The following is a 55,949-nucleotide window of genomic DNA, read 5'->3' as shown; positions in this document are numbered from 1 at the left end:
CGACCGTGGTCCGCCGGATCAACAACGCGCTGCTGCGCGCCGACCAGATCCAGTGGTCGGAGGGCAAGGGCGACACCCACTGGCTGGCCCCGATCGTGGCCGACGCCGAGGCCGGCTTCGGCGGCGTGCTGAACGCCTTCGAGCTGATGAAGGCGATGATCGCGGCCGGCGCCGCGGGCGTGCACTGGGAGGACCAGCTGGCCTCCGAGAAGAAGTGCGGCCACCTGGGCGGCAAGGTGCTCATCCCCACCGGCCAGCACATCAAGACCCTCAACGCCGCCCGGCTCGCCGCCGACGTCGCCGGGGTCCCGTCCCTGATCATCGCGCGGACCGACGCCGAGGCCGCGACCCTGATCACCACGGACGTGGACGAGCGCGACCGGCCGTTCCTGACCGGCGAGCGCACCCCCGAGGGCTTCTACCGGGTCCGCAACGGCCTGGAGCCCTGCATCGCCCGGGCGCTGGCCTACGCGCCGTACTCCGACCTGATCTGGATGGAGACCGGCACCCCGGACCTGGAGCTGGCCCGCAAGTTCGCCGAGGCGGTCAAGGCCGAGTACCCCGACCAGATGCTCGCCTACAACTGCTCGCCGTCGTTCAACTGGAAGAAGCACCTGGACGACGCGACCATCGCCAAGTTCCAGCGCGAGCTGGGCCACATGGGCTTCAAGTTCCAGTTCATCACCCTGGCCGGCTTCCACGCCCTGAACTACTCGATGTTCGACCTGGCGTACGGCTACGCCCGCGAGGGCATGACCGCGTACGTGGACCTGCAGGAGCGCGAGTTCGGCTCCGAGGACCGCGGCTACACCGCCACCCGCCACCAGCGCGAGGTCGGCACCGGTTACTTCGACCTGGTCAGCACGGCGATCTCGCCGAACTCGTCCACCACGGCGCTCAAGGGCTCCACCGAGGACGAGCAGTTCTTCGACAACAAGTAAGGCTCACTCGTTTCGGGAACCGCCTGAACCAGGTCAGGTGACGGACCCCCTCCGGGCGCTCCTCCGCCCGGAGGGGGTCCGTCATGTTCCGGGACCGTGTCATATGGCATGGAACGGCCCCGCGGGGACGCGTAGCGTCACCGGGAGTGAGCGTCTATCCCTGGGTGGCGGCCTACTCGTTCCGCCGCCATGCCGCCTATCCGCTGGGGGCGCTCGCCGAGGCGGTCACCAACACGGTGTTCGGCTTCGTGCGGGCGTGGATCGTGCTGGCGCTGTGGGACGCCCGGCCCGCCCTGGGCGGCTACACCGCCGCCGACGCGGTCGCGTTCTGCTTCATCACCCAGGCGATGATCGGGCCGGTGCAGGTCTTCGGCGGGCTGGAGCTGACCCGGCGGATCCGCTCCGGTGACGTGGCCATCGACCTGTACCGCCCGGTGGACCTGCAGGGCTGGTGGCTGGCCGACGACCTGGGCCGGGCGGCCGGGGCGCTGCTGCTGCGCGGGGTGCCGCCGATGGCCGCCGGGGCGGCCGTCTTCGACCTGGCGCTGCCCGGCCCGGCCGGGTGGGCGGCGTTCGCGGTGGCGGTGCTGCTGGCGGTGGTGACCGGGTTCGCGCTGCGTTACCTGGTGGCGCTGGTCACCTTCTGGCTGCACGACGACCGGGGCATGCAGGCCGTCGCGCTGATCATGTCGATGTTCTTCTCCGGGATGATCCTGCCGCTGGTGGTGTTCCCGGGGGCGCTGGGCACGGTTGCCCGGGCGCTGCCGTGGGCGGCGCTGATCCAGGTGCCGGCCGACGTGTTCCTGGGCGAGCACTCCGGGACCGGGCTGCTGTCGGCGTACGCCTTCCAGGCGTTCTGGGCTGTCGTGCTGCTGGCGGCGGGGCGGGCGCTGACGCTGGCCGCGCGGCACAGGCTGGTGATCCACGGTGGCTGACGCGCTGCGGCTGTACGCCCTGCTGGCCTGGACGTGGATGCGGGCCGCCGCGCAGTACCCGGTGTCGATGCTGCTGCTGGGGCTGGCCACGGCCACGGTGGCGGCGCTGGACCTGGCCGGGATCCTGCTGCTGTTCGCGCACACCCCCCGGATCGCCGGGTTCACCGCCGAGGAGGTGCTGTTCCTGTACGGCACGTCGGCGATGTCGTTCGTGATCGCCGACACACTGCTGGGCACCACCGAACGGCTCGGCGAGCACGTCCGGCAGGGCACGCTGGACACCATGCTGGTCCGGCCGGTCGGCCCGCTGGTGCAGATCGCCACCGAGGACTTCTCCCCGCGCCGGATGTCCAAGCTGCTGCCGCCCGCGGTGGTGCTGGCGGTGGTGCTGCCCCGGCTGCCGGTGGACTGGACGCCGGGCCGGATCGCGATGGTGCCGGTGATGCTGGCGTCCGGGGTGGTGATCTTCGCGGCGATCTGGGTGCTCACCGCCTCGGTGCAGTTCGTGGTGATCGAGGTGCATCCGGCCACCAAGTCGGTCACCTACGGCGGGGCGTTCCTGACCCAGTACCCGATGACGCTGTACGCGCGGGAGTTCGTGCGCGGGATGACGTTCGTGGTCCCGCTGGCCTTCGTCAACTGGCAGCCCGGGCTGTACGTGCTCGGCCGTCCCGACCCGCTGGGCCTGCCCGAGGCCCTGCGGCTGGCCTCCCCGGCGGTCGCCGTGCTGCTGTCGGCGGCGGCGGCGCTGGCCTGGCGGTCGGGGCTGCGCCACTACCGATCGACCGGGAGCTGAGGGCATGATCGAGGTCCGCGACATCCGCAAGACGTTCACCGTCCGGTCGGGCCTGCTGCGGCGCACCCGCACCGCGGTGCGCGCGGTCGACGGCGTCTCGTTCACCGTGCGGGAGGGGGAGTTCGTCGGCTACCTGGGGTCGAACGGGGCGGGCAAGTCCACCACGATCAAGATGCTGACCGGCATCCTGACCCCCACCTCCGGCAGCGTGCGGGTCGCGGGGCTGGACCCGTCGCGGCGGCGCACCGCGCTGGCCCGCCGGATCGGGGTGGTGTTCGGGCAGCGCACCACCCTGTGGTGGGACCTGCCGCTGCGCGACAGCCTGACGCTGATCCGCCATCTGTACCGGGTGGACGCCGGCGAGCACCGGCGGCGGCTGGAGGAGCTGACCGGGCTGCTGGATCTGGGCCCGTTCCTGGCCACCCCGGTGCGGCAGCTCAGCCTGGGGCAGCGGATGCGCGGCGACCTGGCGGCGGCGCTGCTGCACGACCCGCCGCTGCTGGTGCTGGACGAGCCGACGATCGGCCTGGACGTGGTGAGCAAGGCGACCGTCCGCGGGTTCCTGGAACGGCTCAACGCCGAGCGCGGCACCACGATCCTGCTCACCACCCACGACCTGGGCGACATCGAACGGCTCTGCCGCCGGGTGATGATCATCGACCGCGGGCGGCTGGCCTACGACGGGGACCTGGACCGGCTGCGGGCCTCGGTGGCGGCCGACCGGATGCTGGTGGTGGACCTGGTCAGGCCCGCGCCGCCGGTGCAGCTCGACGGGGTCGGGGTGGAGCGGGTCGACGGCCCCCGGCAGTGGCTGCGGGTGCCGCGCGGGATGAACGCCGCCGCCGTGGTGGCCGCGCTCGCCCGCCGGTACGAGATCGCCGACATCGCGCTGCGCGAGCCGGACATCGAGGAGGTCGTCACCCGGCTGTACCGCAGGGGCGGATCTCCCGGGCCGGAGTGAGGACCGCCCTCCGCAGGAGCCGGGTCAGAAGTACTCGGGCTGGCGGCGGCCCGCCGGTTCGCCGTCGTACTCCTCGTCGTCGAAGTCGTCGTGGCGCCCCGACCAGCGGCGCGGCGTGCCGGCCGGGACCAGCAGCACGAACCCCAGCAGCGCGAACGCGCCGGAGCCGAGCAGCATCCGCAGGCCCGCGTCGGCGGTGTCGTCCAGCAGCCCCCGCGACGGCAGCTCGCCCGGCAGCTCCAGCGCCCGGCCGGGGTCCACCAGGAAGAACGCCGACCAGCCCAGCAGTGTCAGCGCCGGGATCAGCGACAGCAGCGGCGAGGCCCACCGGGCGACCACCAGCACCCCGACCACCAGCCCGACCGCCGCCATCAGCGCCATGGCCCCGTACAGGTGGGTGGCGTCGGTGATCTCCCGGGCGACCGGGTCGAAGGATCCGGCGGCCCGGGCGTACGACCAGGCCGCGCCGTAGATCAGCGCGGGGGTCAGCAGCACCCCGAGGACAAACCCGAACGTATGGCGCATCCGCGCATCTCCGTCCCGTTCCGGCCCGGCGGGGCGCTTCCGGCGCACCCGCCCCTGGCGTTACATAACAGGTCACCCCGGCCGGTCTCCAGAGACCGCCCGTGATGTGTGCCGGATCGTGACCCTGGGCGCGCGACCGCGCCGGGAGCGGCCGGACCGCGACGAGGGGACGACCGTTTCCCCCATTTCGGACACCGTACACGGGTCGTCCGTTTCGAACCTCCGGCTGCGGGCATCGCCGGGATGGTCACATCGACAATGGAGGAGATCATGTCGACCGCCCTGATGGTCGTCATCGCCGTCGTGGTCGTGGCGGTCCTTGCGGCGGCCGGGTTCCTGCTGTGGTCCCGGCTGCGCACCCAGCGGCTGCGCCGGCAGTTCGGCCCCGAGTACGACCGCGCGCTGGAGCGGCACGGCAGCCGCGGCGCCGCCGAGCGGGAGCTGCTGGCCCGGCGCCAGCGGCACCGGCAGCTCGACCTGCGCCCGCTGGATCCCGTGCAGCGGGAGCGCTACCGCGAGCAGTGGACCCACGTCCAGGAACGCTTCGTGGACACCCCCGAGGAGGCCGTCGAGCACGCCGACCGCCTGGTGACGACGGTGATGGCCGAACGCGGCTACCCCACCGAGGACTTCGAGGAGCGGATCGCGCACCTGTCGGTCGAGCACGGCCGCACCCTGGACCAGTACCGGCGCGGCCGGGAGATCAGCCGGCGCGCCGCCGACGGGACGGCGTCCACCGAGGAGCTGCGCCAGGCGATGGTGCACTACCGGGCGCTGTTCGAGGAACTGCTGGCGGTGCCCGAGGAGGAGGGCCGCACCGGCCCCGGCGACGGCGCCGACAGGACCGACAAGGCCGGCGGGACCGGCCAGGCCGACAAGGTGACGGTGCCCCGGGAGGCCCGCCGCGACGGTTCCGAGGAGCCGAGGAGCTGACACCATGCCGAACCCCCCGTGGCGGCGGGACGACTCCGCCGCGACCGACACCGACCCCCGTCCCGACGGCGCGTCCGCCCCGAAGGCCGACGGCGAGCGCGCCAAGGCCCCCGGCGCCCGCGAGGTGACGTCCGAGGACGTCCGGGTCGCCGGCCCGGCCAAGCCGGCTGAGCCGGCCGGTCCGGCGAGTCCGGTCCCGGTCCCGGCCCCCGCCCCGGAGGCGGGCGCGCACCGGCACGCACGGCCCGCTCCGGAGCAGTCCGACCGGCTGCTGGGCCCGGACACCGCGGCGCGGATCCGGGAACGGTGGCACGACATCCAGGCCTCGTTCGTCGACGACCCCCGCGAGTCGGTGCGGCGGGCCGACGAGCTGGCCGCCGAGACCCTCGACGCCCTCGGTGAGGTGCTGCGCGAGCGCAAGCGCGCCCTGGACTCCGGCCGGGGCGACGCCGCCGACACCGAACGGCTCCGCCAGGACCTGCGCCGCTACCGAGATCTGGTCGATCACATGCTCAGCCTGTGATCCTCCCGGCCCACGGCCGCCCGCCGTACCCACACGCCCGCGGCGGGCGGCCGTGCCGTGCGCCCGTGTGCACAGCCGGCGGCGGGCCCGGATGGGCGGCGGCCCCGCATGCGCCCCGCCCGGCGCCCGGGGCTGGAGCGCGCTCCCCCGGCACGCAATACTGAACGTCGTTCGGCTGCCTGCGAGGAGGAAGCACACGGTGAGCGACTTCACGATGACCATCGCCGGGGAGGGCGTGACCGCCCCCGGGACCTTCGGGGTGATCAACCCCGCCACGGGCCGGGAGCACGCCCAGGCGCCGGACTGCTCGCGGGAACAGCTCGACGAGGCGATGAACGCCGCCGCCGGCGCGTTCACCGAGTGGCGGAAGGACGAGAAGGTCCGCCGGGACGCGCTGCTGGCCGCCGCCAACGCGATGTTCGCCGCCGCCGACGAGCTGGGCCCGGTGCTGACCGCCGAGCAGGGCAAGCCGCTGGCGGACGCCAAGATGGAGATCATCGGGGCCGGGGTCTGGCTGAAGTACTTCGCCGGCCTGGAGATCCCGCGCGAGGTGATCCAGGACGACGCGCACGCGTTCGTCGAGGTGGTGCGGCGGCCGATGGGCGTGGTCGCGGCGATCACCCCGTGGAACTTCCCGGTCCTGCTGTCGTGCTGGAAGCTCGGCCCGGCGCTGCTGGCCGGCAACACGGTGGTGCTCAAGCCGTCCCCGTACACCCCGCTGGCCACCCTGAAGATGGGCGAGGTGCTGCGCGGGGTGCTGCCGCCCGGGGTGTTCAACGTGATCAGCGGCGCCGACCCGCTGGGCGCCTGGATGACCGAGCACCCGGTGCCCCGCAAGATCAGCTTCACCGGCAGTGTGGCGACCGGCAAGAAGGTCGCCGCCGCCGCGGCCCCCGACCTCAAGCGGGTCACCCTGGAGCTGGGCGGCAACGACCCGGCGATCGTGCTGGACGACGCCGACCCCGCCGTGGTGGCCGACAGGCTGTTCGACGGCGCGTTCTACAACAACGGGCAGACCTGCTCGGCGGTCAAGCGCGTGTACGTGCCGGAGCGGCTGTACGACGACGTGGTGGAGGCGCTGGCGGCCAAGGCCCGGTCGGTCAAGGTCGGCAACGGCATGGAGGAGGGCGTCCAGTACGGCCCGGTGCAGAACAGGCCGCAGTTCGAGCGGGTGGCCGAACTGGTCGCCGACGCCGTGTCGGCCGGTGCGCGCCCGGCGGCGGGCGGCGCGCCCGTCGACGGGCCCGGGTACTTCTTCCAGCCGACGATCCTGGCCGACGTCTCCGACGGCACCCGGATCGTGGACGAGGAGCAGTTCGGCCCCGCCCTGCCGGTGATCAAGTACTCCTCGCTGGACGACGCGATCGCCCGCGCCAACGGCACCAACTTCGGGCTGTCGGGGTCGGTGTGGGGCACCGACGTGGACCGCGCCGCCGAGGTCGCCGGCCGGCTGGAGTGCGGCACCGCCTGGGTCAACACCCACGTGGCGCTGGCCCCGCACCAGCCGTTCGGCGGGTTCAAGTGGAGCGGCCTGGGCGTGGAGAACGGACCCTGGGGCCTGTACGGCTTCACCGAGATCCAGGTGCTGCACCGCCCGAAGGGCTGAGCCGGTTCCGGGCGGCCCTACGATGAGGGGCCGTGCCCGACCTGTTGATCCCGTTCCTCGGCGTGGTCGCGGTGCTGACGATCACGCCGGGGCCGGACATGCTGCTGGTGCTGCGCAACGGCCTGCGCGGCGGCTCCCGGACCGCCTGGTTCACCGGGCTCGGCTGCTGCCTGGGCATCTCCTGCCACGCCGCGGCCGCCGTGCTGGGACTGTCGGCCGTGCTCGCCGCCTCCGCCACCGCGTACACGGTGGTGAAGACGGCGGGCGCGGTCTACCTGGCGTACCTGGGGGTGCGGATGCTGGCGGGGGCGCTGCGCGGCGGCGGTGACCCGCAGGGCCCCGAGCCGGCCGTCCCGGCGGGGGGCGGCCCGGGGGCGGGCGCGGCGTTCCGGCAGGGGCTGCTGACCAACCTGCTCAATCCGAAGATCGCGTTGCTGTTCCTGACGCTGCTGCCGCAGTTCGTGGGGGCGGGCGAGCCCCGGCTGCGGACGACCGCGGTGCTGGCGCTGGTGTTCCTGGCCGTCGCGGTGGCGTGGTGGCGGCTGTTCACGCTGGCGCTGGGGCCGATCTCCCGGCTGCTGCGCGGGGCGCGCACCCGCCGGGTCCTGGACGGCGTCGCCGGAACGATGCTGCTGGGCATCGGGATCCGGATGGCGCTGGAACATCGCTGACGCGTTGTCGTCTGGGGAGCGACCCCCGGACCCCCGGGCCGCCGCATCCTCGCCGATCCGTCCTCGCTCGCCTGGAGGCTCGCTGCGGGCGGATCGGCTGCGGTGCGCGGGGTCCCAAGTCGCCGTGGAAGTTTCTGGGGGCTCCGGCCCCAGACCCCCGCCCGTTCCTTCAGGCCGTTCTGGCAGGCATCAAGCGGCGCTGTGCGGACATATTGTCCGTGACCCCTATGCCCCGGGAGAGGTCGATGCAGCCAACTCCTGACGTCGCGGTGACTCGGCGCCGCCCGTTCACGCTGGGATGGTCCGGCCTGGCCGTGCTCCTCGTCGGGGCGGTCCTGGCCTTCGTCGTACGCGGCGACGTGGTGGTGCCCGGTTACGCGCTGATGGCCGTGGGCGTGGTGCTGCTGGCGGCCGGTCTGGCCGTGCGGCGCCGTGCGTCCGCCCTCGACGGGGACCGGACGAGCACCGGCAGGATCGTCGCGATGATCGCCGCCGCCGTCTACATCATCTCCCCGCTGGACATCGTCCCGGACGTGCTGCTGCCGGTCGGGGTGATCGACGACGCCACCGCGTTCACCTGGCTGGTGTTCGCGCTCGGCCAGGAGTTCGCCCGCCGCCGGCGCCGCCGCCTCAGCCGTGGCTGATGCCGCCGCCCAGGTTCATCACCACCACGCCGACCACGATGAGCGCCGCGCCCAGGATCGTGACCGGCCGCACCGGCTCCTGGAACAGCAGCACCCCGCCCGCGAACGCCCCGATCGTGCCCAGCGCCGACCAGATCGCGTACACCGGGCCCACGTTCAGCGCCGTCAGCGCCTTGGCCAGCAGCACGAACGAGATCAGGTAACCGGCCACCACCACGGCCGACGGCCCCCACTTGGTGAACCCCTCCGAGGCCCGCAGCGACAGCGTCGCCGTCACCTCGGCCACGATCGCCAGCCCCAGCAGCACGTACGGCATGCCCGCTCCCCCCTTTCGCCCACCGACCGCCCCAGGATGCCACCCGGCGATCATCGCCCGGGCGGCGTTCCGTCACGGGAGACGGCCGGGGGCGTGCGGAGCCAGGTGTGCAGGGCCCACCACCAGTGCGCGGTGTGCGGGACCGCGTCGCCCGCCTCGGAGACCAGCGGGCGGCCGGTCAGGGCGTGCAGGCGGCGCAGCCGGTACTTGACGGTGTTGGGGTGGACGTGGAGGGCGGCGGCGGTCGGCTCGATGCGGGCGCCGTGGTCCAGGTAGGCCAGCGCCGTCTCGGCCAGCTCGCGGTGGAAGGCGTCCGCCGGGGACAGCGGGGCCAGCAGCTCGCCGGCCAGGAGGCGGCCCAGGACGGGTTCGGCGGCGGTGGCCGTCATCAGCGCCAGCTCGGTGAGGTGACGCAGCCCGTGCAGCCCGTACGGGAGGGCGCCGCGCAGCGCCCGGCGGGCCAGCCGGTACAGCTCGGCGACCTCCGACAGCGGAACGGCCGGGGACGCGACCAGCAGCGGGGTCCCTTCCGGCAGCGTGCCGGGCGCCGGAAGCCTGGCCACCAGCGCCGCCAGCGTGCCGTCCACCAGCCCCGACAGCCCCGACTTGGCTCCCCCGGTGAGCACCGGCTCCAGCCGCTGGGCGACCCGGGGATCGCTGATGTCGCTGACCATGCAGTGGTACGCGACGGCGCCGTCCAGCGGGGCGGGCGGCGTCACCGGCTCGCCGTGCAGCAGTTGCCGCAGCGTCTGCACCCGGCCCTCCCGGGTGGTGCGGGCCAGTTCCAGCTCGGTGACCCGGTGGGCGTGGACCATCCGGTGCACCAGCGCGGTCGTGATGGCGTCGATCCGGGTCACGCTCTCCAGCAGCAGCTCGGCGGGAACGCCGTGGGCCAGCCCGTCGTCGATGAGGATCCGCACCAGATGCGAGCGCCCGGCCTGGAACCCGTCCAGCAGCGCCGCCACCGGCACCCCCTGCCGGGCCCGGTCCGACCCCAGCCGCTCGGCCGCCCGCAGCGCCCGTTCGCCCGGCTCGCCGTCGCCCATCAGCGCCTCGATGGCCCCCTCGATCAGCGCCCGGGTGTGCCGCCTGGTCTCCTCCTCGGGCAGCTCGGCGACCAGCGGCGACCGGTCGCGGGCCGCCCTGACGGTGGCCTCCAGCAGCTCCGGGTCGGCCGCCCGTTCCTGCAGCAGCACCAGGAAGCCCGCCGCCTGCTCGGGGTCCACCTCGTCCACCTCCACGCCGGTTGTCCTCCGCGGACAATGACCCAGGTCACGTTTGGACCGGCCCGCCCTAGGCGGCCCGGCCGTCCCTGGGGTTCAGTGTCTGCATACCAGCACGAACGTCATGAAGGGCCGCGGAATGTCCGACGAAGAGTTCCTCGAGAAGCTGCCGCCCCAGGACCTCATCTTCCGGCTGCCCCCGACGTTCGACAACGTCGAGGACGAGCGGCGGCACCGCAAGGAGCGGCTGGCCGCGGCGCTGCGGCTGTTCGGCAAGTTCGGCTTCGAGGAGGGCGTGGCCGGGCACATCACCGCCCGCGACCCGGAGCTGACCGACCACTTCTGGGTCAACCCGTTCGGGATGTCGTTCAAGCACATCAAGGTCAGCGACCTGATCCTGGTGAACCACCAGGGCAAGGTGGTGGAGGGCCGCTACCCGGTCAACGAGGCCGCGTTCGCGATCCACTCCCAGGTCCACCAGGCCCGGCCGGACGTGGTGGCCGCCGCGCACAGCCACTCGGTCTACGGGCGGGCGCTGTCGGCGCTGGGCCAGAAGCTGGAGCCGATCACCCAGGACGTGTGCGCGTTCTACCAGGACCACGGCCTGTTCGACGACTACACCGGCGTGGTGACCGACCTGGAGGAGGGCAAGCGGATCGCCGCCGCCCTCGGCGGCCACAAGGCGGTCATCCTGCGCAACCACGGCCTGCTCACGGTGGGCGACTCGGTGGACGCGGCGGCCTGGTGGTTCATCACCATGGAGCGTTCGTGCCAGGTCCAGCTGCTGGCCAAGGCGGCCGGGCAGGTGGTGCCCATCGAGCACGAGAACGCGGTGCTGACGCACCAGCAGATCGGCAACGACCTGGTCGGCTGGATCAACTACCAGCCGCTGTACGACCAGATCACCCGCGAGCAGCCCGACCTGTTCGACTGAGCCGTTCGTCCGGGGGCGGCCTGCGGACCTCGAAGATCGAGGCCGCTCGACCGACCTCGATCGACCTCGCATCACCCGGCCGTGCGGGAGCGGCGCGGCCGGCGCAGGGTCTCGGAATCCCCCCGCCGCGACCCTGTCCACCAGGGCCCGGAGACGGCGATCCGCGCCTCGCCGTCTCCGGGCCCTGCATATTCTTCCGTGCTCCTCGCTCCTTCGCTCCCCGCCGGACGATCCGCCGTCCGCCGGGGGCACGGCGCCCGCCGGGCCTGCTGCGATCACCGGTCCGTGCGGGGCTCCGCCGTTCAGGGCTTGCTGAAGCGGGCGGCGAACTCGGCGATCTCCGGATGGGTCGCGGACTCGGCCTGCGCCCACGACTCGTACTCGATCACCGACTCCAGGTCTCCCCCGGCGGCCAGCCGGACCGCCAGCTTGACGTCCCTGGCGAGCCCGGGCCGCAGCCCCGCGTACCCGCGGGCCAGTTCCATGGCGGCGGCCAGGGGGTCGTCGGCGATCGACAGCACCAGTCCCCGTTCCAGCGCCTGCTCGGCCGTGAGCCTGCCGCCCTCCAGCAGCAGTGCGAGCGCGCGCTGTGCCCCGAGTTCCCTGGTCAGGAAGTACGTGCACCCCCCGCCGGGATGCAGTCCGATCCTGGAGAACGTCGCCGCGAACCGCGCCCCCGGTCCCGCGATCCGGATGTCGCAGCACAACGCGAGGTTCAGCCCCGCCCCCACCGCGGGCCCCTGCACCGCCGCGATCGTCGGGATCTCCAGGTCCCGCAGCACGAGGAAGCTCTCGTAGTACGCCCGCAGCCCCTTCCGGATCTCTCCCACGGCCCGTCCCGGCTCCCCGAACAGGGCGGGCAGGTCCGCCCCGGCGCAGAAGCTGCTCCCCTCGGCCGCGACGACGAGCACCCGTGCGTCCGGATCCTCACGGACCCGCCCCACGGCCGCGATCAGTTCCTCCCGCATCACCGTCCCGATGGCGTTCCGCCGCTCGGGGTCGGCCAGCGTGAGCACCCGGACCCCGTCGTCCCCGCCCTCGAGCCGGATCGTCGTCCACTCCCCCATCTGCACCCTCCCGAGTCACGGACCGAACCACGCTCGGCCATGATCTCACCGCCCCGGCGGGACCCCCGCACGGCCTCGGGTGACGCGCCCTACGCGCCGGGGGGTGCGGCAGGGATCACAGGACGGAGATGTGGATGTGGTCGTAGTGGTTGGCGGTGATGCTGCCGCGGTCCTCCATGGCGCGCCAGCCGCCGCCGCTGCGGACGTCCCAGATGCGCTGGCGCCAGATGACGTACTTGATGCCGAGGCGGGAGGCGTTGTCGATGGCGTACTGGGCGACGGCGTCGCCGTGGGCCCGGGCACTGGCGCTGGGCATGCTGCCGCCGGTGCTCTCCATGAAGTCGCAGGCGTGGCCGGAGCCGTGGTCCTGGGGGTCGCCGGCGCGGTAGCAGCCGATGGCGGGGAACGGGCCGTACCTGCCGTCGATGGCCAGCAGCACCGAGCGCATCCGGCTGGTCATGGAGTTGCCGATGATGGTGGACTTGGTGCCGGTGACGCCGTCGGGACGGCCGGCCGAGCCGCCCGAGCCGCCGGAGGCGGGGGCCTCGGGCTTGTACTTGGCCAGCAGCTTCTTGACGCGGTCGCGCTGCTTCTCCAGGTCCTCGATCTGGTCGCGGACCTCCTCGACCTTGGCCTCGGCGGTCCGGCGCGCCTGGTCGGCCTGCTCGGACAGCCGCTGCAGGTTCTGCACCTTGCGGCCGTTGTCGATCCGCACGTGCTCGATCAGCGCGGCGTCGCGCATCATGGTGGCCGGGTCGGAGGCGGCGAACAGGCTGATGGGCTCGAGGCGGCCCTGCATGTACGAGGTGGCCGCCAGCCGCCCGACCACCTCACGGGTGCCCGCCAGCTCCCGTTCCAGACGCTCGGCCTGCTCGGCGGCGCGCCGGGCGGCCTTCTCGGCGTCGTTCAGCGCGATCAGCTCGCCCCGGTACTCCTTGGCCAGCTCGGCGGCGCGCTTGTTGAGCTTGGCGATCTCCTTCTCGGGATCGGTGGGCGCGGTGGGCAGCGCACCGGCCGTGCCGGAGAACGGGACGGCCGCGGCCATGGCCACGGCGAGGGTGAGCGTCGCGGCGCGGCGCAGCGCCGGGCTCCGGCGTCCGGATCGCCGTGTCCGCCTGCCGCCGGCCGGGTCGAGAACCGCCACTCATCTCTCCTGGGGGGTCGCCGAAAAGCTGGGCGGCACGCTACCACGTTCTGCACGCATATCACGACTGGATCACAAAACACACACGGTGACCCGATTGTCACTCTTGGAAATGGTAATTTTCCTTCCGAGGCCGGGTCCCCGGCGGTGACCCGGCCTCGGCGGTCAGCGACCGATGAGCTCGTCCCAGCGCGGCACCCGCGGCGTCACCAGCAGCCGCAGCCCGGCCTCGGCGGGGGTGCGGTCGCCCTTGCGGTTGTTGCACCGCCCGCAGGCCAGCACGGTGTTCTCCCAGCTGTCGGCCCCGCCCCGGGAGCGCGGCAGCACGTGGTCGATGGTGTGCCCGCGCTTGCCGCAGTACCCGCACAGCCCGCGATCCCGCAGGTGAACGCCGCGTCTGCTCCACGGCGGACGCCTGCCGTGGCGCCACCGCATGGCGACGTAACGCACGAGCCGAAGCACCCGCGGCACGGGAAAGGCGCCGATGCTGCGCCCCTCCTCCGCCTCCTCGACGACGGCCACTCCCCGCACCAGCATGCGGATGGCGTGCCGCAGGTCCACTTGCTGTAAGGGCTCGTACGACGCGTTCAGGACGAGCACGTTCACCGGTACACCTCCTCTCGGCACCTCCCGCCGCCGCCGATCCCGTCCGCGCGCCGACGCGCGTCCGGCGCGGCGCACCACACGGGAATGCGCTGCCGAATTCCTCCATTTCCGCCGTTCGACGGCCATGATCAGAGTGCCTTTACCCGCCCTTCCGGGCAACGCATTTTCCGCCCGCCGCCGGGTGCGGACGGCCCGCCCGGAGCCCTTTAGGAACGCCCCGGCGAGCCCCCACGGCTTCTCCCGGCCCGCCCTCCGCCGGAAAATCCGCACCGGCCGCAAAGAGCCGTGTACGGGAACGCGGAGGTCCTCCTCCGCCCGATCAGGGCGAACGGTTGTTCAGAGCCGCCTGGAGGTAGGTGGGGACGGCGGGAGCGGCGGTGCGTTCCCACCAGTCGGGTTCGGGTTGGCCGCCCGGTGGGCTGAGGCGCAGGCCGGTGTCGCAGTCGAGGCAGTCGGTGGGATGGATGGTGAGGCGGAGCGGGATGGGGCCGCCCAGGTCGGGGTGGTGGGCGCCCCAGTAGCGGAGGATGTCGCCGGGGTCGAGGGAGAGGTCGGCGGGAAGACGCCAGGTGGTGGCGGTGGAGTCGCCGCTCAGCCAGGTGCGGTGCTCGGTCAGCAGGCGGGCCGCCAGGCCGCGCAGGACGGTGACGGCGGTGAGCAGCCGGCCGTAGGGGATCTGGCAGGCGACCAGTTCGGGCAGGCCGAAGCGGTGCAGGCCGGCGGTGTCGGCGCGCATGGTGCGGCCCTCGCCGGGGGCGACGAAGACGCCCAGCCAGCCGTCGCAGAGCAGGAAGCACTCGGGTTCGGGCTCGGCGGGGTCGCCCAGGACCTGGTTGGCGGCCAGGTCGGCGACCTGGCCGCCGGTGGCCGCGGCCAGGGTGCGGGCCACCAGCCGGGCCGCCTGGGCCTGGCGGGGCTGGGCGGCCGGGGCGGCGATCGAGGTGACCACCAGGTGGCGGCGGGCCGAGCGCAGGGCGGCCAGCTCGGTCTCCCCGCCGCCCAGCACGCGCAGCCGCGACGCCCACGGGGAGTCGGCCGCGGAGCAGCCGGTGACCAGCAGCAGCGGGGAGGCCAGCAGGTCGCGGGCGGTGCGCGCTAATCCCCCGGCGGGCAGCATGTCGCGCAGCCGCTGGATGCCGGGGGCGCCGCGGTCGTCGGTGGCGACCAGGAAACGGGTGGTCGTGGACTCGGGAATGGTCAGGGACAGCGTCTCGCCCATGAAGAGCCTCCTCGGGCCTGCGGTGGAACCGATCGCAGGCCCAGGCTCCCGTCACGGAGGGCGCCGCCGGAAGAACGCACGGCACATGTGGACAACCGTTCAGCGCACGAGCGTCGGCAGGTCGGCGACGTCGGCCTGGTAGTCCAGATGGTCGCGCTGGTGCCGGAAGCCGAGCTCGGCGTTGACCGCGAGCATGTGGGAGTTGTCGTCGGCGTTGTCGGTCTCGATCTCCCGCACGTCGGGCCGTTCGGTGCGCAGCCACTCCAGCATGGCGGCCTTCAGCCAGATGCCCAGCCGCCTGCCCCGGTGCTCGGGGACCACGGCGGTGTCGTACTGCGCCGCCCGTTCGGGGGCCGTCGAGGACACCACCACCTCGGTGAACCCGGCGATGCGGGGCGCGGCCGCCGGGCCGTGCAGGGCGGCGACCGTGTAGAGCCGGTCGCCGCGCGCCGCCACCGCCTCGGCCATCTCCCGGACCCGCCGGGGATCCCACCGGAACGACCCGCCGACGGTGATGTCGGCCATGGCGCGCTTGGCCATCGCCAGCTCCCCCGCCAGCTCGTCGCTGACCGTCCCGGTCCAGCGGGCCAGCCGGTAGCCGGGCGGCGCGTCGGCGACCAGCCGCGCCAGCCGCAGCGGGTCCAGCTCGTCCAGCCGCAGCAGCATCACCCGCAGCGACAGCACGCAGTGGAAGCCGTGCGCCTCCAGGAACGGCACCGCGGGCGTTCCGGCCAGGACCTGGACGACGACCGTTCCGCAGCGGGCGGCGCGCAGCCGGTCGGCGGCCACCGCCAGCAGCCGGGTGCCGATGCCGCGCCGCCGGTGCGCGGGCAGCACCTGCACGTCGATCTCGGCGGCCCGCCCGGCGTCGTCGGGCAGCCGCAGGTACGCCGTCCCGCACATGCGGCCGCCGTCCACCGCGGCCCACAGGACGTTGCGGGAGGCCGGCGGGGGGACCAGCAGCCGGGCCCGGGTCTGCTCGAGGTCCGGCACCGGATCGCCGGGCCGGTCGCAGGCCCACACGGCGGCCGCCACCGACTGCCATTCCCCGATCTGCGCATCCGTCGGATCACCCAGCGCAATCACGTCCATGCCGACACTTCTATCGGATGCGGGCCGATCACGACGGGCGCCGGATCAACTCGTGACCTACCGGCCACCCGAAATCCGCCGCCCCGCGTGTCCGCCCGGGAGGGCGTCAGGCGGGTTCCGACCCGGTGAACGCGGCCAGGATCCGGGCGGCGGCGACCGCCGGGGTCACCGTGCCCTCGGCGACCTGGCGTTCCAGGACGGGCGCCAGCTCCCGTACGGCCGGGTGGGAGTGCAGGTCCGACAGCAGCCGGTCGTGCACCATCGCCCACGTCCAGCCGACCTGCTGCCGCCGCCGCCGGGCCTCCAGCTCCCCGGTGGCGGCCAGCCGGTCCTGGTGCTCGACGATGTGCCGCCACACCACGTCCAGGTTCACGTTGTCGCGGGCGCTGCAGGTCAGCACCGGCACCTCGGAGCCGCGCCCGCCGGAGGCCGGGCGCAGCATCCGCAGCGCGCCCGACAGCTCGCGGGCCGCCTTCCTGGCCACCATCTCGTCGGGCCCGTCGGCCTTGTTGACGGCGATGACGTCGGCCAGCTCCAGCACGCCCTTCTTGATGCCCTGGAGCTGGTCGCCGGTGCGGGCCAGGGTCAGGAACAGGAACGTGTCGACCATCTCCGCGACGGTGGTCTCCGACTGCCCCACCCCGACCGTCTCGACCAGCACCACGTCGTACCCGGCGGCCTCCATCACCACCATGGCCTCGCGGGTGGCCTTGGCGACCCCGCCGAGCGTCCCGGCCGACGGCGAGGGCCGCACGAACGCGTTCGGGTCCACCGACAGGCGCGCCATCCGGGTCTTGTCGCCGAGGATGCTGCCGCCGGTGCGGGTCGAGGACGGGTCCACCGCCAGCACGGCGACCCGGTGCCCGGCGGCGGTCAGGTTGGTGCCGAGCGCGTCGATGAACGTGGACTTGCCGACCCCCGGCACACCGGTGATGCCCACGCGGCGGGCGCCGCCGGTGTACGGGGTCAGCTCCGTGAGCAGCCGCTGGGCCAGCTCGCGGTGGTCGGGGCGGGTGGACTCCACGAGCGTGATCGCCCGCGCGATCCACGCCCGGGAGCCCTCCCGCACCCCCTTGACGTAGTCCTCCAGGGCCGGCGGCATCCGATCAGCCGTGCCCCAGCCGCGCCGACAGTTCCTTGAGCAGGTCCAGCGCGGCGTCGGCGAGCACCGTGCCGGGCGGGAAGATCGCCGAGGCCCCGGCGGCGCGCAGCTCGTCGAAGTCGCCCGGCGGGATCACCCCGCCCACGACGATCATGATGTCGTCGCGGCCGAGGGCGGCCAGCTCCTCGCGCAGCGCGGGCACCAGCGTCAGGTGGCCGGCGGCCAGCGAGTTGACGCCGACGATGTGCACGTCGGCCTCCACCGCCTGGCGGGCCACCTCGGCCGGGGTCTGGAACAGCGGGCCCACGTCCACGTCGAAGCCCAGGTCGGCGAAGCCGGAGGCGATCACCTTCTGGCCGCGGTCGTGCCCGTCCTGGCCCATCTTGGCGACCAGGATCCGGGGGCGGCGGCCCTCGGCCCGCTCGAACTCGGCGGTCGCCGCGCGGGCCCGCTCGATGTTGTCCGCCGGTCCGGCCTCGTCTCGGTACACACCGGAAATGGTACGGATCTGGGCCTGGTGGCGGCCGAACACCTTCTCCAGGGCCGCGGAGATCTCCCCGACGGTGGCCCTGGCGCGGGCGGCGTCGATGGACAGCGCCAGCAGGTTCTGCTCCAGGCCGCTTCCGCGGGTGCCCGCCCGGATCGCCTCGGCGGCGGCGGTCAGCGCGTCCAGGGCGGCCCGCACGTCGTCCTCCGAACGCTCGGCGCGCAGCCGCCGCAGCTTGTCGATCTGCTGGGCGCGGACGGCGGCGTTGTCGACCTTGAGGACCTCGATGGGCTCGTCGGCCTCGGGCCGGTACTTGTTGACGCCGACGACCGGCTGCCGCCCGGAGTCGATGCGCGCCTGGGTGCGGGCGGCCGCCTCCTCGATACGGAGCTTGGGCAGCCCCTCGTCGATGGCCTTGGCCATGCCTCCGGCGGCCTCGACCTCCTGGATGTGGCCCCAGGCGCGGCGGGCCAGGTCGTGGGTGAGGCGTTCGACGTAGGCGCTGCCGCCCCACGGGTCGATGGGCCGGGTGGTGCCGGACTCCTGCTGCAGCAGCAGCTGGGTGTTGCGGGCGATGCGGGCGGAGAAGTCGCTGGGCAGGGCCAGCGCCTCGTCCAGGGCGTTGGTGTGCAGCGACTGGGTGTGGCCCTGGGTGGCGGCCATCGCCTCGATGCAGGTGCGCGCCACGTTGTTGAACACGTCCTGCGCGGTCAGCGACCAGCCGGAGGTCTGCGAGTGGGTGCGCAGCGACAGCGACTTGGGGTTCTTGGGGTCGAAGCCCTTGACCAGCCTGGCCCACAGCAGCCGCGCCGCCCGCAGCTTGGCGACCTCCATGAAGAAGTTCATCCCGATCGCCCAGAAGAACGACAGCCGGGGCGCGAAGGCGTCCACGTCCAGGCCCGCCTCCATGCCGGCCCGGATGTACTCCACCCCGTCGGCCAGCGTGTAGGCCAGCTCCAGGTCGGCGGTGGCCCCGGCCTCCTGGATGTGATAGCCGGAGATCGAGATGGAGTTGAACTTCGGCATCTTCTGCGAGGTGTACGCGAAGATGTCGGAGATGATCCGCATCGACGGCCCGGGCGGGTAGATGTAGGTGTTGCGGACCATGAACTCCTTGAGGATGTCGTTCTGGATGGTCCCCGCCAGCTGCTCCGGCCGCACCCCCTGTTCCTCGGCCGCGACGATGTAGAGGGCCATCACCGGCAGCACCGCGCCGTTCATGGTCATCGACACGCTCATCCGGTCCAGCGGGATGCCCTCGAAGAGCTGCCGCATGTCCAGGATGGAGTCGATCGCCACGCCCGCCATGCCGACGTCGCCGGTCACCCGCGGGTGGTCGCTGTCGTAGCCGCGGTGGGTGGCCAGGTCGAACGCGACCGACAGGCCCTTCTGCCCGGCGGCCAGGTTGCGGCGGTAGAACGCGTTGGACTCCTCGGCCGTGGAGAACCCGGCGTACTGGCGGATCGTCCACGGCTGGGTGACGTACATCGGCGCGTACGGGCCGCGCAGGAACGGGGCGATGCCCGGATAGGTGGCCAGGTGGTCCAGCCCGGCCAGGTCCTCGCCGGTGTAGAGGGGCTTGACGTCGATGCCCTCGGGGGTGTCCCAGACGAACGCGTCCGGGTCCTTGCCGGTGGCCTCGGCGACCGCCGCGCGCCACTCGGCGGCGGCCTGGTCGGGCCGGGCCGCCGGGCCCAGCGCCACGTCGGAGAAATCGGGGATCATTCGGCCACTCCCAGGTCGCGCAGGGTCGTCCGCAGCGTCTCCACGGCGTCGCAGCCGGCGAAGATGGTGGCGTCGACCCCGTCGTAGGAACCCTTACCCGCCAGCCAGACCCGTACCGCGCCGGCCTCCTTGAGGGTGCGGGCGGCGTCGGCGGCCTGGTCGGCGTACAGCTTGTCGCTGGAGCAGATGCAGGCGACCTTGGCGCCGCTGGCGGCGAAGTCGCCCGGCTCTCCGGTGACGGTGGCGATGCCGCCCGCCTGGAACAGGTTGGCGGCGAACGTGGCCCGCGCGGTGTGCACGGCGATCGGGCCCAGCGTCGCCAGGAACACCTTCGGCCGCTCCCCCGTCGCGGCGGCGTGCGCGTCGCAGCGGTCCCGCAGCGCCTCGAAGTCCTGGGCGTAGAACACCCGGGGCAGCCCGCCGCCGGGGGGCTGCGGGGCGGGGGCGCGTTCGGGGAGCCGCTCCTCCAGGTTGGGGAACTCGCTGACCCCGGTCAGCGGGGCCTTGCGGCGGGCGATGTCCTTGCGGCGCCGTTCCCAGGTGGCGGCGATCCGCCCGGCGACCATCCCGGAGGCCAGCGCCTCGGCCATCCGCCCGTTCTTCTCGATCTCGGTGAACCACTCCCAGGCGGCCTGGGCGAGGTCCTCGGTGAGGCGTTCGACGAACCAGGAGCCGCCGGCCGGGTCCACGACCCGGGCCAGGCTGGACTCCTCCAGCAGCAGGGTCTGGGTGTTGCGGGCGATGCGGCGGGAGAACGCGTCGGGCAGCCCGAGCCGGAGGTCGAACGGCTCCACGGTGACGGCGTCCGCGCCGCCGACCGCCGCGCCGAAGCACGCCACGGTGGTGCGCAGCATGTTCACCCACGGGTCGTGGCGGGTCATCATCGGCGCCGAGGTCACCGCGTGCTGCCGCTGCACGACCGGCCCTGCTTCGCTGCGGGCGCCGTTCAGGCCGCACACCTCCGCCACCCGGTCCCACAGGCGGCGGGCGGCGCGCAGCTTGGCGATGGTGGCGAACTGGTCGGCGGTGGCGGCGTACCGGAACTCGATCTGCTCGAACGCCTCCGCAACGGTCAGCCCCGCGTCGGTCATCGCCCGCAGGTAGGCGACCCCGGTGGCCACCGCCGCGCCCAGTTCCTCGGCGTCGCTGCCGCCCGCGTCGTGGTACGGGGTGGCGTCGACCACGAACGCGCGGATCCCCGGGAACTCACGGGTGCAGCGGACGGCCAGCGCGGCGGCCGCCTCCAGGTCGCCGGGCGTCCCCGTGCGGGCGGCCAGCCCCAGCGGGTCGGCGCCCAGCACCCCCAGCGCCCGCCGTTCCCGCCCGCGCCGGGCGACCAGGGCCAGGAACGCCTCGGCCGCCTCGGCGGTGTGCGGACCCGCGTCCAGCACCACCGGCGCGACGTCCAGGTGCACCTTCTCCAGGACGTCGGCCAGCGCCGCCACCGGCAGGCCCGCCTCGCCGAGCGTCAGCCACACCGAGGTGACGCCGTTCTCCAGGTCGGCGAGGATCGCCTCCTTGGCGGCGGCGGGATCGGGGTGGGCGTGGCGCTGCCGGACGTCCCAGGCCGCCAGCCCCTCCCCCTCCGGCTTGACCTCGCGGACGCGCGGGGCCAGGCCGGGCCGGGCGTCGACCGTGTCGTCGGCGGTGTAGAGGGGGCCGATGGGGATCCCGTCGTAGGTCCGCCGGGTCAGCAGTCCCTCGACCTCCGCGAGGGGCGTGTCCTCCGTGGCCGCGCCGGACTTGCGCAGCACGCCCTTCACCAGTTCCCGCCACTGGTCGCGCTCGGCGGCCGGGAATCCGGCGGCCGGCGCGAACGGCTCGCGTGGCGAGGTCGCAACGTCTTCAGGCGGCACCGTCATGCCTGGGATGGTAAGCGAGCGCGTACATCGCGCCGGAACCCGGGTCCCACTTCTGGAGAAGCGGCTCTGCGCCGGCGTACAACGGCCTGGTCAGCGACGCGCCGTCACCATCGACGGCAGTACGGCGAAGCCCCGGTTGTTGGAGGAGTGGATGCGCCGGACGCCCGCGTCGTCGATGGCGTAGTCGGCGACGACGGAGGCCAGCTCCTCCAGGGCGACGCGCGCCTCCAGGCGGCCGAGCCCCGCGCCCAGGCAGCGGTGCCGGCCGTGACCGAAGCCGAGGGAGGCCCCGGTGTCGCGGCCCAGGTCGAACCGGTCGGGGTCGGCGAAGACCCGCGGGTCCCGGTTGGCGGAACCGACCAGCAGCAGCACCCGGGCGTCGGCGGGGATCCGGACGCCGTGCAGCTCCACGGGCTCGGTGGTGGTGCGGGCGATGGCCTGCGTCGGCGGATCGAACCGCAGGGTCTCCTCCACCCAGTCCTCGATCCGCCCGTCCAGGGCGGCGCGGCGCGCCTCGGGGTGCCGCCAGGCGGCGTGCCAGGCGTTGCCCAGCGTCAGCATGGTCGTCTCGATGCCCGCCCCCACGAGCAGGATCAGCACGCCGACGATCTCCTCGGGGGTGAGCCGGTCGTCGCCCTCGGCGGCGTCCAGCAGCCCGGACAGCAGGTCGTCGGTGCGGCGCTTGGAGCGCTCGACCGTCAGCTCGGTGTAGTAGCCGACGAGCGCCCCGATGGCCTGCATCGCCTGCGGGGGCAGGTCGGTGGACTCCTCCTCCTTGTACATGACGGCCTTGCCCAGCTCGCGGATCTCGGCCCGGTCGGACTCGGGCACGCCGACCAGCTCGGAGATCACGTCGGTGGGGAACGGCGCGGCCAGGTCGGCCATCATGTCGAACGAGTCCCGTTCGGCGATCCGGCGGACGTATCCGCGGGCGATCTCCCGCACCCTGGGCTCCAGTTCCATGACCCGCCGGTGGGTGAAGGCGCGCGACACCAGCTTGCGCATCCGGGTGTGCCTGGGCGGGTCCATCGCCACGAACGAGAAGAACCGCTCCGCGCCCGGCCCCCACAGCGGCGGCTCGATCCGCAGCCCGTTGCGGCTGGAGAAGCGGGCCGAGTCCTGCAGCGCGGCGGCGACGTCGGCGTGCCGCGACAGCGCCCAGAAGTCGTCGGTCTCGTTGCGGTGGACCGGCGCCTCCTCCCGCAGCCGGGCGTACACGGGGTAGGGGTCCTCGTGAACGGCGAAGTCGAACGGGCTGTAGTCGACGCTCATGTTCCGGTCCTCCGGGATCGCTGACACCGCCATGATCATCTCCCGTGCGGGCCGCCGCGGCCACCGGTTCGCCCGCCTTGATCATGCCGGAGGCTAGACTCCTGCCGTGACCTCCCGTGTTCCGATCACCCGCTCCAAGCCCGCCCCCGACGGTGTGGACGCGAACACCCCCAACGCCGCCCGCATGTACGACTACTGGCTGGGCGGCAAGGACAACTTCGCCGTCGACCGGGAGGCCGCCGAGAAGGTGATGGCCATCTCCTCGACCCCCGGCGTGGTCCGCGACGTCCGGGCGCACCGGGCGTTCCTGGGCCGGGCGGTGCGGTTCCTGGCCCGGCAGGGCGTCGACCAGTACCTCGACATCGGCACCGGGCTGCCCACGCAGGACAACGTCCACCAGGTCGCGCACCGCGTCGTGCCGGACGCCCGCGTGGTCTACGTGGACTACGACCCGGTGGTGTGCGCGCACGGGCGGGCGCTGCTGGCGGTCGACGAGAGGGTGCGCTTCGTCCGGGGCGACCTGCGCCGACCGCGGGAGATCCTGGACCACCCCGAGGTCACCCGCACCCTGGACTTCAGCCGGCCGGTCGCCGTGCTGCTCACCGGGGTGCTGCACCATCTCACCGACGAGGACCGCCCGCACGAGGCCGTGGCGCTGATCGCCGACGCCCTGGCCCCCGGCAGTCACATCGTCGTCTCCCAGGTGTCCTCCGAGCCCGGCCCGGACCGGATCGCCCGGGCCGCGGACGTCTTCGAGGAGGCCACCGCCCGGCTGGTGCCGCGCAGCCGCGCGGAGATCCTGCGCTTCTTCGACGGCTTCGAGTTGCTGGAGCCGGGCCTGGTGAACGTCCCCGCCTGGCGCCCGGTCGATCCCCGCGACGCGGTGGACGCGCACATCTACGCGACCCTGGCCGGCATCGGCCGCAAGCCCGCCGCCTGACCCGCCCTCCCCCGGCGGAGTATGGCCCAGATCACACTCGGCCGATATAATTAATAAAATATGCTACTCATTGTGGCGACCCGTTCACCGGGCGCTGTCATGAGAGGTCCCGCGCCCTCCGCCCCCGAGGGGGCCGGGACGGCGGTGGCGGCGGCCGGCCTCTCGAGGAGGCGGCAGTGCGGAACATCATCGGCCTGGTACTGATCGGGCTCGGCGTCTTCGCGTTGGCGACCGGGGTGCTGGTGCGGTTCTACGTGGCGCCCGAGCTCATCGCCGCGCCCACGGACCTGTACCGGGTGACGCGGCTGCAGGCGCAGAACGCGACGTACCTGAACCCGGCCACGGGCCAGATGCGCACGGGGGCCACCATCACCGCGACCAACACGATCCGGGGCGACACCAGGGCCGCCGAGGGCGACGTGGCCGTCTGGGACACCACGACCGTCATCGAGGACGTGGCCAACGCCACCACGATCGACGTCCGCAACCAGCGGCTGGCGTTCGACCGGCGGACGGCGGAGCTGGTGCGGTGCTGCCGGGCCGCGGTGCAGGGGGACACCGGCGTGGCGCAGTCCGGCATCGGCCTGTTCTGGCCGGTCGACGTGGAGAAGAAGGACTACCGGGTGTTCGACGCGACGACCCGGCAGGCCTGGCCGGCCTCGTTCGACGGCGAGGAGACGGTACAGGGCGTCCGCACCTACCGGTTCGTGCAGACGATCCCGGCCACCCGCCTGGCGCACGCCCAGGTCCCGAACGTGCCGGGGTCGCTGCTCGGCCTGGGCGCGGACAGCGGCGACGTCCCGGTCGACCGCTACCACCAGGCGGAGATCACGTACTGGATCGACCCGCGGTCCGGCGCCCCGGTGAGCCAGCGGCAGCACGTGGTGTCCACGCTGCGCGCCGAGAACGGGCCCGGGCAGGTCGTGGTGGCCGACATGGACCTGCGGCCGACGCCCGAGTCGCAGCGCGCCATGGTCGACACGGTCGAGGACTCGGCCGGGCGGATCCGGATGATGCAGACCGTCATTCCGGCGCTCCTGGTCGCCGGCGGGCTGGCCCTCGCGGTCGCCGGCACGGTGCTCGCCGGCGGGGACGGGCGGGCGTCGCGGCACCGGCGCGACGCCCGCGAGCCCGCCAAGGTGTGAGGGCGGACCGGCGAGGGCCCGTCAGCCGGTGCGGTACTCCTCCAGCAGCCGCCGACCGATGATCATCTTCTGGATGTCGGCGGTGCCCTCGCCGATCAGCAGCATCGGCGCCTCCCGGTACAGGCGCTCGATCTCGTACTCGGTGGAGTAGCCGTAGCCGCCGTGGATGCGGAAGGCGTCCTCGACGACCTCCTTGCAGTACTCCCCGGCCAGGAACTTGGCCATCCCGGCCTCCAGGTCGTTGCGCTCACCGGAGTCCTTGCGGCGGGCGGCCATCACCATCATCTGGTGGGCGGCCTCGACCTTGGTGGCCATCTCCGCCAGCCGGAACTGCACCGCCTGGTGCTCGGCGATCGGCCGCCCGAACGTCTCGCGCCGCTGGGCGTAGTCGATGGCCAGCTCGAACGCCCGCCGCGCCACGCCGCAGGCGCGGGCCGCCACGTTCACCCGGCCGACCTCGACCCCGTCCATCATCTGGTAGAAGCCGCGGCCGGGCGCGCCGCCCAGCACCCGGTCGGCGCCGATCCGGTAGCCGTCGAGCAGCAGCTCGGTGGTGTCGACGCCCTTGTAGCCCATCTTGGAGATCTTGCCGGGAACAGTCAGGCCGGGCGCGACCTCGCCGAACCCGGGCTCCTTCTCGATCAGGAACGTCGTCATGTTGCGGTGCGGGGCGTCGGCGCCCTCGTCGGTGCGGCACAGCAGGGCGACCAGGTTGGCCGAGCCGCCGTTGGTGAGCCACATCTTCCGCCCGTCGATGACGTACTCGTCGCCGTCACGCCGGGCGCGGGTGCGGATCGCCGCCACGTCGGAGCCGCAGTCCGGCTCGGACATGGAGAACGCCCCCCGCACCCGGCCCTCGGCCATCTTCGGCAGCAGCCGCGCCTTCTGCTCGTCGGTGCCGTGCCGGGCGACCATGTAGGCGACGATGAAGTGGGTGTTGAGGATGCCGGAGACGCTCATCCAGCCCCGCGACAGCTCCTCCACCACCAGGGCGTAGGTCAGCAGCGACTCGCCGAGGCCGCCGTACTCCTCGGGGATGGTCAGCCCGAAGACGCCGAGTTTCCTGAGCCCGTCGACGATCTGCCGCGGATAGGCGTCGGCGTGCTCCAGCTCGGTCGCGACCGGCAGGACCTCCCGTTCCACGAACTCGGCGATGGAGCCGAGGATCTCCTGCTGCACGTCGGTCAGACCTTCGGTCCGCGCCAGCCGGCCCATGGCCACCTCCCTGATCAGGCTGCGCAGGTACGTTAGCGGGCGCCGCGGACCAGGCGGCCGGGGCGGGCCCCGGCGTCCTCGCCGTCGCGGCGGGTGACGACGCCGCCGACGCCTCCTCGCGGCCGTCCAGGAGCGGATGCGCGGCCGGGGCCGGTGCGGTGGGCTCGGTCACTGTCACCTCGGGAAGGTCGATGCGTCGGGGGGGCTGCGGCCTACGGCTACGATGCACACGGCCGTTCGATGGGAGTACGGGGCGTCGATGACCGAACGCAGTCTGCGCGAACAGCGCCGGGCGCAGCGCCGGGCACTGAGCCGGGACCAGATCCTCGACGCGGCCGAGCAGGTGTTCGCCCGGGCGGGCTTCCACCAGGCGTCCCTGCGGGAGATCGCCGAGCTGGCCGAGTTCTCCGTGGGGGCGGTCTACCAGCTGTTCTCCGGCAAGGACGAGCTGTACCGGGAGATCTTCCTGCGCCGGGCGGCGGAGTTCCTGCCCGGCATGGAGCAGGTCCTCGGCTCGGACGCCTCCCCGCGCCGGCAGCTGCTGGAGCTGGCCGACTGGCAGGTCGGCTTCTTCCGCCGGTACCCGCAGTTCGGCCGGCTGGTGCTGCGCGGCGGCGCGATCGCCCCGCCGCTGGCCGACCCGCCCGACGACAGCCGGATCCTGGCCGACTTCCGGCGGTCCCAGGAGATGCAGGCCGACCTGTTCCGGCGCGGCCAGCAGGCCGGGCAGCTGCGGCCGGGCGACCCGATGCTGCTGGCCCGCATGTTCTCCGGGCTGGTCAGCGCGTTCCAGACCACCGAGCTGGCGATCGAGGACCCCTCCGGCGGCGACGCACGGCTTCCGCTGGCGCAGCTGCACGAGGTGCTGGAGGCCGCCTTCGTCCTGCCCGGCGACTAGCCGGGTCCTCACGGCCCGCCGCCGGTGCGGGACTACGGCGGCACCCAGGAGGGGTCGCGGCGTTCGGCGAAGGCACGGCACCCCTCGCGCACCTCCGGCGGCCCGTGGCGGACACTGAATCATGGATACATTATTCAAAAACTTTCATGACCTTGTAAGCAATCCCTTGCACCGATTGCCGAACCGAGGTCACATCGGCGCAAGGAGGAGTACGGCATCGAGATGGGCAAGCCCGCCGAACAGGCCACCGCCTGACCGGAGCCGAACGCCCTGGTCCCGCACGAGACCAGGGCGTTCGGTCTGTTGATGTCGCCGACGGCGCCCATGGCCCGCGCCGGCGGAACGGGGGAGGACTCGGGGCCCTCCCCCGGCGCGCGTCGCTATCCCTCGCGCAGCAGCGCGATCAGGACCTGCGCGTCCCTGACGAGCGCGGCGCGCACCGTCGCGTCAGTGACGTGGCCGTCCTTGCCGGCGAGCTTGACGAAGCGCTCCAGCGCGTCGATCGCGTCCTGTTCCTTGCCCTTCTCCTCGTGCTTCTCCGCCAGGTTGAGCTGGGCGGTCAGGGCGTCCGCGCCCTCGGCCGTGACCGAGCCCGCCTCCTTGAACCGCCCGACGAGCGTGCGCACGTCGGCATAGGAGGTGGCGACGGTGAACTTCACGGTCCTGGTCGTGGTCCGGCCCGCCTTGTCGGTCGCGGTGACGACGAGCTCGTGCTCACCGGGGCCCAGCCGCCACAGCTCGACCGGCTCGCCGGAGGCGACCTCGGTGTCGCCGATCTTCGCCGTGACGCCCGCGACGCCCGAGGCGGCGTCGGTCGCCGAGAAGACCGGGGTGATCGACGCCGAGTCGCCGTACGGGCCGGCCTCCACCCCGCTCAGCGACAGCGCCGGGGCGGTCTTGTCGATCTTCACCGTGACGGCGCCGACCTGCGAGACGTTGCCGGCGCTGTCGATGGCCCGGTAGCGGACGTCCCTGCTCCCCTCGAAGGCCAGGGTGACGGCGTTGTTGGCGTTGGCCCAGGTCGCTCCGCCGTCCAGCGAGTACTGGCGGCTCGACACGACGCCGTTGTCGGTCGCGGTGACGGTGAGCGTGACGTTGCCGGTGTACCAGCCGTTCGCGCCGTTGGGCTCGGCCGGGTTGAGCGTCGCCCTGACGGCCGGCGGGGTGCTGTCGGCCACGCCGCCGCCCTGGAAGGCGAACCCGTCCACCTCCACGCCGCCGGACGAGGTGACGTACAGCCTGCCGGTGCCCTTCGGGGCGTTGCCGAGCGCCGTGGTGACCGTCTGCCAGCCCGAGCCCGGCGGCACCGCGACGGTGGCGAACGGCTCGGCGGTCGGCGACCCCCACCGCAGGGAGAGCGTCCCCTCGCCGGAGGCCCGGGTCTGCACCGCGCCGATGCCGGTGAAGTCGACCGGGTCGTAGGCGATCCAGTCTCCGGCGTCGAACGAGGTGACCTTGAACTTGCCCGAGGCGCCGTCGTCGGCGGTGGTCGTCACCCCGCTGGTGGCGTCGGCGTGCTCGGCCTGCATCTGCTTCGGGTTGAGGATGAGCGTGGCCTCGCCGAGCGCACCGGGGATGTCGCCTGCCCCGTTGTCGCGGTAGCTGACGACCACCACGCCGTAGATGTTCTCCGTCTCGCCGTGCTCGGGCGCGTTCGCCGGGGTCGCCCATGCGCCGCTGCAGCCCGTGCCGGTGGTCTCCGGGTGGGCGTGCGCGTCGTGGCCGAGGCCGAACGTCCACTGCACCCGGCTGCACACGGGGTTGTCGCCGTCCTCGGCGTCGGACACGCCGATCTTGAAGGGCACCGCGTTGCCCCAGTCGAAGAACGCCCCGTTGGGCGGGGTCTCGATGGTCACCTTGGGCGCGGTGTTGCCCACGGTGATCTCGGTCGAGGTGAGCCCCGTCCGCCCGCCGGAGTCGGTGACCCGCAGCCGTGCGACGTACTGCCCCAGTTCGTCGTAGGTGTGGGAGGCCCGCACGCCCTCGGCGTCGAACGTGCCGTCCCCGTCGAAGTCCCACTCGTAGGTCAGCGTGCCCGGCTCGGTGTCGGTGGAGGCGCTCGCGTCGAACTGCACCGTGAGCGGCGCCTGGCTGCTGGAGGTCCTGTCCACGGTGATCTTCGCCTGCGGGGCCTTGTTGTTCGGCGAGTAGTCGATCCGGTAGAGCCCGGCGTCGGGATTGGCCCGGAAGAACCCGTCACCGTAGTCCAGCACGTACAGCGACCCGTCGGGCCCGAACTCGATGTCCATCGGGCTGTCGGTGATGGGCTGCACCGCGTCCTTCAGCGCGCTGTTGGGCAGGAAGTGCTCGAGCTTGGTGACCGGGCCGTCCGGGTGGGTCACGGTGAACGCCGCCAGGTAGTCCTGGGAGAACTCGGCGAAGAACGCCTTGTCGTCCCAGTACTCGGGGAACTTGGTGGTCGAGGGGTTGTCCGGGTCGTAGTGGTAGATGGGCCCGCCCATCGGCCCCTGACCGCCCTGGGGCTCGAAGTCGACCAGTCCGGCCCACTCCGCGGGCTGGTGGGTGTTGTTGTCGCCGTAGTAGAGATCGGCGGGCGTCGCCGGCGGGAGCCGATCGACGCCGGTGTTCCACCGCGAGGTGTTCTTCGGCCCGGCCGCGCAGTCGAACCACTCGCGCGGCTGCCCGGTCGCGAAGTTCCAGTCGTTGTAGTTGAAGTTGTCGCCCGTGCAGTACGGCCAGCCGCTGTTCATGGGCTTGGTGAGCGGCGTGATGTTCCACTCGACGTAGCCGAGCGGCCCCCGGTCGGGGCTGGCCGTCCCGGCGTCGGGACCGTAGTCGGCCCACGACAGCGTGCCGGTCTCGGGGTCCACGTCCATCCGGAACGGGTTGCGCACCCCGGTCACGAAGATCTCCGGCCGGGTCTTCGGCGTCCCCGGGGCGAACAGGTTGCCCGCGGGGATCGTGTACGAGCCGTCGTCCTGCACCTTGATCCGCAGGATCTTGCCGCGCAGGTCGTTGCTGTTGCCCGCGCCCCGGCGGGCGTCGAGCCCGGGGTTCATGCCGGGCGCGTCGTTGTTGGGCGCGTAGCCGTTGGCGCCCGGCGCGCCGGCGGGCGTGTTGTCGCCCGTGGCGAGGTAGAGGTTGCCGTCGGCGTCCCAGTCCATGTCGCCGGCGACGTGGCAGCACTGCCCCCGCTGCACCTCGACCTTGAGGATGACCTGCTCGGTGGACAGGTCCAGCCTGTCACCGGTCCACTTGAAGCGGGAGAGCTGGTTGTAGCCCTTCCACCGGTCCCAGTAGGACTCGTCGGCCCCGGCGGGCAGCGAGTTGGGCGCCGACCCGGACGGCGTGGTCTCCGGGTAGGGCGCCTGCATCGTCCTCGGCGCGTAGTAGACGTAGACCCACTTGTTCTGCTCGAAGCCGGGGTCGATCGCGATCGTCTGGAGTCCGTCCTCGGAGTTGGCGTAGACGGGGATGGTGTTGACGATCCTGGTGACGCCCGTGGCCGGGTCGGTGAGCCGGATGTCGCCGTTGCGCGCGGTGTGCAGGACCCTCCGGTCCGGCAGCACCGCCAGGTCGATCGGCTCGCCGACGTTCTTGGTCAGGGTGATCTTCTCGTAGTTGGACCACTCGGTGGCCGGGTCGTGCCCGGGATGGGCCTGGGCCGGCGGCGCGACCAGCGCCGTCAGCAAAAGCGCCGCGGCGGCCGGCAGGCCGCCGAGCAACGTTCGAGTACGCTGCATGGTGATGCTGCTCCCAGGGAGGAGTGTCGGAGATCCGGACCGCCACGCCTGCCGCTGCCACGGCAGGACCGCGTGGCGGTCCGGTGCGTCGTCGGCCGCCCGCTAGCCGCGCAGGGCGGCCAGGTTCTTGAAGCTCAGCTCGGCGTACTGCAGGGACTGGCCCGGGTTGGCCGAGCCGCCCGGCGCGTTGTCCTGCTCGTACATGGGGTTGTGGTAGCCCTTGGCCCCCATCTGGGAGAAGAAGCGGGCGTAGTCGATGTCGCCGGTGCCGAACGGCACCATGTCGTAGCCGTTGCCGCTGGCCGGGTTGGACCTGCCGTCCTTGGCGTGGAACAGCGGGAAGCGGATCGGCTGGGCCTGGACGACGGCGAGCGGGTCGAAGACGGCGCGCTGGACCGACCCGTCGGGCGCGGTGAACGTGTGGTACTTGAACCGGGCCACGTGCGCCCAGAAGATGTCCATCTCCAGGTAGACGTGCGCCGGATCGGTGATCGACAGGAAGTACTCCAGCCTGCGGAGGCCCGAGGAGCGGGTCGGCCGGCCCTGCGCGTCGAGCGGGCCGCTGTCGAGCAGGAAGCTGTAGGCCACGTCGTGGTTGTGGGTGTACAGCTTGATCCCGGCCGCGGTGGCGATCTCACCGAGCCGGTTCCACTTCTCGGCGGCGACGTCCCAGTCGGCCTTGTAGGCGCTGCCGGTGGGGTCGCCGCCGGTGCCCATGTGGCCGAGGCCGAGGATGCCGGCGATCTCCAGCGCCTGCTTGAACCGGTCGAGGTCGGCGGCCGACAGGGGCCAGGAGCCGGGGATGAAGCCGTGGTTGCCCTCGGCTTCCAGGCCGTTGTCGTCGAGCCAGCGCCGCAGCATCCTGGCGCCCTCGACGGTCTCCAGGTTGGCGCCGCCCTCGGCGTTGGCGTGCTGCCGGTACCCGGCGAACTCGACCTGCTTGTAGCCGATCCTGGCCAGTTCCTCGAACACCCGGCGGAAGCCGGACGGCAGGTCGGTGGTCAGCGGGTCGCGCGAGATGGCGTCGCGGACGGTGTAGAGGATGATGCCGCGCTTGCCGGGCGGCACCAGCCTGCCGTCGGCGCGGGCGGGTCCCGCGGTGGCGAGCGGGAGCGCCGTCGCGGCGGCGATCCCGGTGGTGGCCGCCAGGAACTGGCGGCGGTTCAGGCCCAGCCCACGGCGGAGCGCCTCTTCGTGTTCGTGGTGATGGCTCACGCACGACTCCCTTTCTGCGGGACGCGTGCGCCGACCACGTCACAATCGACCGGTGTCCGGTCCCCCGGGCGTGCCACCGCCGTCGGGTCCGGGACGCCCACATTGTTACTGTGTGAACGTCACAGGGTCAATGGTGCTCATCGGGTGCTCATGGGTGCTCATCCGGTGAGGGCCCGGTCGATGGTGTCGGGCGCCAGCACGTGCTCGACCACCATGACGGCGGCTCCGATGATGCCCGCCCGGTCGCCCAGATCGCTCGCCCGGATGCTCAGATGCTGGGTGGCCAGCGGCAGCGACCGGCTGTAGATCGCCTCCCGCACCCCGGCCAGCACCTGCTCGCCGGCCTCGGCGATGTCCCCGCCGATCACGATGACCGACGGGTTGAAGAAGTTCACGATCGAGGCCATCACGCCGCCGATCTCGCGTCCGGCCTGCCGGATGAGCCGGGCGGCCCGGGTGTCGCCGGCGCGCATCAGCGCCACCACGTCGCGGCTGCCCCGCGCGTCGACCCCCGCGGCGCGCAGCGCGGCCGCCATCGCCGCTCCGCCGGCGACCGCCTCCAGGCAGCCGACGTTGCCGCACCGGCACAGCGCCTCGGAGGAGGGCACCCGGATGTGCCCGACGTCGCCCGCGGCGCCCTGCGCGCCCCGGTGCAGCCGGCGGCCGGAGATGATCCCGCAGCCGATGCCCGTGCCGATCTTGATGAAGATCAGGTGGTCGACCTCCGGCCGGGCGGTCCAGTGCTCGCCCAGCGCCATGATGTTCACGTCGTTGTCGACCAGGACCGGGGCCCCGATCCGGGCGCCGAGCCACTCGGGCACGGGGAAGCCGTCCCAGCCGGGCATGATCGGCGGGTTCACCGGCCGGCCCGAGGCGTGCTCGACCGGGCCCGGCAGCCCGACCCCGACCCCGCACACCTGCGTCAGGTCGCGGCCGATCTCGGCGAGCATCTCCCGGAAGGCGGTGACCAGCCACTCCAGCGTGGGCTCGGGGCCCCGGTCGATGGGCAGTTCGGCGGCCCGTTCCGCCAGCACGGTCATGCCCAGGTCGGTGACGGCCAGCCGGGCGTGGGTGGCGCCGAGGTCGGCGGCGAGCACGACCCGCACCCGCTCGTTGAACGCGAACGCCGCGGCGGGCCGTCCTCCCGAGGAGATGAAGTCCTCGGTGGGCACCACCCAGCGGTGGCTCATCAGCGCGTCGAGCCGCTGGGACACCGTGGACCGGGCCAGCCCGGTGAGTTGTGCCAGCTCGGCGCGGGTCCGGGCCTGCCCGTCCCGGAGGATCGCCAGCAGCGCCCCCGCGCCCGTGCTCTGACTGTTGGGCTCACGTGGCATGCGCCCCACTTTACTTCAGTGATCACCGGACTTCCGTTGACAGAAATCATAAGTCGCGCCTATCGTCGCGAAACATGCAGGGCATAAGGGAACCGCTGCTCGTAACGACAGTGATTGTCAGGCGGTTTCCCGGAGTCCGCGTGCCCGGCGGCGCGGCCCTGGAGATGCGGCCCCGGCTCCGAGCACCCTGTCACCCGCGAGATGCGGGACCTCCCCGCGGCGATCGCCGAAGGCGCCGACCCCGTTCCCCCGTTCACCAACGGCCGATGGCTGCCGGACGCGGCGAGAGCTGTCGGCCCCCGTCGACTCCCGAACTTCCCCTCCCGCCTCTCCGCCTGGAGGGTTCGGTCCGGTTCCCGCCCCGTCGTCGCGCCGAGACACGGGGAACGGGGAGTGCCACCCTGGCCGGCCCTCCAGGCGGCGAGAACCTCACCCGCCGGTACGGGCTCCGGCGTCCCAGGACATGAAAAGGCCCCCCGCCGGGCAGGGGGCCGTGACGTTCCGCCGGGTCAGGAGGAGGCGGCCCCGTTCTCCGGGGCCTCCTGCTCGAACATGCCGCGCTTGCGGAACAGCTCGACCACCAGGTCGCCCTGCCTGCGCAGCATCGCGGCGTACTCCTGTTCGGCCTTGGCGGCGTCGCCCTTGCGGATGGCGCGCACGATGGCGGCGGTGCCGCGCCGCTCGACGGCGTCGGCGCCGGGCACCAGCTCGAAGAAGTTGCCCGGGACGATCCCGGTCATCTGGCGGAGCATGCTGCGCAGCCGCGGGGACTGCGCCGACTCCACCACCAGCCGGTGGAACCGCAGGGACAGGTCCTGCAGCTCCTCGACGTCCCTGGCGTCGGCGATCTGCTTGCTGATCGGCGCCAGCCGCTCGGCCAGCTCGGCCCCCCGGCGCTCCACCGCGCGGCGCACGGCGAACCCGTGGAACAGGCCGTACAGCTCGTAGTGGTCGCGGACCGCCGCCTCGTCCAGGGCGTTCACGAACACCCCGCGGTGCGGGATGATCGTCATCCAGCCCTCGCGCTCCAGCGCGATCAGGGCCTCCCGGACGGGGATGCGCGAGACCCCCAGCGTCTGCGCGATGGCGTCCTGCGGCACCCGCTGGCCCTGGCGGAGCACGCCGTCGAAGATCAGCCGCCGCACGTAGAGCCGGACCTGCTCGCCGCTGCTCATCCGGGTCAGGTTCTGGCTCGGCAGATCGGCCGCGCTCGCCGCCTCGGCCCCCAGCGGGGCGGTTCGCTGTCTGCGCGGGATCGTTCTCACCTCTAGATCCGAGGGGCGGCCTCGCGCCGCCCGGCTTGTATCAAAACTACCAGCGGGGCGTTCCGTCCCGGGCGATCACCCCGGGCGGCCCCGCGCCGCAGCACCCCGAACCACCCGGCAGAACGGTCATTCGGGCAGATCCAGCCGCAGCGGCCTGATGGCGTTGCCACGGGCGATCTTGTATATCGTCCCGTCGTCCAGATGCCCGAACTGCACGGCCGCGACCACGACCACCACGGCTCCCTGCGGCGGCAGCACGACCACTCTCCGCATTCCAAAACTTGATTATATATATAAACTAGCATTGCCCCTGTCGTTCGGGCGGGGAGAAGGGCGGTGGAGGCGGGGCGGCCGGAGTTCGCCGGGGCCGTCCGCCGCATCCGGAGCGGGCCGGCGGAACGGGCCGCACGCCGATCCTGACGGCGATCACATGCAGAGGTGGCGCATACTTGACACTTGAGAAAATAAATGATTCCAGGAGCGCTTCCGCGACCGCGCAGGCCATCTCGCCACCGGGCGCGCCGCTGCCTCCCCCCGACGAGGCGATGGTCCGGCGCAGCAGCGGGGAGCAGGCCGCGCTCTACATCCGCAGGCTGATCTTCGAGGGGCGGCTGCGGCAGGGCGACCGGGTCCCGCAGGACGAGATCGCCAGGGTCCTCGGGGTGAGCCGGATCCCGGTGCGCGAGGCGCTGCTGTCGCTGGAGCGCGAGGGCTGGGTCACCATCAGGCCCCATCGCGGCGCGTTCATCGGCGCCCTGGACGAGGCCGCGGTCCGCGACCACTACCAGCTGTACGGGCTGGTGTTCGGGTTCGCCGCCCGGCGCGCCACCGAGCGCCGCACCCCCGAGCTGGTGGACCGGCTGGGGCGGATCTGCGACGCGCTGGACCGCGAGGACGACCCGGCCGGCATCGCCCGGCTGAACCGCGAGTTCGACCGGCTGATCCTGGAGACCGCCAGTTCGCCCCGGCTGCGGGCGGTGCTGCGCGCCATGGTCGGGATCGTGCCCGGCAACTTCTTCGCCCTGGTGCCCGGCGCGATCGAGGCCGAGCGCGAGGGCGGCCGGGCCATCTGGACCGCGATCCGCGACGGCGACCCCGACGCCGCCGCCGGCGCCTACACCCGGATGCTGCGGCGGCAGGGCGACCTGGTCGCCGCCCTGTTCGCCGCCCGCGGCCTGTTCGCGCCCCCGGCCTGACCGCCGGGCTTCCCGTTTCCCGCGTCCTGGAGCTCCTGGCGGACCCGGACACCGGCGGGGCCGCCGCCTCCAATCCCTCCCTGCCGGTCACCGTGATGGAACGGATGCTCGCCGACGCGGGCGTCCCCTGACGGTCGCTCGGTTGAACGGGGACCGGGGGGACCACTCGGCCGGCGCGGATCGCCGGAGTTCACGGGGCCGGGGTTGACGGTCCCGGCGGGCAAGGATGTGAGTTTCTCTCGCATTCTGCTGGGGGATTTGTGTACGTTCACCCGGTTTCTGGAGGAGAAGGGTCGGGCAGGGGCACCGGAAAAGCGGACCCGGCGCGGAGGGGCGGCCCGACGAGGAGCCCGCCGGGGGATCCGCGGTCAGTGGTGCGGCCGCAGACCGCCGAAGCCGGGCGGGAGGAGGGCCGCGCGTTCCCTCAGGAGATCTTCATGGACAGCGCAACCCTGGAAGCGATGCGGTCCACGCTGCGCGGGCCGGTCATAGGTCCGCAGGACGCCGGGTACTCCGAGGCCCGCAAGATCTACAACGCGATGATCGACAGGCGTCCGGCCGCCATCGCGCGGTGCGCGGACGCCGCGGACGTCATGGCCGCGGTCGCGTTCGTCCGCGACAACGGGCTGGAACTGGCCGTCCGGGGCGGCGGGCACAGCGGCCCCGGCCTGTGCCTGGTGGACGACGGCGTCACCCTCGACCTGTCGGCGATGCGCTGGGTACGGGTCGACCCCAACGCCAGGACCGCCCAGGTCGGCGGCGGCGCCCAGCTCGGCGACCTGGACCACGCCGCCCACGCCTTCGGGCTCGCCACGCCCACCGGCATCGTCTCGCTGACCGGCGTCGGGGGCCTGACCCTCGGCGGCGGCCACGGCTACCTCACCCGCAAGTACGGCCTGACCGTGGACAACCTGCTGGCCGCGGACGTCGTGCTGGCCGACGGAAGTTTCGTCACCGCCAGCGAGACCGACCACCCGGACCTGTTCTGGGCGCTGCGCGGCGGCGGCGGCAACTTCGGGATCGTGACCTCCTTCACCTACCGGCTCCACCCGGTGGACACGGTCGGCGTCGCGATCACCGTGTGGCCGGTCGACCGCACCCGCGAGGTGCTGGCGTGGTACCGCGACTTCCTCCCGCAGGCGCCCGAGGACGTGTACGGGTTCTTCACGCTGTTCACCATCCCGCCCGCCCCGCCGTTCCCCGAAGAGATCCACGGGCAGAAGATGTGCGGTGTCATCGGGTGCTACACCGGCGACCTGAGCCGTTTCGAGGAGACGTTCGCGGCGGTGCGGGAGCCCGGACCGCCGGCCTTCCACTTCACGACGCCGATGCCCTACCCCGTGTTGCAGAGCGCGTTCGACGAGCTGATCCCTCCCGGCTACCAGTGGTACTGGCGCGGCGACTTCTTCGACGGCATCCCGGACGCCGCCGTCGACGTGCACCTCAAGTACGGCGAGAACATCCCCACCCCGCTCTCGCTGATGCACCTGTATCCGGTCGACGCGGCCGCCCATCGGGTGGGCCCGGACGACACCGCGTGGAGCTACCGGGACGCCGTCTGGTCCGGCGTCTTCGCCGGTGTCGACCCCGACCCGGCCAACGCCGAGACCATCAGGCGGTGGTGCGTGGACTACTGGGAGGAGATGCACCCGTACTCCATGGGCGGCTCGTACGTGAACTTCATGGGCTCGGGCGAGGGCCAGGAGCGGGTCCGGGCCACGTACCGCGACCACTACGACCGGCTCGCCCAGGTCAAGCGGACCTACGACCCGGACAACCTCTTCCACGCCAACCAGAACATCAAGCCGGCCCCACAGCCCTGACCACCGCCCGCCCGGCACATGAGGCGCTCACGGCCTGAACGAGGTCAGGGGACCAGCGGCCGGTCCAGGACGCGCAGGCCCGCCTGCCGGTCGCCCTCCCACTCGACGGCGAGGCGGACCGCCCGCTCCGGCGGCGCGGCGCAGGCAGGGGAGGAAGACCGCGGTGTCCACGCCCCGACCGTACGAGTGCCGTGATCATTCCAGTGGTTGCAATCGGGTGACGACGTGGGTGCCCGCACATCGGCAGTGCGCCTTCTGCGCGGACGAAGGTGACGGCCGTCGATGGTCTCCTGCTCGGGTCACGCATGTCCGCCCGGCTGCGTCCCGCGGGCTCGGTCGTGTCCGGCCCGGTGAACGTCGATGGCCCCGCACCGGCCGGGTCAGTGGCCAGGGGACCGGGTGCCGTTCGGGGGACGCCCGGTCAGGTGGGCGCGGTACTCGCGGGCGAGGGTTTCCAGGGGGAGGCTGGGCCAGCGGGTGAGGCGGCCGGTGCAGCGGTCGATGACGAGGAGGGAGCCGTCAGGCCGGGTGCCGTGAACGGGTCTGGCCACGAAGCCGTGCTCGAACTCGTGGATCTCGATGGCGACCGGGCGGCGGCGGTCGCGGGACAGGCAGGCGTCGGCTCGGCGCCAGGCTTCGGCGCGGTCGATGGCCGGGGGCCGGACGGAGTGGGCGGCGAGGACCTGGGCGACGCGGCGGAGGGTGGGGCAGGTCGCGGTGCCGCAGCCTCCGCAGATCCTTCCGCCGGAGGGGTCGGCGACGGGACGGTGGGCCTCCAGGACGGCGACCAGGCCGGTGGCGCAGGCCAGCACCAGGCGGCGAGCGCCGCGCAGGAACTCGCGGCTGTGCGGGTCGAGCCCGCCGTCCGTGTCGGCGACGGACGCGGCGATGGCGTCCGGGTCGGCGCGCAGGGCGTCGCGGAAGGCGGAGTGAACGCGCTGCCCCACCCACTCGTGGAGGTCGCCGTGGCCGGGCCTCACGCCGGGCACTCCCCCGTGAAGACGGCGGTGACGGTACGGCCGGAGTCGTTGCCGTGCCAGCCCCAACTGGCGGCGGTCAGGGAGACGGTGCGCAGGCCACGCCCCGACTCGTCGGTGTCGGCGGCGTCGCGTACGGCGGGTTCGCCGGGGCCGCCCTGGTCGGCGACCGAGATCGCCACGCCGTCGCCGGTGGACAGCACCTCCACGGTGAACGAGCCGCCGCACTGGCCGGACTTGGTGTGGCGGAGCGCGTTGACCACCAGTTCGTCGACGGCCAGAACGACGTCGTCCAGGTAGGGGCAGCCCGCCAGCAGGCAGGCCACGAACCGGCGGACGGCACGGGCCTGCTCGGCGTCGCCGGGAAAGGTCCGCCGCCAGTAGAGCGGCGCGGGCGCCGGATTGGCGGAAAGCGTCGAAAGCATGCGCACCTCGCGGGCTGGATCGTCGGGAAACGGTGAGCGCCGCCTGCGCGGCGGCCTCATGCTCACACGCTCTGCCGTCGATTGAAGGACAACCGCGCGGCCCGGGCGGCGCGGACGGTTGTTTCGTGCATTCGCGGTCGTGAACGTTCGGGAGTCGGACGTTCGAGTCCGGGGCATTCGAATTGCGGCCGGCGGGTGTCCGGATCAGGCCAATCGGCGGTTTTCCCGGCCGTCGAATGCGTAGCGTTGCAGACACCTACCGAACGTGATCGGGCGTGGTCAGCGCGCCCGTTGTGCCGAAGCCCTCCGGGAGGTCGCCGATGACCAGCCCCTATGTCCGACGCCGCCGCCTGGCCGCGGAACTGCGCAAACTGCGCGAGGAACGCGACCTCACCACCGGCGAGCTGGCGCGGCTCGTCTACCAGTCCCGCCCCAAGATCTCCAAGCTGGAGAACGCCCAGATCCGGCCCGACCTCGCCGAGATCGTCACCATCCTCAAGGCGCTGGAGGTCACCGGCCCACGGTACGACAGGCTCTTCGAACTCGCCCACGCGGCCGCCCGCAAGGGCTGGTGGGACAGATACGGCAACGCCATGGGTCCCCGTCAGCGTCTCTACGCCGACCTGGAGTCCGGGGCCGAGTCCATTCGCAGCTACAACCAGACGGCTTTCCCGGCCGTCCTGCAGATCCCCGAGTTCATCGACGCGATGGTCGAGCTGGACGAGCACCAAGGATCACTCGACTACAGCCCGGAACGCATGGCCGACGCCCGGACCCGCCGCCAGCAGCACCTTCTCAGCCCGGACGGACCGACCTATGAGGCGGTGCTCGACGAGAGCATGATTCATCGGCTGGCCGTACCGCCCGCGGTCAAGGCCGCTCAGCTCCGGCACCTGATCAAAGTGGTTTCGGCCGAGGAACGGATCATCATGCGGGTATTGCCTTCGGATGCTCCCATCCCCGGCGGCTTCCTACCGAAGGCGTCGTTCTCCCTCTACACCTTCCCCGAGCCAGCCGACCCGGCAATGGCGGTAGTCGATACCGTCACCACCGACGTCGTTCTCACACAACGCCGCGAAGTAGCGCGATACACCGAAATGTATGACCGGCTCCGGAAGGCCGCCCTATCCCCTACCGACAGCCTCGCCTTTCTCGACCGGGTAGCCAACCGCCTGATTAACCAGACAGAATCGGACACATGACCAAGCACTACACAACCTGGCGCAAGTCGAGCCACAGCGAGCCGAACGGTGACTGCGTCGAGGTGGCCCGCGCCGCAGACGGCACCATCGGCGTCCGCGACTCCAAAGCCGACACCCCAGACGCCATCCTGGAACTCACCCCCGCACAGTGGGCTCGCCTGCTCACCCGCCTCCGCAACATCTGACGCCTCCGGTCTTGGGCTGGGCCGCAAAGCCACCCCAGCCCAAGGCCACCGGCGCGGGCGGAGGCTCCGCCGAGCGGCGAGGGAACGAGGCCGTACGGTGGTCAGTCCGGCCCGGAGGCACGGCGTAGGTCGGATTCGATGGCCTTGGAGACGGCGACGGCGATCAGGTCGGTGCGGGCGAGATGCTCGACGCGGCTCCGCATGTCACCGTTCCGGGTCCCTGGGAAGATCCGCCCGGTGAGATCGGCGGCCCCGGCCAGTGCGGCGAGGCGGAGGCCGCGGGTGACGGCGGGGCCGGGTCCGTGGGACTGGATCGCCTGAGCGACCTGGGCGGCGGTACGGGCGGCATGGTCGGGAACCGTGGTCCTCCAGCCGGTGCGGGGCAGGACGCCCAGTGTCCGGCGCCGGGTGTCGGTCAGCAGGCCGCGCGCGTGCAGCGCCTGGAGATAGTGCCGGCCCACGGCGTGGAAGCGAGGCCAGGTCACCCACTCCTCCAACCGCCACGGTGGACGGACCTGGGCCGCCGCGTCGAACATCGCCCGGCGCGCCGCCGCGAAGCGCCCACGCGGCGCCGGGCGTTCACCGCCGTGACCCGCCAGCCGCACCTGATGCAGGCCCGGCACACCGACGCGAACGTCCTCGACGAGCTGCCCCAGAAGCCGATCGGCGACGGGATCGCCCATGGCGAGCGGACGGACCTCGGTGACCTGCTCGCCCTGGAGGACGATCGCACCGCACAGCGCGAACTCGGCCAGCACCGCCCCGGCCAGCGCCCGGTCGAAGTATCTGGGAAGCCTGACGAGCCCCGTCTCCGGCTCCGCGCACAACAGCAGCAGGTCCTCCGGCAACGTCGGCGACGGCCGACCCGGCATCCCGTATCCGTCGTTCATCTCTGGCGCGGCCACTCGCCGCCGGGCGTGACGACCAGCCCGTCCCAGATCGTGAGGTTCATCGCCGTCTCCCTACCACCGCCGGTCATGTCTGCTTAGAGACACCGGCAGCGGCAAAGGTTGACACCCCACCGGGCGGGCGGAAAACGAGGTGGAGGCCCCGCGTTCGTCCAGGCATCCTGTCCGGATGCCGATCAGGGAAGCCGACACGAACGACTGGCCCGCCATCTGGCCCTTCTTCCACGCCATCGTCGCCGCGGGTGAGACCTTCACCTATCCGACGGACCTCGGCGAGGACCAGGGACGTGAGTGGTGGCTCCTGCCGCCTCCCGACCGTACGGTCGTCGCGGTGGACGGCTCGGGCGCCGTCCTCGGCACGGCGAAGATGAACCGCAACCACATGGGCAACGCGTCGCACATCGCGAGCGCCAGCTACATGGTCGACCCGGCGCATGCCGGGCGGGGCGTGGGACGCGCGCTCTGTGAGCACACGCTGGAATGGGCGCGTGCGGCGGGCTATCGCGCGATGCAGTTCAACGCGGTCGTGGAGACGAACGTCCGTGCGGTCGGGCTGTACCGGTCGCTGGGCTTCGACATAGTGGGCACGTTGCCGGAGGGCTTCCGGCATCCGACACAGGGCTATGTCGGGCTGCACATCATGCACCGCGCGCTCTGACAGGGAGCCGTTCCCGGCTTCGCCCGGTGGGGCCGATCGGAGCACGTCCGTCCCCGGGCGGAGCGGAATGTCCGATGGGAGCGTTAGCATGATCGCCACCCCCCGCCGCCGACTCTCTACCGAACGGTGGGCGTATGCAGGAGGAGCGCAAGAGCAGGCTGGCGGAGCTGTTCGGTCCCATGGCGGCGGCCGTGGTCCGGGCCGCGCCGAAGGGCTGGACCGGGGCGACGTTGAGGGCCCACGCCACTCCTTTCAGGGGCGCGGCGACCGTCGTCTACCAGGGCCCCGGCGGGCGTGAGCGCCACCGGGTGCGGAACCTGGACGACGAGCTGGCGGCGCTGGTCCAGGTGGCCAAGGGGCCCGGTGCGGGGCTGGACGTGACGCTGGCCGTCCGGCCGTCCGGAAACTACGAGGCCGTTGTCACGCCGCGCAGCAAGCGCGGCAACACATCGCATGCGTGCATCTTCGATCCGGGGTTCGAGGCTCCTGAGGTCGGCGAGTTCCAGGACGGGCCCCGGGACCCCAGCGAGGCCGGCGACCCGGAGGAGGCCGTGCGGCTGATGGAGGAGTACCGGCGGCGGTACGCCGCTGTCCTCGGCCGGACGCCGGCCGAGCCCTCCCCCGTTCCCTCCGGGCTGCTCGACGAGATGGAGGCGGAGATCGGCGTACGGCTCCCCGCCGACCTGCGGGCGCTGTACGAGCGGCTGGGCCATGACCCCGGCGGTTTTTACTGGGAGTGGCTGCACCCCGAACTGCGCGATCAGTACCGGGACGTGATCGGCGAACGCCACGGCGGCGGCGAGCCGACCGTCCTGGACGCCGACCCGCCCGACACCGTGCGACGGGTCACCGGCCACCCGCACTGGATCCCGTTCGGGGACGACGGCAGCGGCAACTATCTGGCGGTGGACATGGCCCCCGCGCCCGCCGGACGTCCCGGGCAGGTCATCGCCGCGGGCAACGACTACCAGGAGGGTCCCGGATACGTCGCCGACTCCGTCACCTCGCTGCTGCGCCTCCAGCTCCGGTGGCTCGAGGAGGAGGCGTACGACGCCGAGCCCGACCGGCTCGACGAGGACGGCGCGGTGCTCGAAGAGGGCTACCTGGACTACGACGGCGACCATTGGCACCAGAAGCCCCAGCAGGCGAGGCGGGCCGTGCTCGAGAACGTCGATGGCGCCGTCCGGGCCGAACCCCAGGTGCAGGACCTCACCGTGACCGGCGAAGGCCGCCTCGGCCTGTCCCCGTTGAGCCGGACGCCGCTGTTGAAGTCCCTGCGGCTGACGTGCGGGCAGGCCGATCTGACGCCCCTGGCGGGCCTGCTGGTCGAGGACCTGTCGGTGGCGATGACGGCGGCCGACCTGACGCCCCTCACCGGCCACCCGTCCCTGCGGCGGCTGACGGTGAGCACGCGGGAGCCCGTCGACATCGCGTGCCTGACGACACTGCCCCGCCTGTACAGCCTCGACCTGTCCAAGGCCGTGGTGACCAGCCTGGAACCGCTCGCCGACATGCCGGGGCTGCGCGTCCTGCACCTGTCCTACGAGCAGTGGCAGGAACTATGGACGAACGTGGACGGCCACCCGTCACTGGCGTACGCCACCACCACCGGGGATCTCTCCTCGGCGGAGACCCTGGAGTGGGCCGCCGACTTCCCCAGCCTCCCGGCCCCGCCGCTGCTGCGCCATTCCGGCACGGTGGCGCCGGTCTGAGCCGGTCGCGGGCGGCTACGCCTGGTCGGACTCCAGGTGGCGTTTGAGGACCTTGCCGGTTTCGCTGTAGGGAGGTCGGCGCGGAACTCGACGTGGGCGGGGACCTTGAAGGAGGCCAGGAGACGGCGACCCAGTCACGGACCTGCTGTTCGGTGAGGGCGGCGCCGGGGCGGGGGACGACGACGGCCTTGACCTCCTGGCCCAGGACGGTGTGGGGGACGGCGATCCTGTCCTCGGGCAGACGGGCCACGGCTGCCTCCTGCGGGCGGCGGTCCACTGGGCGGGACCGGAGGCCCCGACCCTGCAGGTATATATATTATTTATCAATTCAGGTCCAGTTCCCCTCCTGCGGAGGCAGCCCATGGCCACCACCCCCCGGCCCGCCGCGAGCGCTGCGGAGCAGACCCATCCCGACGACCCCCGCGCCGACCTGCGCTGGGGGACGACCGGCGCGATGCTGGCCGACGCCGCCCGGCGGCTGGGGGCGGCCGAGGCGATCGTCGACGGCGACCTGCGGATCAGCTACGCCGACCTGGACGCCGAGGTGACCGCCGTGGCGCGGGCCTTCCTGGCGGCGGGGCTGGCCAAGGGCGACCGGGTGGCGATCTGGGCGCCCAACTCGGCGCGGTGGATCGTCGCCGCCCTCGGGCTGCAGCGCGCCGGCGGGGTGCTCGTTCCGCTCAACACGCGGTTCAAGGGCGGTGAGGCGGCGTTCGTGCTCGGCAAGAGCCGGGCCCGCATCCTGTGCACGGTCACCGACTTCCTCGGCCGGGACTACCCCGCGTCGCTGGTGGAGGCCGCCGGGAGGCCCGCCGGCGGACGGCCGTACGCGGAACTGCCCGACCTGGAGCAGGTCGTCACGCTGGACGGGGTCGCCCGCGAGGGGCTGGTGCCGTGGGACGACTTCCGCGCCGCCGGCTCCTCGGTGCCGGACGCCGACGTGGAACGGCGGGCCGCCGAGGTCGGGCCGGACGACCTGGCCGACATGCTGTTCACCTCCGGCACCACCGGCAACCCCAAGGGCGCGATGTGCACGCACGCCCAGACGCTGCGCGCGTACGGGGTCTGGGGAAACGTGGTGGGCCTGCGCGAGGGCGACCGCTACCTGATCGTCAACCCGTTCTTCCACAGCTTCGGCTACAAGGCCGGATGGCTGGTGTCGCTGATGGTGGGGGCGACGATCCTGCCCGCGCGGACGCTGGACGTTCCGGAGGTGCTCCGGACCGTGCGCGCCGAACGCGTCACCGTCCTGCCGGGCACGCCCACGCTGTACCAGACGATGCTGGAGCACCCCGACTTCACCTCCGAGGGGGTGGCGAGCCTGCGGCTGGCGGTGACCGGGGCCGCCAACGTGCCGCCCACGCTGCTGTACCGGATCCGGGAGGCGCTCGGCTTCGAGCACGTCGTCACCGGCTACGGCCTCACCGAGTCCTGCGGGATCGTGTCGATGTGCCGCTACGACGACCCCCTCGACGTGGTGGCGACCACCGCCGGGCGTCCGCTGCCGGGCCTGGAGGTCATCGCGGTCGGCGGGAACGGCGAGCCGGTGCCGCCGGGCGGCGAGGGCGAGATCCGGGTGCGCGGCTACGCGGTGATGAAGGGCTACTTCGGCGAGGACTCCGAGACCGCCGCCACCGTCGACGCCGACGGCTGGCTGCACACCGGCGACATCGGGGTGATCGACGCGGCCGGGCGGATCCGGATCACCGACCGGATCAAGGACATGTACATCGTCGGCGGCTTCAACGCCTACCCCGCCGAGATCGAGAACGTCCTCGGCCGGCACCCCGCGGTCGCCCAGGTCGCGGTGATCGGGGTCCCCGACGAACGGATGGGCGAGATCGGCGCGGCGTTCGTCGTGCCGCGCCGGGACGCGCGGGTCGACCCGGCGGAGCTCATCGCCTGGAGCCGCGACCACATGGCCAACTACAAGGTCCCCGGCCACGTCCACATCGTCGACGAACTCCCGGTGAACGCCGCCGGCAAGGTCCTCAAGAACGTCCTCCGCGAACGCCACGCCGCCATCTCGAAGGAGCACTGACCGCACGGCCCCGTCCGGCGAGTCACCGGCGAACGTGGTGGGAACGTCGCGCCGCACGCCGACCCGCATCGCTCAGAGCCCAGGACCACACCATGACGGGGCTCGTCCGCACCCCGGAGGCGGCGAGCACCGACGACGGCCTGCGCGCCGTGCTGCCGGCTGGGGCCGGGCGGACTTCTGCGGCGGGTTCGGCATCGTCGGCCGCAACGCCGGGACCCGGCACGAGCCGGTGCGGCTGTGGCGCGAGGAGCAGATCCGCGCCTGGACCAGCGCCCGGGTCCGCGCCGGGCTGAAGGCGGGCCTGCCGCCGGGCCCGGAGAGCTCCATCGGCAAGGTGCACGGCTCGGAGCTCACCCAGCGGACTCGCGCCGCCGCCGGCGGCGGGCGTTGGCGGATCCATTGATTGGCGATAATATATATCATCAAGTTTTCAAATCAGAGCCCTGCCGGTCGATCGGAGGCGGCGCTACTCCGGCAACGTCCGCGGCCTGTCCAGGCTGCCGCTGCTGATCGAGCGGTCCGCGACCGTGTGACCGCCTCTCCCCCGGCCCTCCGGAAGGAGCCCGCAGGCGATGCCCGACCATCCCGTCAACGACGCCATCAACCTGATCAGCGGAGAGTTCTGGGGGCGCGATCCCCACGAGGAGCTGCGCTGGATGCGCCGCAACGCCCCGGTCTACCGCGACGAGCAGGGCGGGGTCTGGGGGATCTCCAGGCACGCCGACGTCAGGCTGGTCTCGCGGACCCCCGAGGCGTTCTCCAGCGCGCACGGCATCCGGGCCGACTCCGGGCCGATGCCGATGATGATCGACATGGACGACCCGGAGCACAAGCTGCGGCGCAGGCTGGTCAGCGCCGGGTTCACCCCGCGCCGGGTCGCCGCCCAGGAGGACTACCTGCGCCGGGTGTGCGACGAGATCATCGACGGGGTGTGCGAGCGCGGCGAGTGCGACTTCGTCGCCGACATCGCCGCCCCGCTGCCGCTGATCGTGATCGGCGACGCGCTCGGGTTCGCGCCCGAGGACCGGCAGTCGCTGCTGACCTGGTCCGACGACATGGTGCGCGGGCTGACCGGGGGCGACGAACCCGAACTGCTGGTCAAGGCGGGCGAGGCGTTCAACGGGTTCGTCGAGTACGCCTCCCGGGCGATCGCCGAACGGCGCGAGCACCCGCGCGACGACCTGCTGAGCGTCCTGGTGCACGCCGAGGTGGACGGGGACCGGCTCGACCACGACTCGCTGGTGCAGGAGTCGCTGCTGATCCTGATCGGCGGGGACGAGACCACCCGGCACGTGATCTCCGGCGGCATGTACCAGCTGTGCCTGCATCCCGGCCAGCGGCGCAGGCTGATCGAGGACCCGGGAAAGATCCCCACGGCGGTGGAGGAGATGCTGCGCTGGGTCTCCCCCATCAAGAACATGAACCGCACCGCCACCCGGGACTTCGAGTTGCACGGGCAGCTGATCCGGGAGGGCGACAAGGTGCTGCTGCTGTACCCGTCGGCGAACCGGGACGAGGAGGTGTTCGAGGACCCGTTCCGGTTCGACGTGGAGCGCACGCCCAACGACCACATCGCGTTCGGCAACGGGCCGCACTTCTGCCTGGGCAACAGCCTGGCGCGGCTGGAGCTGAAGGTGATGTTCGAGCAGTTGCTCAGGCGGCTGCCGGACATCGAGCCGGTGGAGGACGAGGAACCCGCCCACCGGCCCGCCAACTTCGTGTCCGGGTACGAGACGTTCAAGGTCCGGTTCACCCCCTCGCCGCGCGTGGGGGCGTGACATGGAGCCGCTGCCCGAACTGGGCTTCTACGGGCCGGCCGGGCACTCCGCCGCTTCTCGCGACCTGCTGGGCCAGGCGCGCGACGGGAAGCGGATGGAGCTGGGCGCGGTGTTCCTGCCCGACCGGTTCACCACCAAGGAGGCCGCCCACCGCGCCGCCACCGCCATCGCGGACCCACCCGCCGGGTCAGGCCGGGAACGCGACCGGCTCGTCGGTTCCCTGCCTGGTGAACAGCCACGCCGGAACCAGCCGCGGATGGTGGCCGTCGGCCCAGTCGAGCGCGTAGGCGAAACGCGCCCCGGTCACGAGGGGCGAGGGGTTGCGCATGACGCACGGGGGCGTTGCCGAGCCGTAGGCCGCCGGGCACAGCCGCCCGGACGAGGGGGTGCGCGCAGCCTCCTGCCGGAGGCGGATGAAAGCCTGCCCGGCGTCGAGCAGCGGACGTTCGGCGCCTCCTCGCGCGGGCCCCAGCCATCCGGCGGCGGTGTGGACACCGTGCCCGTCGAGCTGGACCCTGGTCTCCCAGCCCCAGGTCGGGTGGCCCTCGATACGGGGTTCGACCACCACCTGGCCGCCTTCGAAACGCGCCGGGGCCGAGTCGAGGCCGGCCGCGCGCAGGATGGGGCGGGCGAGCGCGAGCGCCCGCCGTTCGCCAGAGTCGTACGGTGCCTCGCCGCCGGTCTGCCGCTGCCGCGTGTAGCTCCACCGGCCGCCGCTGTGCGGCCAGATCTGCAGCCTGGCCTGGCCGCGTACGACCGTCCAGGGGTCGCCGCCGAAGCCGATCGGCTCGTCGCCGAAGCCGAGCGCCTCGGCCAGTGCGAGGGCGTGGCGCTGGAGGGGCGTGACCAGGCGGTCGTACGATCGGTCAACTGCTGCACGGGGCCTCCCGTCTGCCGGATCGGCCCCTGTCCGCGGGCCGGGGGGCGGGTTAATCTGACCACATTCTTCCATCAAGTATCAATTATCAGGAGGTCCGATGACCGCGCCCACGCTCTCCCCGTCCAGCGGCGTGATCGTCACCGGCGGGGCGTCCGGCATCGGCGCGGCGTGCGCCCGGGCCCTGGCCGAGGCCGGCCGGCCGGTCGCGCTGTGGGACCTGGCCGACGCCACCGGCGTGGCCGGGCAGATCTTCGCCGGCACCGGTTCGGCGGCCGTCGCGGTCACCGTCGACGTCACCGACTCGGCCGCGTTCCCGGCCGCGATCGAGCGCAGCCGGGAGGTGCTCGGCCTGATCGGCGGGCTGGTGCACGCCGCCGGGATCCCCGGTCCGGCGGCGGCGGGCGACCTCGACGAGGCCCGCTGGGACGCGGTGCAGCACGTCAACCTGCGCGCCCAGGCCCTGCTCGTGCAGGCCCTGCTGGACGACCTGCGCGGGACGCCGGGCTCGGCGGTCGTGGGGATCTCCTCCATCGAGGCGTTCCTCGGGCAGATGTTCATCCCGTCGTACTGCGCCTCCAAGGCCGGGCTGCTCGGCCTCACCCGGGCGCTGGCGCACCACCTGGCGACCGACGGCGTGCGGGTGAACGCGGTCTGCCCCGGCTACATCGACACGCCGATGCTGAGGAACACCGCACCGGCGGAGATGCGGGCCGGGTTCGCCGCCAAGTCCCCCACCGGCAGGCTCGGCCGCCCCGAGGAGGTCGCCGCGGCGGTCCGCTTCCTCATGAGCGACGACGCCTCGTTCGTCACCGGCACCCACCTGACCGTCGACGGCGGCGCCACCGCCGTCGACCGCTGAGGCGTCTCCCCGAGAAAGGCAGCTCATGAGGACACTGGCAGGAACGGCCGCGCTGGTCACCGGAGGCGGCAGCGGCATCGGGCTGGCGTGCGCGGCCCGGCTGGCCGCCGACGGCGCGGCCGTCACCATCTGCGGCCGGACCGAGGAACGGCTCCGCCGGGCCGCCGAGAAGATCGACGGGGACGTGACGTACGCGGTCGCCGACATCACCGACGAGGAGCAGATCGCCGCTGCGGTGGACGCCGCCGCCGGACGCGGGCCGCTGCGGGCCGTCGTCGCCAACGCGGGCGGCTCCACCTCGATCGGGCCGATCGGGATGCTCGACCTGGACGCCTGGCGGTCCACCCTGGAACTGAACGCCACCGGCACGCTGCTGACGATCCGGCAGGCGGCCCGGGTGATGGCGCCGATCGGGGGCGGCGCCGTCGTCGCGATCAGCTCCATCGCCGCCTCCAACACCCACCGCTGGTTCGGCGCGTACGGGGTGTCGAAGGCGGCCGTGGACCATCTGGTGCGGCTGGCGGCCGACGAGCTGGGCGGGGCCGGGATCCGGGTGAACGGCATCCGTCCCGGGCTGGTGCGCACCGAACTGGTCGCCGGCATCGCCGACCAGGGGCCGGTCCTGGAGGACTACCTGGCCTGCATGCCGGTGTCGCGGATCGGCGAGCCGGAGGACGTCGCCGAGGCGGCGCGGTTCCTGGCCGGGCCGGAGTCCTCGTGGATCACCGGCCAACTGCTGAACGTGGACGGCGGGCACCACCTGCGCCGCGGCCCGGACTACTCCTCCCTGTTCGAGCCGATGTTCGGGGCGGCGGCGCTGCGCGGGCTCCCCGCCGGGGAGTGACCCGGGTGGCCGGCAGGAGGTGGTCCGGCTGGTCCGGTCCGCCGCGGAAGCCGCCCCCGCCCCCCGACCTGACCCCGGCGGAACCCCTGCGAGGAGCGACGTGACCGTCAGTGCCCCGTCACCCTGGAGAGCCTCTTCGAGACCGTCCTGCGCGAGTCGCCCGAGGCCGAGGCCGTCGTGGACGGCCCGCTGCGGCTCACGTTCGATGACTGGTGGCGCCGCTCGGGGATCGCCGCCGCCGCGCTGGCGGCGCGCGGCGTGCGGGCCGGGGACGTGGTGTGCCTGGTGCTGCCGTCGTCGGCCGGCTTCGCCGTGTGCTACCTGGCGGCGATGCGGCTGAACGCGATCGTCACCGCGGCCGACCCCCGGCTCGGGGCGACCGAGATCGCGCACATCCTGGACGGCGCCGACCCGGCCGTGGTGGTCTGCGACGAGCCCGGCCGTCTGGGCTTCGCCTCGGCGGCCGTCGTGACACCGGACGACCTGACGCGGGGGCGTCGGGCGGTGGAGGGGGCGGTGGCCCCGGCGGCGGGCGACCCGGCGGTGATCGTGTGGACGACCGGCACGGCCGGGACCCCGAAGGGCGCATGGTTCGACCACGAGGCGTTGCAGGTCATCGCCCGCAACATGGGGCCGCTGAGCGCGCCGGGCGACCGGAAGACGATGCCGGTGCCGTTCGCGCACGCGGCGTTCATGACCCGGATCTACGACCAGTTGCTGCACCGGGCGGCGCTGGTCCTCACCCCGCGCCAGTGGTCGGCCCGCGGCATGCTCGACCTGCTGGTGCGGGAACGGGTGACGGTCGGGCAGGGCGTTCCCACGCAGTGGGAGAAGCTGATCGCGCTGGGCGAGCCGGCCTCGGCGGACCTGTCGCACCTGCGGCCGGCCTCCACGGGCGCGGGCCGGGTGCCGCCGTCGCTGGTCCTGGCGATGCGGGAACGGCTGGGCTGCCCGGTGGTGGTGCGGTACGCCTCCACCGAGGTGCCGCTGTGCTTCGGCACCGGGCCGGACGACCCGCCCGAGCTGGTGGCCTCGACGGTCGGCCGGCCGCTGGGGGACGTGGAGGCGGAGATCCGCGACGAGAACGGCCGCCCGCTGGGTCCCGGCCTGGCGGGGCGGGTCCATCTGCGGTCGCGGGGTGCGATGCGGGGGTACTGGGGGGAGCCCGGGCTGACCGCCGCCACCATGTCCCCGGACGGGTGGATCGCCACCGGCGACCTGGGGTCGCTGGACGAGAGGGGCAACCTCACGATCATCGGGCGGATGGACGACGCCTACATCCGCGGCGGCTACAACGTGCACCCGTCCGAGGTCGAACGGATCCTGCTCGTGGACTCGCCGCTCTGCCCGTTCAGGACCCACCGCCAGCCCGGCCGAGACGACCGCATCGACTGGGAGGACTGACCGCCCTTCGAGCCGCGGGCAACCCGGTCAGTCCAGACCGGCCACGATGCCCTCGCCCACGGCGGCGTTGCGGAAGAGCTCGGCGAACACGGCGGCCTCTCGCTCCAAGCCCTGCGATGCGCCTCGTCCGGTCCAGCCGGAGCGGCCGAGCGGACCGCTCCGGTCAGTCCAGCCGGGCCAGGACGTTGTCGGCCGCGGCGGCGTTGCGGAGGAGTTCGGCGAACGCGGCGGCCTCCCGTTCCATGGCCTGGCGGACGGCGTCGCGGTGCGCGTCCCCCATCAGGCGCTTGGTGGCCAGCAGGGACGGCAGCGGCTTGGCGGCGATCTCCCGGGCCAGCTCGTGCGCTGCCTCCAGGAGGGCGTCGGGCGGGCAGGTGCGCAGGGCCAGCCCGGCGGCCACCGCCTCGTCCGCGGTGATCCACCGGCCGGTCAGCAGGGCCAGCGCCGCCCGTTGCCGGCCCATCCGCTGCGGGAGCAGATAGCTGCTCGCCGCCTCAGGGGCGACGCCCATGGTGGTGAACGGGGCCAGCAGCCGGGCGTCCTCGGCCAGCAGGACCAGGTCGCAGTGGGCGAGCATGGTCAGGCCCAAGCCCACCCCCGCGCCGTTGACGGCGGCCATCAGCGGCTTGGGGAACCCGACCAGGGCGTCCATCAGGGTCGTGAAGCCCTTGCCGGCGTCACCGGCCGTCTCACCGGACGCGTGGGCGCGGGCCAGGTCCGCCATCTCCCTGAGGTCGGTGCCCGCCGTGAACGTCCGGCCGGATCCGGTCAGCAGCACGACCGACACGCCGTCGTCGTCCGCCGCCCGCTCCAGGGCGTCCGCGACCGCCAGGTAGAGGGCCTCGTTGAACGCGTTGGCCGCCTCCGGCCGGTGGAACGTCAGGGTCCGCACCCGTTCCCGGTCCTCGGCCCGCAGCACGTCGGTCGCCATCGCCGGCCCCTCCCCCTCTGACAGAGTTTATAAAATATTCCATTCCGCCCGACAATCCCGCAAGTCACACGGATACAAAGAATGACCTGGACCGCCCCCGGCGGCGCGGGCCTCGGCTACGGGGTGCGCTCCCTGGCCCGGCGGACCGAACCCGGGGTCTCGACCGGCTCGGCCAGGTGGCCCTCGGCCAGCCGGCGCAGCGCGCGCAGCAGCACCGTCCGCTCCTCCTCCGGCAGCGAGTCCAACGCCTCCCGGTGCACGCGGTCGACGATCTCCTGGCTGCGCTGCGCGATCTCGGCGCCCTCGGGGGTGACCGCGATGATCCGCGCCCGGCGGTCGGTGCTGGACGGGCGGCGTTCGGCCAGCCCCGCCTTCTCCAGGGCGTCGACCGTCACCACCATCGTCGTCTTGTCCATGTCCCCGAGTTCGGCGAGCTGGATCTGGGTGCGCTCCTCCTGCAGGGCGTGCACCAGCACGCAGTGCATCCGGGTGGTCAACCCGATCTCGGCGAGGGCGGCCGCCATCCGCGTCCGCAGCACATGGCTGGTGTGGTCGAGCAGGTACGACAGGTCCGGTGCGGTGCTGGAGGGGGCCAGGGCGGTCATGCTCCCCAGGATAGTCGTCCCGAACCGGATCGTCCGTTTCTCACCGGTCGGCCGCTACACCAGCTCACCGGGCTCGATGATCCGCAGGCCCCGGCCGCGCACCCCGAAATCGGAGGTGTCGCCGCCCACGACGCTGTCGTCGTCCCAGGCCAGGAAGGCGAAGTCGCCGCCGGGCTCGCCGAACGTGGCCGCCGCCGTCAGGTCGAACCGGTGCTCGGCGGGGACCGTGTTGGCATGGACCTCCGCCCCGAGGGGCAACTGGCCGGCGGAGAAGATCCGGGCCCGGACGCTCGGGGTGGTGGCGAACGTCTCCGCGCTCTTCTGGATCCAGGCGGCCAGGTAGCGGCCGCCGGGCAGCGGGGCCAGCGCCGGCGACCAGCAGGCGATGCCGCCGCCGGTGCTGACGGTCAGGCCGTTGCGGGTGTCGGTGCCGCCGGGCTCGAAGACGTTGGTCTCCACGACGCCGCGGGTGACGCCGAGGTCGCTCTTCCCGATCACCCGGATGTGGGCGGTGACGATCCGGCCGTTGTCGACCACGGTCATCGCCTTGCCGCCGCCGAACCCCGACAGGTTCGGCCGGATCTCCCCGGTCACCGGCGTCCCCCGCAGGTCGAAGATCCGGAACGTGATCGCGCCGCCCCCGACGGCCGCCGGGTCGCCGCGCCACATGACCACGTAGTCGCCGTTCAGCAGGCGCTGCGCGATGGGGAACTCGTGGAAGCCCTCGGTGGTGTTCGCGGTGAACTCCGGCCCGGCCCTGGCCCCGTCGAGGCCGAACCGCTGCACCCGGATCCGCCGGCGGGGATCGGCGTCCGCCCAGGTGACCAGGAATCCCCCGTCGATCATGCCGGTACCGCCGGGCCGGTGGCCGGGATCGGCGTCGGCGGTGCCGACCTGCGTCTCCGGTCCCGTCCTGCGCCCGTCCCGGTCGAACCGCTGCATCTTCACGTGCGGGCGCGGCCCCGGCGGGGTGAACGCCCGCTCGATCCACACCACCGTGAAGCCCGTGCCCGAGCGGATGATCACCGGGGCGGTCCGGTCGGTGTCGGCCCCGGGCGGCGTCCGCTCGTTGACGAGGAACTCCTGGCCGCCGCTCCCGCCGTGCGCGTCCACCGTCTTGCCCTTGATGTCGGCGCCCGCGCTGCGGTCGCACCACACCACGAAGAAGCGGGAACCGGACAGGTGCGCGACGGAGGGCTGATGCTGCAGCCCCAATGTCGTGGTGTTGACCAGCACCTCGGTCATGGCCTCATCCCCCAGGCGTCCCCCGGCGTCCCCGGCCGCGCGCGCCGCCTCCTCGCCCAGTCTGTCCACGGCGGACCGCCGATGAGGAGCCCCGGCGGGCGCGCCCGGACGAGGTTTGGGGAGACTTGGAGCGTTCCGGGCAAAACGCTTGAAGGGGTATCGGACGCGCATTCCGTCGGGCATCCTGTCGCGATGAACACCGATCGCTGGCGCCCCCTCGCCCTGTCGCTCAAGGCGGCCCTGGTCGCCCTGCTGGCGCTGGCACTGCTCTTCCCGCACTGGGACCGCTTCGCCGACAAGGCCATGGGCGCCCGGGCGGTCGCCTATCCCCTGGCCGTCATGACGGTGTGGGCGGTCTGGGCGCTGCGCGGACGGCGCGGCGCGTACCCGTGGGACGTCGACGCCCTGCTGACGGCCCCGTTCGTCATCGACGTGGCGGGCAACGCCGCCGACCTGTACGACACCATCGGCTGGTTCGACGACGCCTGCCACTATGGCAACTGGTTCCTGCTGGCCGCCGCGGCGGGGCTGGCGCTGCGCCGGTGGAGCTCGTTCCCGCCCGCCGCGGTGGCGCTGTCGTGCGCGGGCGCGGGGGCGATCACCGCCATCGTGTGGGAGTTCTTCGAGTACGGGGTCTTCATCCTCGACACCCCCGAATCGGTCACGATCTACCGCGACACCATCGGCGACCTGATGCTCGGGCTGTCCGGGGCCACCACGGCGGGCGTCCTCCTCGCCGTCCGGAACCGGCGCCGGTCCGGCCGGGCGGCCTGACACGGCACCGGCACCGGCGTCACGGTCGAGCATCTGCCCGCCGAGGACCGGATGGGCCGGGACTGACCCGCCGCAAATACCCACGAGACGGACTATGCGGAGCACTTGGCGCATTCCTTACGGGGGGTATGTGCATATTCCACTGCACGCGCAATAGCGTGATTCGCATGGACGACGGTCTTACGAGGGAGCAGGTCATCGAGGTCGCCGCGCGCCTGTTCGCGGGGCTCGGCTACGACGTGACCACCCTCGAGATGATCGCCGACGCCGTCGGCGTCCCGCCCTCCACGATCGTCGAGCTGGCCGGCGGCAAGCGCGAGCTGTACCTGCAGGTGATGGAGCGCCTCTTCGAGGCCAAGTACGCCATGGTGCAGGCCGCCACCGAGGAGGCCGGGTCCGGCCGCGCCGCCGTCCACCAGATCGCGGACTCCTACCTGGACTTCTACGCCGCACATCCCGACTACCTGGCCCTGTGGGAGCACCGTTCGGTGTCCGACGCCGCCGACATCACCGACATCGAGGACCGCTACATGCGTCCTCTGCTCAAGCTGGCCGCCCGCCGGATCCGCGACGACGTCCCCGAGGACATCGGCGCCTTCGCGCTCCTCGGCGTGATCCTGTGGACCATCAACGGGTTCCTCGGCACCGGCATCCTGGCCCCCCGCCAGGGCATGACACGCGCCGACGACCCCGAGACCCTCAAGTACTTCCGCACCGTCCTGCACACCGTCATCGACCGTCTCCTGGCCCCGCCGCCGACCCCGTGAGCCCGGCCGTCAGGCGGTGGTGAAGGTCTCCCGGACGAACTGCAGGAAGTCCTCGGCGTCGATGCCCTCGGGCTCGGTGCTGATGACCGGGTCCATCAGGGTGAAGCTGTCGATGAGGGCCGAGCACAGCCGGGCCAGGGCGTGCGGGTCGCCCGGGCGGATGGTGCCCTCGTGCTGGCCCTCGGCGATGACCCCGGCCAGCAGGCCGACCAGCTCCTGGTAGAAGGTGCGGTAGAGCTCGGGGACGTCGCCGGAGGCCCGGCCGCCGATCTTGGTCATCTGGGCGTGCAGCTGGCCCCAGGCGGGGTACCGGCGGCGGTGCTCGATCTGGGCGCGGACCATGGCGACGAGCCGTTCGCCGGCCGGCATCTCCTCGGCGGCCAGCCGGCCCATCTCCTCGCGCTGGCCCGCCCCGCGCCGCATCAGGACCGCCAG

The 55,949-nt window shown here is 72.8% G+C and carries 53 protein-coding genes (2 of these 53 running past the window's edge); 27 read left to right on the top strand and 26 right to left on the bottom strand.

Translation table 11 applies throughout. The features are described from left to right. From aceA to HNR21_RS21795, 4 genes are all read left to right on the top strand, one after another. Positions 1-941: the 3' portion of an isocitrate lyase gene (aceA, locus tag HNR21_RS21810; protein WP_119730299.1), read on the top strand. 352 nt of this gene lie to the left of the window's left edge; only the last 941 of its 1,293 coding nucleotides appear in the window; the start codon falls outside the window, past its left edge; its stop codon occupies positions 939-941. Between the two features lie 146 nt (positions 942-1,087). Continuing rightward, positions 1,088-1,876 (top strand): ABC transporter permease, encoded by a 789-nt coding sequence (locus HNR21_RS21805; RefSeq protein WP_182706664.1) that lies wholly within the window; start codon positions 1,088-1,090, stop codon positions 1,874-1,876. Beyond that, positions 1,869-2,672 (top strand): ABC transporter permease, encoded by an 804-nt coding sequence (locus HNR21_RS21800; RefSeq protein WP_312881147.1) that lies wholly within the window; start codon positions 1,869-1,871, stop codon positions 2,670-2,672. The genes HNR21_RS21805 and HNR21_RS21800 overlap by 8 nt, the downstream gene beginning before the upstream one ends. Positions 2,673-2,676: 4 nt before the next feature. Continuing rightward, complete coding sequence (locus HNR21_RS21795) at positions 2,677-3,633, top strand: ABC transporter ATP-binding protein (protein ID WP_182706663.1); 957 nt, start codon at positions 2,677-2,679, stop codon at positions 3,631-3,633. A 24-nt stretch (positions 3,634-3,657) separates the two neighbouring features. Here the strand turns inward: HNR21_RS21795 and HNR21_RS21790 are convergent, their stop codons facing one another. Next, entirely contained in the window at positions 3,658-4,158 is a 501-nt protein-coding gene (locus HNR21_RS21790) for a hypothetical protein (RefSeq protein WP_182706662.1), read from the bottom strand. A 270-nt stretch (positions 4,159-4,428) separates the two neighbouring features. On the opposite strand from HNR21_RS21790, the gene HNR21_RS21785 reads away from it, so the two are divergent. The 5 genes from HNR21_RS21785 to HNR21_RS21765 all read left to right on the top strand — a co-directional run bounded on the left by HNR21_RS21785 (position 4,429) and on the right by HNR21_RS21765 (position 8,535). Further along, a complete protein-coding gene (locus HNR21_RS21785; RefSeq protein ID WP_220500247.1) occupies positions 4,429-5,091 on the top strand; it encodes a hypothetical protein in 663 nt (220 codons plus the stop codon). 4 nt (positions 5,092-5,095) lie between these two features. After that, on the top strand, positions 5,096-5,614 hold the full coding sequence (locus HNR21_RS21780) for a hypothetical protein (RefSeq protein ID WP_182706661.1): 519 nt from the start codon (positions 5,096-5,098) through the stop codon (positions 5,612-5,614). A 199-nt stretch (positions 5,615-5,813) separates the two neighbouring features. Beyond that, positions 5,814-7,220 (top strand): aldehyde dehydrogenase family protein, encoded by a 1,407-nt coding sequence (locus HNR21_RS21775; protein WP_119730295.1) that lies wholly within the window; start codon positions 5,814-5,816, stop codon positions 7,218-7,220. Positions 7,221-7,252: 32 nt separating this feature from the next. Beyond that, positions 7,253-7,891 (top strand): LysE family translocator, encoded by a 639-nt coding sequence (locus HNR21_RS21770; RefSeq protein WP_182706660.1) that lies wholly within the window; start codon positions 7,253-7,255, stop codon positions 7,889-7,891. 245 nt (positions 7,892-8,136) lie between these two features. Next, positions 8,137-8,535, top strand: a complete 399-nt coding sequence (locus tag HNR21_RS21765) for a YkvA family protein (protein WP_233358683.1) — start codon at positions 8,137-8,139, stop codon at positions 8,533-8,535. On the opposite strand, the gene HNR21_RS21760 is transcribed toward HNR21_RS21765, so the two are convergent. Both HNR21_RS21760 and HNR21_RS21755 read right to left on the bottom strand, forming a co-directional pair. After that, a complete protein-coding gene (locus HNR21_RS21760) occupies positions 8,522-8,851 on the bottom strand; it encodes a DMT family transporter (RefSeq protein ID WP_119730293.1) in 330 nt (109 codons plus the stop codon). The genes HNR21_RS21765 and HNR21_RS21760 overlap by 14 nt on opposite strands. A gap of 50 nt (positions 8,852-8,901) precedes the next feature. Then, positions 8,902-10,092, bottom strand: coding sequence for a PucR family transcriptional regulator (locus HNR21_RS21755; RefSeq protein WP_312881146.1), 1,191 nt, complete (start codon positions 10,090-10,092; stop codon positions 8,902-8,904). Between the two features lie 121 nt (positions 10,093-10,213). Here HNR21_RS21755 and HNR21_RS21750 point away from each other — a divergent pair, with 121 nt between their 5' ends. Beyond that, positions 10,214-11,008: a class II aldolase/adducin family protein gene (locus tag HNR21_RS21750; RefSeq protein ID WP_119730292.1), complete on the top strand. Its 795-nt coding sequence runs from the start codon at positions 10,214-10,216 to the stop codon at positions 11,006-11,008. Between the two features lie 302 nt (positions 11,009-11,310). On the opposite strand, the gene HNR21_RS21745 is transcribed toward HNR21_RS21750, so the two are convergent. From HNR21_RS21745 to HNR21_RS21705, 9 genes are all read right to left on the bottom strand, one after another. Beyond that, positions 11,311-12,075 (bottom strand): enoyl-CoA hydratase, encoded by a 765-nt coding sequence (locus tag HNR21_RS21745; protein WP_119730291.1) that lies wholly within the window; start codon positions 12,073-12,075, stop codon positions 11,311-11,313. Positions 12,076-12,190: 115 nt separating this feature from the next. Then, complete coding sequence (locus HNR21_RS21740; RefSeq protein ID WP_312881144.1) at positions 12,191-13,219, bottom strand: VldE C-terminal domain-containing protein; 1,029 nt, start codon at positions 13,217-13,219, stop codon at positions 12,191-12,193. Positions 13,220-13,384: 165 nt separating this feature from the next. Beyond that, positions 13,385-13,825: an HNH endonuclease gene (locus tag HNR21_RS21735; RefSeq protein ID WP_182706659.1), complete on the bottom strand. Its 441-nt coding sequence runs from the start codon at positions 13,823-13,825 to the stop codon at positions 13,385-13,387. Between the two features lie 319 nt (positions 13,826-14,144). After that, positions 14,145-15,044 carry a hypothetical protein gene (locus tag HNR21_RS21730; RefSeq protein WP_182706658.1) on the bottom strand — a complete coding sequence of 300 codons (900 nt, stop codon included), beginning with the start codon at positions 15,042-15,044 and terminating at the stop codon, positions 14,145-14,147. A 99-nt stretch (positions 15,045-15,143) separates the two neighbouring features. Further along, a complete protein-coding gene (locus tag HNR21_RS21725; RefSeq protein WP_182706657.1) occupies positions 15,144-16,136 on the bottom strand; it encodes a GNAT family N-acetyltransferase in 993 nt (330 codons plus the stop codon). A 106-nt stretch (positions 16,137-16,242) separates the two neighbouring features. After that, positions 16,243-17,238: a methylmalonyl Co-A mutase-associated GTPase MeaB gene (gene meaB, locus HNR21_RS21720; RefSeq protein WP_182706656.1), complete on the bottom strand. Its 996-nt coding sequence runs from the start codon at positions 17,236-17,238 to the stop codon at positions 16,243-16,245. 4 nt (positions 17,239-17,242) lie between these two features. Continuing rightward, complete coding sequence (scpA, locus tag HNR21_RS21715) at positions 17,243-19,450, bottom strand: methylmalonyl-CoA mutase (protein WP_182706655.1); 2,208 nt, start codon at positions 19,448-19,450, stop codon at positions 17,243-17,245. Beyond that, a complete protein-coding gene (locus tag HNR21_RS21710; RefSeq protein ID WP_182706654.1) occupies positions 19,447-21,312 on the bottom strand; it encodes a methylmalonyl-CoA mutase family protein in 1,866 nt (621 codons plus the stop codon). The genes scpA and HNR21_RS21710 overlap by 4 nt, the downstream gene beginning before the upstream one ends. A 90-nt stretch (positions 21,313-21,402) precedes the next feature. Further along, on the bottom strand, positions 21,403-22,617 hold the full coding sequence (locus tag HNR21_RS21705) for a cytochrome P450 (protein WP_246442294.1): 1,215 nt from the start codon (positions 22,615-22,617) through the stop codon (positions 21,403-21,405). Between the two features lie 73 nt (positions 22,618-22,690). Between HNR21_RS21705 and HNR21_RS21700 the strand changes: the two genes are divergently transcribed. Together HNR21_RS21700 and pgfA are read left to right on the top strand one after the other, a co-directional pair. Then, the gene (locus HNR21_RS21700; protein ID WP_312881143.1) at positions 22,691-23,524 is read left to right on the top strand and encodes an SAM-dependent methyltransferase; all 834 of its coding nucleotides are present in this window, start codon (positions 22,691-22,693) and stop codon (positions 23,522-23,524) included. Between the two features lie 176 nt (positions 23,525-23,700). Continuing rightward, positions 23,701-24,669, top strand: a complete 969-nt coding sequence (gene pgfA / locus HNR21_RS21695; protein WP_182706653.1) for a cell envelope lipid trafficking protein PgfA — start codon at positions 23,701-23,703, stop codon at positions 24,667-24,669. A gap of 21 nt (positions 24,670-24,690) precedes the next feature. Here pgfA and HNR21_RS21690 read toward each other — a convergent pair whose 3' ends face one another. Further along, positions 24,691-25,884, bottom strand: a complete 1,194-nt coding sequence (locus tag HNR21_RS21690) for an acyl-CoA dehydrogenase family protein (RefSeq protein WP_182706652.1) — start codon at positions 25,882-25,884, stop codon at positions 24,691-24,693. A gap of 259 nt (positions 25,885-26,143) precedes the next feature. On the opposite strand from HNR21_RS21690, the gene HNR21_RS21685 reads away from it, so the two are divergent. Then, positions 26,144-26,782: a TetR/AcrR family transcriptional regulator gene (locus HNR21_RS21685; RefSeq protein WP_182706651.1), complete on the top strand. Its 639-nt coding sequence runs from the start codon at positions 26,144-26,146 to the stop codon at positions 26,780-26,782. A 380-nt stretch (positions 26,783-27,162) separates the two neighbouring features. On the opposite strand, the gene HNR21_RS21680 is transcribed toward HNR21_RS21685, so the two are convergent. The 5 genes from HNR21_RS21680 to HNR21_RS21660 all read right to left on the bottom strand — a co-directional run bounded on the left by HNR21_RS21680 (position 27,163) and on the right by HNR21_RS21660 (position 34,573). Further along, the gene (locus tag HNR21_RS21680) at positions 27,163-30,486 is read right to left on the bottom strand and encodes a PQQ-dependent sugar dehydrogenase (RefSeq protein WP_182706650.1); all 3,324 of its coding nucleotides are present in this window, start codon (positions 30,484-30,486) and stop codon (positions 27,163-27,165) included. A 102-nt stretch (positions 30,487-30,588) separates the two neighbouring features. Then, complete coding sequence (locus tag HNR21_RS21675; protein WP_182706649.1) at positions 30,589-31,701, bottom strand: sugar phosphate isomerase/epimerase family protein; 1,113 nt, start codon at positions 31,699-31,701, stop codon at positions 30,589-30,591. A gap of 158 nt (positions 31,702-31,859) precedes the next feature. Beyond that, positions 31,860-33,035, bottom strand: a complete 1,176-nt coding sequence (locus HNR21_RS21670; RefSeq protein WP_182706648.1) for an ROK family transcriptional regulator — start codon at positions 33,033-33,035, stop codon at positions 31,860-31,862. Between the two features lie 509 nt (positions 33,036-33,544). Beyond that, positions 33,545-34,300: a GntR family transcriptional regulator gene (locus tag HNR21_RS21665; RefSeq protein WP_182706647.1), complete on the bottom strand. Its 756-nt coding sequence runs from the start codon at positions 34,298-34,300 to the stop codon at positions 33,545-33,547. Between the two features lie 126 nt (positions 34,301-34,426). Further along, positions 34,427-34,573, bottom strand: a complete 147-nt coding sequence (locus HNR21_RS21660; RefSeq protein WP_182706646.1) for a hypothetical protein — start codon at positions 34,571-34,573, stop codon at positions 34,427-34,429. A gap of 272 nt (positions 34,574-34,845) precedes the next feature. Here HNR21_RS21660 and HNR21_RS21655 point away from each other — a divergent pair, with 272 nt between their 5' ends. Then, complete coding sequence (locus HNR21_RS21655; RefSeq protein WP_182706645.1) at positions 34,846-35,496, top strand: GntR family transcriptional regulator; 651 nt, start codon at positions 34,846-34,848, stop codon at positions 35,494-35,496. A 437-nt stretch (positions 35,497-35,933) separates the two neighbouring features. Next, positions 35,934-37,319 (top strand): FAD-binding oxidoreductase, encoded by a 1,386-nt coding sequence (locus HNR21_RS21650; RefSeq protein WP_182706644.1) that lies wholly within the window; start codon positions 35,934-35,936, stop codon positions 37,317-37,319. A gap of 380 nt (positions 37,320-37,699) precedes the next feature. On the opposite strand, the gene HNR21_RS21645 is transcribed toward HNR21_RS21650, so the two are convergent. Further along, positions 37,700-38,299: an SUKH-4 family immunity protein gene (locus tag HNR21_RS21645; RefSeq protein WP_182706643.1), complete on the bottom strand. Its 600-nt coding sequence runs from the start codon at positions 38,297-38,299 to the stop codon at positions 37,700-37,702. Further along, complete coding sequence (locus HNR21_RS21640; protein ID WP_220500245.1) at positions 38,296-38,721, bottom strand: ATP-binding protein; 426 nt, start codon at positions 38,719-38,721, stop codon at positions 38,296-38,298. The genes HNR21_RS21645 and HNR21_RS21640 overlap by 4 nt, the downstream gene beginning before the upstream one ends. Before the next feature lie 320 nt (positions 38,722-39,041). Between HNR21_RS21640 and HNR21_RS21635 the strand changes: the two genes are divergently transcribed. Together HNR21_RS21635 and HNR21_RS21630 are read left to right on the top strand one after the other, a co-directional pair. Further along, on the top strand, positions 39,042-39,923 hold the full coding sequence (locus HNR21_RS21635; RefSeq protein ID WP_182706641.1) for a helix-turn-helix domain-containing protein: 882 nt from the start codon (positions 39,042-39,044) through the stop codon (positions 39,921-39,923). Continuing rightward, positions 39,920-40,108, top strand: coding sequence for a DUF397 domain-containing protein (locus tag HNR21_RS21630; RefSeq protein WP_182706640.1), 189 nt, complete (start codon positions 39,920-39,922; stop codon positions 40,106-40,108). The genes HNR21_RS21635 and HNR21_RS21630 overlap by 4 nt, the downstream gene beginning before the upstream one ends. Positions 40,109-40,209: 101 nt before the next feature. Here HNR21_RS21630 and HNR21_RS21625 read toward each other — a convergent pair whose 3' ends face one another. Next, complete coding sequence (locus tag HNR21_RS21625) at positions 40,210-40,980, bottom strand: GOLPH3/VPS74 family protein (protein ID WP_182706639.1); 771 nt, start codon at positions 40,978-40,980, stop codon at positions 40,210-40,212. A gap of 205 nt (positions 40,981-41,185) precedes the next feature. Between HNR21_RS21625 and HNR21_RS21620 the strand changes: the two genes are divergently transcribed. From HNR21_RS21620 to HNR21_RS21600, 5 genes are all read left to right on the top strand, one after another. Further along, positions 41,186-41,674 carry a GNAT family N-acetyltransferase gene (locus HNR21_RS21620; protein WP_182706638.1) on the top strand — a complete coding sequence of 163 codons (489 nt, stop codon included), beginning with the start codon at positions 41,186-41,188 and terminating at the stop codon, positions 41,672-41,674. Between the two features lie 134 nt (positions 41,675-41,808). Further along, positions 41,809-43,386 (top strand): SMI1/KNR4 family protein, encoded by a 1,578-nt coding sequence (locus HNR21_RS21615; RefSeq protein WP_182706637.1) that lies wholly within the window; start codon positions 41,809-41,811, stop codon positions 43,384-43,386. Positions 43,387-43,747: 361 nt separating this feature from the next. After that, the gene (locus HNR21_RS21610; protein WP_182706636.1) at positions 43,748-45,427 is read left to right on the top strand and encodes a FadD3 family acyl-CoA ligase; all 1,680 of its coding nucleotides are present in this window, start codon (positions 43,748-43,750) and stop codon (positions 45,425-45,427) included. 229 nt (positions 45,428-45,656) lie between these two features. Continuing rightward, entirely contained in the window at positions 45,657-45,830 is a 174-nt protein-coding gene (locus HNR21_RS21605) for a hypothetical protein (RefSeq protein ID WP_182706635.1), read from the top strand. 169 nt (positions 45,831-45,999) lie between these two features. Continuing rightward, entirely contained in the window at positions 46,000-47,205 is a 1,206-nt protein-coding gene (locus tag HNR21_RS21600) for a cytochrome P450 (RefSeq protein WP_182706634.1), read from the top strand. A gap of 187 nt (positions 47,206-47,392) precedes the next feature. Here the strand turns inward: HNR21_RS21600 and HNR21_RS21595 are convergent, their stop codons facing one another. Continuing rightward, on the bottom strand, positions 47,393-48,157 hold the full coding sequence (locus HNR21_RS21595) for a hypothetical protein (protein ID WP_182706633.1): 765 nt from the start codon (positions 48,155-48,157) through the stop codon (positions 47,393-47,395). Between the two features lie 25 nt (positions 48,158-48,182). Between HNR21_RS21595 and HNR21_RS21590 the strand changes: the two genes are divergently transcribed. From HNR21_RS21590 to HNR21_RS21580, 3 genes are all read left to right on the top strand, one after another. Then, positions 48,183-48,944: an SDR family NAD(P)-dependent oxidoreductase gene (locus HNR21_RS21590; RefSeq protein WP_182706632.1), complete on the top strand. Its 762-nt coding sequence runs from the start codon at positions 48,183-48,185 to the stop codon at positions 48,942-48,944. 25 nt (positions 48,945-48,969) lie between these two features. After that, a complete protein-coding gene (locus HNR21_RS21585; protein ID WP_182706631.1) occupies positions 48,970-49,788 on the top strand; it encodes an SDR family oxidoreductase in 819 nt (272 codons plus the stop codon). A gap of 123 nt (positions 49,789-49,911) precedes the next feature. After that, complete coding sequence (locus HNR21_RS21580) at positions 49,912-51,192, top strand: class I adenylate-forming enzyme family protein (RefSeq protein WP_182708761.1); 1,281 nt, start codon at positions 49,912-49,914, stop codon at positions 51,190-51,192. 163 nt (positions 51,193-51,355) lie between these two features. Here HNR21_RS21580 and HNR21_RS21575 read toward each other — a convergent pair whose 3' ends face one another. The 3 genes from HNR21_RS21575 to HNR21_RS21565 all read right to left on the bottom strand — a co-directional run bounded on the left by HNR21_RS21575 (position 51,356) and on the right by HNR21_RS21565 (position 54,042). Continuing rightward, positions 51,356-52,123 carry an enoyl-CoA hydratase/isomerase family protein gene (locus tag HNR21_RS21575; RefSeq protein ID WP_182706630.1) on the bottom strand — a complete coding sequence of 256 codons (768 nt, stop codon included), beginning with the start codon at positions 52,121-52,123 and terminating at the stop codon, positions 51,356-51,358. Positions 52,124-52,239: 116 nt separating this feature from the next. Continuing rightward, positions 52,240-52,728, bottom strand: coding sequence for a MarR family winged helix-turn-helix transcriptional regulator (locus HNR21_RS21570; RefSeq protein ID WP_182706629.1), 489 nt, complete (start codon positions 52,726-52,728; stop codon positions 52,240-52,242). 54 nt (positions 52,729-52,782) lie between these two features. Beyond that, entirely contained in the window at positions 52,783-54,042 is a 1,260-nt protein-coding gene (locus HNR21_RS21565; protein WP_182706628.1) for a hypothetical protein, read from the bottom strand. Between the two features lie 123 nt (positions 54,043-54,165). On the opposite strand from HNR21_RS21565, the gene HNR21_RS21560 reads away from it, so the two are divergent. Together HNR21_RS21560 and HNR21_RS21555 are read left to right on the top strand one after the other, a co-directional pair. Further along, the gene (locus HNR21_RS21560; protein WP_182706627.1) at positions 54,166-54,747 is read left to right on the top strand and encodes a DUF2238 domain-containing protein; all 582 of its coding nucleotides are present in this window, start codon (positions 54,166-54,168) and stop codon (positions 54,745-54,747) included. 167 nt (positions 54,748-54,914) lie between these two features. Continuing rightward, positions 54,915-55,514: a TetR/AcrR family transcriptional regulator gene (locus HNR21_RS21555; RefSeq protein WP_182706626.1), complete on the top strand. Its 600-nt coding sequence runs from the start codon at positions 54,915-54,917 to the stop codon at positions 55,512-55,514. A gap of 9 nt (positions 55,515-55,523) precedes the next feature. Here HNR21_RS21555 and HNR21_RS21550 read toward each other — a convergent pair whose 3' ends face one another. Further along, positions 55,524-55,949: the 3' portion of a TetR/AcrR family transcriptional regulator gene (locus tag HNR21_RS21550; protein ID WP_182706625.1), read on the bottom strand. 249 nt of this gene lie beyond the right edge of the window; the window shows 426 of its 675 coding nt (coding positions 250-675); the start codon falls outside the window, past its right edge; its stop codon occupies positions 55,524-55,526.

Source organism: Thermomonospora cellulosilytica, assembly GCF_014138835.1.
Lineage (GTDB): Bacteria > Actinomycetota > Actinomycetes > Streptosporangiales > Streptosporangiaceae > Thermomonospora > Thermomonospora amylolytica.
This window is presented reverse-complemented; position numbering and strand designations above follow the sequence as displayed.

What these genes read in the sequence shown, in the direction of transcription:
- HNR21_RS21610 (WP_182706636.1), top strand. Translation starts at nt 43,748, where the DNA reads ATGGCCACCACCCCCCGGCCCGCCGCGAGCGCTGCGGAGCAGACCCAT.
- HNR21_RS21635 (WP_182706641.1), top strand. Translation starts at nt 39,042, where the DNA reads ATGACCAGCCCCTATGTCCGACGCCGCCGCCTGGCCGCGGAACTGCGC.
- HNR21_RS21765 (WP_233358683.1), top strand. Translation starts at nt 8,137, where the DNA reads ATGCAGCCAACTCCTGACGTCGCGGTGACTCGGCGCCGCCCGTTCACG.
- HNR21_RS21570 (WP_182706629.1), bottom strand. Translation starts at nt 52,728, where the DNA reads ATGACCGCCCTGGCCCCCTCCAGCACCGCACCGGACCTGTCGTACCTG.
- scpA (WP_182706655.1), bottom strand. Translation starts at nt 19,450, where the DNA reads ATGATCCCCGATTTCTCCGACGTGGCGCTGGGCCCGGCGGCCCGGCCC.
- meaB (WP_182706656.1), bottom strand. Translation starts at nt 17,238, where the DNA reads ATGCCGCCGGCCCTGGAGGACTACGTCAAGGGGGTGCGGGAGGGCTCC.
- HNR21_RS21660 (WP_182706646.1), bottom strand. Translation starts at nt 34,573, where the DNA reads ATGCGGAGAGTGGTCGTGCTGCCGCCGCAGGGAGCCGTGGTGGTCGTG.
- HNR21_RS21585 (WP_182706631.1), top strand. Translation starts at nt 48,970, where the DNA reads ATGAGGACACTGGCAGGAACGGCCGCGCTGGTCACCGGAGGCGGCAGC.
- HNR21_RS21795 (WP_182706663.1), top strand. Translation starts at nt 2,677, where the DNA reads ATGATCGAGGTCCGCGACATCCGCAAGACGTTCACCGTCCGGTCGGGC.
- HNR21_RS21725 (WP_182706657.1), bottom strand. Translation starts at nt 16,136, where the DNA reads ATGGACGTGATTGCGCTGGGTGATCCGACGGATGCGCAGATCGGGGAA.
- HNR21_RS21560 (WP_182706627.1), top strand. Translation starts at nt 54,166, where the DNA reads ATGAACACCGATCGCTGGCGCCCCCTCGCCCTGTCGCTCAAGGCGGCC.
- HNR21_RS21595 (WP_182706633.1), bottom strand. Translation starts at nt 48,157, where the DNA reads ATGGAAGAATGTGGTCAGATTAACCCGCCCCCCGGCCCGCGGACAGGG.
- HNR21_RS21785 (WP_220500247.1), top strand. Translation starts at nt 4,429, where the DNA reads ATGTCGACCGCCCTGATGGTCGTCATCGCCGTCGTGGTCGTGGCGGTC.
- HNR21_RS21625 (WP_182706639.1), bottom strand. Translation starts at nt 40,980, where the DNA reads ATGCCGGGTCGGCCGTCGCCGACGTTGCCGGAGGACCTGCTGCTGTTG.
- HNR21_RS21590 (WP_182706632.1), top strand. Translation starts at nt 48,183, where the DNA reads ATGACCGCGCCCACGCTCTCCCCGTCCAGCGGCGTGATCGTCACCGGC.
- HNR21_RS21680 (WP_182706650.1), bottom strand. Translation starts at nt 30,486, where the DNA reads ATGCAGCGTACTCGAACGTTGCTCGGCGGCCTGCCGGCCGCCGCGGCG.
- HNR21_RS21655 (WP_182706645.1), top strand. Translation starts at nt 34,846, where the DNA reads ATGGTCCGGCGCAGCAGCGGGGAGCAGGCCGCGCTCTACATCCGCAGG.
- HNR21_RS21760 (WP_119730293.1), bottom strand. Translation starts at nt 8,851, where the DNA reads ATGCCGTACGTGCTGCTGGGGCTGGCGATCGTGGCCGAGGTGACGGCG.
- HNR21_RS21630 (WP_182706640.1), top strand. Translation starts at nt 39,920, where the DNA reads ATGACCAAGCACTACACAACCTGGCGCAAGTCGAGCCACAGCGAGCCG.
- HNR21_RS21790 (WP_182706662.1), bottom strand. Translation starts at nt 4,158, where the DNA reads ATGCGCCATACGTTCGGGTTTGTCCTCGGGGTGCTGCTGACCCCCGCG.
- HNR21_RS21685 (WP_182706651.1), top strand. Translation starts at nt 26,144, where the DNA reads ATGACCGAACGCAGTCTGCGCGAACAGCGCCGGGCGCAGCGCCGGGCA.
- HNR21_RS21780 (WP_182706661.1), top strand. Translation starts at nt 5,096, where the DNA reads ATGCCGAACCCCCCGTGGCGGCGGGACGACTCCGCCGCGACCGACACC.
- HNR21_RS21620 (WP_182706638.1), top strand. Translation starts at nt 41,186, where the DNA reads ATGCCGATCAGGGAAGCCGACACGAACGACTGGCCCGCCATCTGGCCC.
- HNR21_RS21575 (WP_182706630.1), bottom strand. Translation starts at nt 52,123, where the DNA reads ATGGCGACCGACGTGCTGCGGGCCGAGGACCGGGAACGGGTGCGGACC.
- HNR21_RS21615 (WP_182706637.1), top strand. Translation starts at nt 41,809, where the DNA reads ATGCAGGAGGAGCGCAAGAGCAGGCTGGCGGAGCTGTTCGGTCCCATG.
- HNR21_RS21555 (WP_182706626.1), top strand. Translation starts at nt 54,915, where the DNA reads ATGGACGACGGTCTTACGAGGGAGCAGGTCATCGAGGTCGCCGCGCGC.
- HNR21_RS21745 (WP_119730291.1), bottom strand. Translation starts at nt 12,075, where the DNA reads ATGGGGGAGTGGACGACGATCCGGCTCGAGGGCGGGGACGACGGGGTC.
- HNR21_RS21730 (WP_182706658.1), bottom strand. Translation starts at nt 15,044, where the DNA reads ATGGGCGAGACGCTGTCCCTGACCATTCCCGAGTCCACGACCACCCGT.
- HNR21_RS21600 (WP_182706634.1), top strand. Translation starts at nt 46,000, where the DNA reads ATGCCCGACCATCCCGTCAACGACGCCATCAACCTGATCAGCGGAGAG.
- HNR21_RS21690 (WP_182706652.1), bottom strand. Translation starts at nt 25,884, where the DNA reads ATGGGCCGGCTGGCGCGGACCGAAGGTCTGACCGACGTGCAGCAGGAG.
- HNR21_RS21650 (WP_182706644.1), top strand. Translation starts at nt 35,934, where the DNA reads ATGGACAGCGCAACCCTGGAAGCGATGCGGTCCACGCTGCGCGGGCCG.
- HNR21_RS21710 (WP_182706654.1), bottom strand. Translation starts at nt 21,312, where the DNA reads ATGACGGTGCCGCCTGAAGACGTTGCGACCTCGCCACGCGAGCCGTTC.
- HNR21_RS21640 (WP_220500245.1), bottom strand. Translation starts at nt 38,721, where the DNA reads ATGCTTTCGACGCTTTCCGCCAATCCGGCGCCCGCGCCGCTCTACTGG.
- HNR21_RS21670 (WP_182706648.1), bottom strand. Translation starts at nt 33,035, where the DNA reads ATGCCACGTGAGCCCAACAGTCAGAGCACGGGCGCGGGGGCGCTGCTG.
- HNR21_RS21750 (WP_119730292.1), top strand. Translation starts at nt 10,214, where the DNA reads ATGTCCGACGAAGAGTTCCTCGAGAAGCTGCCGCCCCAGGACCTCATC.
- HNR21_RS21705 (WP_246442294.1), bottom strand. Translation starts at nt 22,617, where the DNA reads ATGGCGGTGTCAGCGATCCCGGAGGACCGGAACATGAGCGTCGACTAC.